The organism is Algoriphagus algorifonticola, assembly GCF_007655305.1.
GTDB lineage: Bacteria > Bacteroidota > Bacteroidia > Cytophagales > Cyclobacteriaceae > Algoriphagus > Algoriphagus algorifonticola.
The window spans coordinates 57,672-115,342 of the sequence record NZ_VLOG01000029.1 but is presented as its reverse complement, the minus strand read 5'-3'; the positions used below and the strand labels follow the sequence as shown (position 1 = coordinate 115,342).

Here is a 57,671-nt window from a genome sequence, read left to right as displayed (position 1 = left end):
GTTTGGGTAAAGGAAGAAGGGGAATGGAAACTTTTGGCTCGTCAAGCATATAGAAGACCTTAAAATGAGAACAATCATTACTCAAACCTATCAATCTCCTGTGGGAGAGCTTCTCTTGGGAGTTTTCGAGGATCAACTTTGCCTTTGCGACTGGAAGTACAGAAAAATGCGACAGACTATAGATCAGCGAATTCAAAGCGGATTAAATGCAGCATATCAGGAAGGGAGTCATCCTGTTTTGGAAAAAGCCGTAGTCCAGTTAAATGAGTACTTCAATTCCGAGAGAAAAACTTTCGAATTGCCCTTGCATTTTGTCGGGTCTGATTTTCAAAAATCGGTTTGGAATGCCTTGGCTCACATTCCTTTTGGAGAAACCAAAAGCTATTTAGCCTTATCACAACAACTCCAAAACCCGGATGCCATTCGGGCTGTTGCATCAGCCAATGGAGCTAATGCAATATCCATCATTGTCCCTTGTCATAGAATTATAGGTTCGGATGGAAATTTAGTGGGTTATGCAGGAGGATTGGAAGCCAAGAAGAAACTTCTCAGACTGGAAGGCATTCAGCAATTTTCCAAGCCTGGACAGATTCAGCTGTTTAATTAATATACTACAATATCCCCGCCACCATAAAACCTAAATAGGTTCCTAGGGCATTACCCAAGCTTCCAACCAAAACACCGGGAATCAATAAATCCGGCCTGTCCAAACTTTCCGCAGCTGCAATGGCGGTAGTATTCCCTCCCACATTAGCTTGAGAGGCCACAGCTATTACATCCCAATCCATTTTGAATAAGGCTCCCAAACCGAAAATCACGACACCATGAATCAGCACCAGTAAGCCTACAAACAAGATTAAAGTACCAGCCAAAGACCCTACTCCAGAAATTGCGCCAACATCACAGAGGGTTCCGATGACTGCCAGAAATACCAGAATAAAGAAAAATCCCAAAGTATGCTTCCCGTGCAACTGCTGCACTGAGGGAAACTGTGCGAGAATCAGGGCAATGGTCGTTAAAGTGATGATTTCAGGAATTTGAGGAATATAATATTCCAAAACTCTGCTGATAGCCATGGCTAAAAAGCCTAAGGCTAAAATGGAGGCCAAGGAGGAAAGAGAAATGTACTCTACAGTTGGAATTTGTTGAGACTGCTTGGCGGATTGCAGCTTTTTTCGAGGGAAAAGTTTTTGCAAATACCTAGGCAAAATCAAAGTAGCAATGATCCAAGGTGTTCCGATTAAGTTATCCACTACAGTAGTTGCAGCATACAAAGTCCCATTTTCATTGACCCCGTAGCTTAAGGCCACCGCATTGAAATTGATACTTCCCCCGATGTAAGTTCCTGTAAATATGCCCGCCACAGCAGAAGCCATATCTCCTATTTCGGATTGAGGCTGAACCACGAACCAAGCTACAAATACACCGATGACTGTTCCTAGTGTACCCAATCCAAACATCAATAAAAGAGGCAGTCCGGCTTTCTTAATACTTTTCAAATCAACTTCCAAAAGGGCAATAAAAATCCCTAAAGGTGCCAAATAATTGAAAACCCCATTATAAACCACATGACCGCCCATGGCACTGGGAATGATTCCCACATTGGATAAAATGGCACAGATTAAAATCACCAAAATGGGGGTTCCTACGGTTTTTCCCCATGAAAATCGGGTTAACCAAATCGCAAAAAAAACTGCAACACATAACGCTCCGGAAACAAACAGCGGGTTTTGGTTAAAAGGCATTTTTGAAAATAGGAAATTGAATTGGAATTTTCAGAACCCTTTGCAAATTCGGTGTTAGATTATCTGGTTATTCGATATAATTCCATTCGCCATTTTTGCTTTGATGATCTGGCTGGAAGACAGATGACCGAAGACCGAAGCTTCCGGAATCTGATCCTTTTGGCTGATAGTAAGCCGATTTTCAACTAATTGGCAAAACCAGATTTTAATATGAAATTATAAAGAGCGGTGCATGTTGATCTTGCTTAGGTTTACTTTAAAAAAAGTCTTTAATCAATTTGCAAACAGTATAAACCTCCTCTTTTTTCATCCAGGGGTTCAAAGGCAAGGAAAGACATTCCTTACTTAATTTTCTTGCATTCATATAATTACCCTGTTGTTCGTAAGGAACCATATCAGGCAAAATGGTAGGATAATGAATAGCTGTTCCTACCCCATGCTCTTCCAAGTATTGCTTCAAAGAATCTCTTCTTGGAGACTTGACCACAAATAAATGCATATTCGAACTTGGATCTTGGAAATTAAAAGGCAGTTCAAGATCTGGTAAACCTGATAGTTCTTCGCAGTAAATTCCCGCAAATTCCTTTCTTAACTGCTGATGCTTGAAAAAATCCTCCAGAAAAATTCTCAAAAAGGCAGCCTGCAAAGTATCCACCCGACTGTTTCTTCCCACCAAATTATGCTGATCTCTTTCTGGTTGCCCGTGATTGCTGATCAACCTTATCCGCTCCGCCAAGCCAGCATCCTGACATAAGCACATGCCTGCCTCACCTAAAGCACCCAGATTCTTTGTCGGATAAAAACTCAGGCATCCTACATCCCCCCAAGTTCCGGCAAAGCTCCCATCGTAAAAAGATCCAAATGCTTGGGCTGCATCTTCAACAACTTTCAAATGATGGTGTTTGGCTTTGACCATCAAATTATTCATCTCCAGCATCTGCCCATATAAATGAACCGGGATCACAGCCTTGGTTTTTGGGGTGACGGCCTTGGTCCAGTCCTTAGCCAAAAGTCCATTTTCATCCGTATCCCAAAAGATAGGTTTAGCCCCTACCATAATCACGGCTTCCGCTGTACTTACCCAAGTCATAGCAGGAAGGATCACCTCATCCCCCGAACCTATATTCAATGCCCTGATTGCCAATTCCAAAGCGTCGGTTCCATTGGCGCAACTTATTGCATGAGAGGTATTTAAAAAGTCTTTGACTTCAGATTCAAAACTCTCCACCTCCTGACCGAAAGAATAAACTCCTCTTTTCAAAAGCTCAGCAAACTTCTCTTGCAGCTTCAGTTGAATTTCATTCGGAATCTTACTTAAATCAAGAAAGGGTATTTTCATCTGTTATAATTTGTTTTTCAGTGGTCAGATGGAATCCCTGCCTGCGGCAGGCAGGTCGCACCACTTCCCCGATACATCGGGGCATGCCTGTGTGTGAGGTTTTCCCTCATGCTCGATTTCATCTGTTTATATTTTGATTTTTAGAGGTCAGATGGAATGCCCAGGATAATCATCCCCCTCCCGAAACAAGTTCGGGACAAGTTGTGTGAGATTTTTCCTCATGGGCATTTCATCTAAAATCTCTGCTAATTGCGCGGAAAGATATTTTCTGGAATATTGATTGGGCATGCCTTCGGATTCATACTGCATGTTTTCATCCATCAGTTTCCGCAAGGCTATTTGTATCTGAACATGATTCTCATGGGAAACTACCTGAGCCATTCCGGTATTTTGAAGTATTGCTGCCGAATCTCCTTTTGAATCACCCAAAGCCAAAACTGGTACTCCGATCGCTAAATATTCAAATAATTTTCCGGGAATATTACCTTTGGCATTTTTGGTATCGGTTAAAATCAAAACCAAAGCGTCCGCTTCGGCATAAAATTCAAATACCTTTTGATGGGAAACATAACCTGCAAAATCCACAATGGATTTTAGCCAAGTGTCTGCCTCCACAAATTTTTTCACTTGCTCGCTTACCCTCCCAACAAAGGTAAATTTCACCTTGTCCTCTGTGGTGGAAAATTCCTCTTTCAAAGCTTTAAATAAAGGAAGTGGATTTCTGATCGCATCGATAATTCCCGTATAGACCAAATGAAGTTCCCCATCTTTCTTCTGCTTTGGCTGAAATCCTTTCGGTAAATCGCCAGGATCAAATCCATTGGTGAGTAGGCGGACCTTCCTCCTGGAAAGTCGCTCTAGGTCCTTCTGAAAAGTAGGCGAAATGGTCAATATCTCATCTGCTTCTTTCAGTACAGACTTTTCCAGCCTTTGATGCTTTTTACGAATGTTTGGGCTCATCGGCATGGTATCCAAAAACTCCCATTCCGACCAAGGATCTCTGAAATCAGCAATCCATTTAACTCCGGTCTTGCGTTTCAATTCTCTCCCAATCAAATGCATGGAGTGCGGAGGTCCTGTCGTAATGATTGCCTCAAATTGTCCACCTTTGACTAATTCTGAGAGAAATCTCACTGAAGGCTTTACCCAAAAAACTCTAGGATCAGGTACAAGAAAATTGGCCCTTAACCAGATTGCTGCCTTTTCCAGCATTCCCTTTTTCTTCTGCTCCATGATTCTGGCTGGATGCGTTTTCCCCTTTCCCCGGAGTTTATCCAGTAAGGAATAAGGTTCCCAAATCGGAAACTTCATCACTTCCAGTGATTCTGGAATTTCCCTCAAAAGAGATTGATCTTTCAGATCAAAATCGGGATTTTCGGGAGTAAAAATGACAGGTTCCCATCCTGAATCCGGAAGGTACTTGGCAAATTTCAACCAACGCTGAACTCCAGAACCGGCACTGGGTGGCCAGTAATAGGTGATAATTAAAACTCGTTTGGAAAGTTTTTGATCCATAGGAATCCGAATTTGGAAAAATTATAGGACAAAAAGAAAGGGGAAGAAATCCTCCCCCTTTCAAAATTATAATATGTACTTGATGATGATTATTCTCCTTGTGCCAAAGAATAACCTCTCGCACCGTCGAATGTATAAAGGTGCTCGGTTTTGATAAAGTCAAAGCCTAATCCTTGGATTTGCTTTAGCAATTCCAACACTGTGTCATGGGAAATCACTCTTTGATCAGCAGTTTTAAATCTACATCTCCAGTGATCAGTACAGAAGGTTTCTTTCATTCCCTCAGGGAATACCTTCACCCCTCTATTGGTGATCAATTGCAACTGAAGACCGTCAGCATTCGCTTTTCTCAATCTTTCTCCAATTACATTAGGGTCTCTGTTGTCCTCATCCCAATCGATGAATACGTCCACCCCGATTAATTCTTTCTTTGACTTAGTTTTTGGACTCAATTTGATGTTCATTGGCTCAGTCGCTTCTTTGTCGAAAGAAGCTTCAGCCATCTTCTGAGGCTTTTGACCCAATCTTTCGATTACCGCCTGAGCAAATTCCTGAGTACTTGCTTTCTTGCTGGACAAACCTTCCTGATAAATATCTCCGGTGTGGATACCATCTTCCAAAGTTCTCATCCAAGCGTTAGAAATCTTCTCAGCAATTTCAGGTTGGCCGATGTGCACCAACATCATGATAGCACCATTCAACAAACCTGAAGGGTTGGCAATGCCCATTCCTGCGATATCAGGAGCAGAACCGTGGATCGCTTCAAACATGGCTACTTCCGCACCAACGTTTGCAGAACCGCCTAGCCCTACAGAACCTGTAACCTGAGCTGCTACGTCGGAAATAATATCTCCGTACAAGTTCAAAGTCACGATCACATCAAAAATTTCCGGTCTTTCAGCAATTAAAGCTGTTCCGATATCGATGATTTTATGTTCCGTCTGGATCTCAGGGTATTCTTTTGCTACCTCATCAAATTTCTTGTGGAAAAGACCATCGGCCAATTTCATGATATTGTCCTTGGTCATACAAGTCACTTTCTTTCTGCCATACTTTTTAGCGTATTCAAAAGCGTAACGGATGATTTTCTCGGAACCAGGCTCGGATACCAATTTCAAAGTTTGGTATACCTCCTGAGTCTGTCTATGCTCGATTCCCGCGTACAAATCTTCCTCATTCTCACGAATGATAACCAAGTCTGTTTTTGGGAAGTGGGTTTTAATAAATGGAGAATATGCCTTACAAGGTCTTACGTTAGCATATAGCCCGAATGACTTTCTGGTAGTCACATTCAGGGACTTAAATCCACCACCTTGAGGAGTGGTGATTGGTGACTTCAAAAATACTTTGGTCTCACGAAGTGAATCAAATGATTTAGGTTCCATACCAGAGGAAATTCCCTTTAAGTATACTTGTTCACCGATTTCAATCACATCATATTCCAGTTGCGCACCTGCTGCATCCAGGATATTCAGTGTTGCTTTCATGATTTCTGGCCCAATACCATCACCATAGGCTACGGTGATTTTCTTTTTTGAAGACATATATATTGTGGATTTAGTTTTTATTTTACCAGTGCAAAAGTAAATAAAAAATGGCGGATGGGCCTTTGAAAATGACTAAATTAGATTGATGATATCCATAAAATCAATTTGGAATCAGATCTTGAGCTAGGAAATTTCCCAAAGGGAATTTGGGATTGAGTACCCTGCTCGTATATTTGTTTGCTACTCAAAAAATAATTTATGGGAGATTATCGAAATATTCTGACCGAGGAAAAAGATGGAGTTCTTTACCTTACCATCAATAGAGAGGATAAAATGAATGCCCTCAACTTTGCCACCTTGGAAGAGTTGAGAGAGATTTTTGACCAAGTCATCGATGACAAAAGCATCAAAGCAGTCATCTTGACGGGCGCTGGAGAAAAGGCCTTCGTAGCAGGCGCTGACATCAGCGAAATAGCCGAATTGAATGAGGTAAATGCTAGAAAATTTGCGGAAAACGGTCAGGAAATTTTTTCCATGATAGAAAATTGCCACAAGCCGGTAATTGCCGTAACCAACGGCTATACTTTAGGAGGTGGCTGTGAGTTAGCGATGGCTTGCCACATGAGAATTGCCACTGCCAATGCGAAATTTGGACAGCCTGAAGTGAATCTGGGAATTATCCCGGGATACGGCGGAACGCAAAGAATGACCATTTTGGTTGGCAGAGGCAAAGCTAATGAATTGATGATGACGGGAGATATGATAGGTGCAGACGAGGCCCTGAGTCTCAAGCTTGTCAACCATGTACTCCCAACCAAAAATGATGCAATGGCTAAAGCCGAAGAAATCATCGGTAAAATCATGTCCAAAGCTCCTTTGGCTATCGGGATGATCGTAGACTGCGTGAATGCAGTCTATTTAGCTGAGGAAAATGGCTACCAGACTGAGGCAAATAGTTTTGCCCGATGTGTTAAATCAGGTGATTACAAAGAAGGAACAAGCGCGTTTTTAGAAAAAAGAAAGCCTGTGTTTAAGGGAGAGTAATTCCCTGACTCCCCATGAGTAATTTAAAAAAACTGGCCGGGCAAACCGCGATTTATGGACTGAGCAGCATTTTGGGCCGGTCCATTAATTTTTTACTGATCATAGTCTACACCCAGTATCTCAGTAAGGAATCGCTGGGTTCATTTACAAGCATCTATGCGCTGATCGGTTTTATGAATATCGTTTTCACCTATGGGATGGAAACGAGCTTTTTTCGATTTGCCACAGGAAAAAACCTGGATTCCCATAGAGTGTATTCCAACAGCCAATCGCTACTCATTTTATCCACCTTATTATTAGGTTCGGGACTTTATTTATTGGCCCCTTTCTTAGCTGAGTGGATGGATTATCCAGGACAGGCCTATTTATTCAGGTGGACTGCCTTGATTTTATCCTTCGATGCGATTTTGGCTATTCCATTTGCCAAACTTCGGTTGGACAACAAAGCTATTTCCTTCGCCTCTGCCAAGCTGATCAATATATTTCTCAATGTTGCGCTCAACATTGTCCTCATCATCTTATTTCCTCAATGGATCGAATCGGGTCTGATTTCCGATGGGTTCTTAGGATATAGGTTGGACTGGGGAGTGGAATATATTCTCCTAGCCAATCTCTTCGCCAATGGATTGATTATTCCCTTTGTTTGGTGGAAAGCGGGTCTTTTTTCTTTTCGACTGGAAAAAACAATACTTCGACCCATGTGGAATTATGCCCTGCCCTTGCTTTTCATGGGTTTGGCAGGTGTAACTAATGAACTCGTTTCCCGATTATTGTTTGAATACATACTACCGGAAAATTTCTATCCTGGATTGAGCAGCCGGGGAGCTGGAGGTGTTTTTGGAGCGAATTTCAAATTAGCGATTCTGATGAACCTGGTAATTCAGGCATTTAAATACGCGGCAGAACCATTTTTCTTCAGGGAATCAGAAAACAAAAACTCTCCGGCCATCTATGCAAAAGTGATGCATGCTTTCATCATTTTCTGCAGCTTGCTGATGATTGCTATTTCTGTGAATTTATTCTGGCTTGGCCCTATGGTGCTTCGAAGCTCTGGTTATGAAGCAGGTTTGTTTATTGTACCTATTCTATTAATGGGTTACTTGCTATTGGGCATTTACTTCAACTTGTCCATTTGGTTTAAAGTCACTGATCAAACCAAGTACAGCTTTTGGATCACTCTGGCTGGAGCCTTGGTTAGCATTTTGGTGGTCTGGATTTTTGTTCCGGTTTATGGCTACATGGGAGGAGCAATGAGCACCCTACTCTGCTACCTTTTGATGTGTATTCTTTGCTTTTATTTTGGGCAGAAATATTACCCCATCCCCTACCAAACGGGTAAAGGACTCTTTTACCTGATATTGGCTTTCGGCTTAAGTTACGGAGGATTCTATCTGAGCACAGACAATTCGGTTTTAGACTTTTTCATCAAAAATGCCATCATCATCCCATTTGCAATTTTAATTTTCATTTGGGAAAAAGAAACGTTAAAAAACCTTGTAAAAAGAAGAGGCTAGAAAATTCGGGATCATTTTTTGCAAAAATTTGTTTGCCAAGAGAAATCCAGAGAAAACCTGCTTTCTCTTAAGCCTTTTCGTAAAAGGCATTATGTTTGTGTTTTGATCCCATTATCCTATTATCCGTGAGTTCCAAGAAATTCCTAATTCTATATATTTCCCTATCCCTGTTTGCTTGGGATGGTTTTAGCCAGCAAAAGCTCTCCAAAAAAGAGCGCAAGCAGCAAAAAAACGAAGCTTTAGCCAGTAGATATTTTATCGAAGGCACCAAGCAGATGAATCTGGGTGATTTGGAGAAAGCCTTTTTTTACCTGCAAAAATCCGAGGAATTGAGTCCGGATGAGCCTGCAATCAACTATAAAATTGCAGAGGTTTACACCAGAGCGAATCAGCCAGAAAAGGCTCTTCCATTTGCTCTAAAGGCGGTGCAACTGGACGATGAAAATAAGTATTATGCCTTGATGGTTGCTGAAATCTACACCAATCTCAAGCAACCCCTGAAAGCTGCTGATATCTTGGACAGGCTGACTGCCGATGGGGAGAGCAACCAGCAGTACAATCTGGATTTAGCCTCTATTCTATTGAATGCAGGTGAGTTCGCCAGGGCATTGGTAGTATTGGACAGAGCTGAGGAATACTATGGAATCATGGAGCCGATTACGGTTCAAAAACAAAGAATCTACCTCAGAAACAACAACTTAGCAAAGGCAATAGAAGAAGGAGAACGTCTAATCGAAGCTAGACCAGGAAATCCAAATTATGTTTTGGGCTTGGTAGAGATTCTTTACAATAACAATCTGGTGGATAATGCGCTAAATCTGGTTAATGAGGAAATCAGCAAATATCCCAATCAGCCAGAATTACAAATGGCTGCCCATTCTTTGTTAAAAGAGAAAGGTCAGATTCAAAAATCAAATGAATATCTCATTCGTGCTTTTGCCAGTCCGGATTTAGACCCTGAAGTAAAATCCAGAGCTTTCGTTTCTCTTCTCAATGAATTTAAAACTCCTGAAAGAGAGATATTACTGGATAGCTTAGCCGGTTTCATGATCAAAACACAACCTGCAAACGCTGCAATTTTTGAAGCTTTGGGAGAAAGAGAGGCCAAAAACGGAAACCAGGAAGAAGCAAGAAAATACTTTAAGCAATCCTTAGACCTTAAGGCAAAAAATGCCAAACTGCTGGAGCAGATCATCCTCGGTTCTTTTGGAGAAAATCCGGATTTCCAAGAGGCTGAAAAATACACTACCATGGGTGTGGATGAATTTCCTAAAAATCCTGAATTCTGGTTTTATGATGGAATTGTGAAATCTGCTGTAAAAAAAGATTCTGCTGCTGTTGAATCTTTGAATAAAGCCATTGAACTCAATGCGAACAAAAATCCCCAACTGGATCAGGTGGCTTTTGGTTCCTTGGCTAGCTCCCTTTATAACCTTGGGAAAAAGGATTCAGCATTTCAGTTTTTTGAAAAAGCCTTGGTGCTCAACCCCAATGACGAACAAGTCCTAAATAATTACGCTTATTTTCTCTCCTTGGAAAAAAAGGATCTGGAAAAGGCCAAGACCATGTCTGAAAAAGTAATTAAGAAATTTCCAGACAATGGCACTTTTTTGGATACGTACGCATGGGTATTGTTTCAATTAGGGGATTATGAGGGAGCTAAGAAATACATGGCTCAAGCCTTAGAATTCGAAAGCAAGCCTAGCGGAGTTATGTTGGAGCATTATGGAGATATTCTCTACCATTTAGGAGACAAAAACGAAGCGATTTCATTTTGGAAAAAAGCAGCCGACAGTCCGGAGGCTTCAGAAAAACTACCTTTGAAAATAAAAGAAGGAAAATACCATGAGTAGACTTTTGAAAATCTTTTTTCTGGGAATGGCAGTGATTTTTTTGAATGCCTGTTCCAAAAAGGTGATCCCTTTTGAGTCAGATGGAAAAATGAGTGAATTCGCTCCATCCTATGCTGAATATGATTTTATCAATGCCAAGGCAAAGGTCATCATTGAAGAAGAATCCGGAAAAATCACCCGGGGTACTTTAAGCTTGAGAGCAAAAAAGGACAGTGTGCTTTGGTTTACAATTTCTCCGGGAATGGGCATGGAAGCAGTTCGGGGATTGATTACCAATGATAAAATTCAGATCAAAGACCGAATCGGAAAGGAAGATATTAATTTGACTTTCGCGGAATTTGAAAATTTCTACGGACTGAGTCTATCACTGGATTTATTTCAAAACATGTTTTGGGCAAATCCCCCTCATCCTTTTGATTACCAGGATCGATTAGTTCGAGTTGGAAAGTCCTTTGAGTTAACTCAGGTACGAGAACAGGTCCGCTACTTTAGCAAGGTGGACGTGAATGTCGCAAAGGTTTCTGAATTGGTCAGCAATTCCTTGGATGACAGGGGAAGTTTACTGGCTAGCTATGCTTCTTTTCAGGATGTAAATGGTCAGGCTTTTCCATCGGAAGTGCTTTATAAATTGGCTTACAAGCTTCCGGAAGGAAGTCAGAACACCATCATTAATTTGGAATGGGTGTCCATCAACCCACAGTCAGAACCTTTGAGTTTCCCATTTAGATTTTAGAATCAGCATGCGTCAGCAGTTCGTTGTAGTAATTACTCTTGTTCTTTTAGCCTTTTTCTCAATGGAGGCTCTTGCTCAAACGAGCAAAACCCGGGAGGAATTGGAAAGGGAAAAAGCCGAAGTTCAGGCCAAATTGCGGGAGTTTGATGCAATTCTTAAGCAAACCGCAGCTACTAAAAAGAATACGATTGGGGAGCTAAACGCGATCACGCAGCAGTTTCAGACCCAAAACCGCTTGGTCAATACACTAGACCGGGAAGTAAAACTCCTGAATCAAGAAATCTCCACCACAGAAAGCAGAATTGCCAGCTTAGAACAGCAACTCAAAGACCTTAAAGCCGAATATGGAAGAATGGTCTACAATGCTTCCAAGTTGAATAGAAGCTTATCCATTGTAGCTTTCGTTTTTAGTTCCTCAAGTTTCAATCAACTGTATATGCGATTGAAATACCTCAAGCAATATTCTGATAGCAGAAAACAACAGGCCGAACAAATTCAAAAAGTAGCAGCAGAACTGGCGGAAATCAGAGTTGAATTAGATCTGAGAAAGTCAGACAAGGAAAAAGTATTGGCTGAGGAAAGGTTGGAAAGAGCCAAACTAGAGGAACTCCGAAAGGAACAGCAGACCATGGTCAATACACTGACCAGGAAAGAAACTTCCATTAAGAGGCAGATAACTGCTACCAAAAAGCAGCAACAGCAGTTGGAATCCATGATCAGAAAGGCAATTGAGGATGAAATCCGTCTTGCAGAAGCTGCTGCCAGAAAAGAAAACAGTAAAGCCACCAAATCAGCTGGAAGCAGCATGCCGATGACTCCGGAAGTAGCTGCGCTTTCCAGTTCTTTTGCAGGAAATAAAGGCAGACTTCCATGGCCTGTAGAAACAGGGTTTGTAACCCAGACATTTGGTGATAATCCACACCCGACTTTGAAAGGTATCACAGTGCCGAGTGATGGATTGAACATTCGTACCCAACCCAACTCTAATGTGAGAACGGTATTCGATGGAACAGTAGCCAAAGTAGCCTCCATGCCGGGCTATGGGGAAACGGTATTGATCAAGCACGGAGAGTATTATACCTTATATAGCAAGCTTAAGTCCGTTTCTGTAAAATCAGGTCAAACTGTCAAAGCAAAAGACGTAATTGGTACTGTTGCTACGGATGCAAACGGCGAAGCTGAAGTTCATTTCCAGACTTGGAAAGGTCTTCAAAAAATGGATCCAGCCACCTGGATCACATCGAAATAGCTATAAAATTCGTATATTCAAGAAAAAGATTCATAGAGTCGCAAAGCTTCTTTGTCTAAGCCGATGACAGTTATATCTTTGTGACCACATTTACCCTAAACAAATTAATCATGACAACATTGGGTTTTATTCAAAACATGGGCGGTGGCTCGATCATTTTGATCATCTTGGTCATTCTCCTATTATTTGGAGCAAAAAGAATCCCTGAATTAGCAAGAGGCCTAGGCCGCGGAATCAGAGAATTCAAAGATGCTACCAAGGATATTCAAAACGATCTCGAAGAGGGACTGAAAGACAAGAAAAAGTAATCCCTTAAGCCAATAAGCTTTGGAACGATTCATTTCATTCGAGGAAATCAAAAAATCGCTCGATAAAAAAGAGACTGATTGTCAGACGATTGTCGGTCATTATTTACAAAACATTCAGACGAAGGCGCATCTCAACGCCTTCGTCGAAGTTTATGAGCAATCCTCTTTAGAAAAAGCCAAGCAAATCGATGAGAAAATTGCCTTAGGAAAAGCGGGGAAACTTGCTGGGATGGTAATTGGTATCAAAGATGTATTGTGCTATGAAGGACATGAATCCAACGCTTCCTCAGCAATACTCAAGGGCTTCGAAGCCCAATTCACCTCCACAGCAGTTCAGAGACTCATACAGGAAGACGCCATCATCATAGGCCGTCTCAATTGTGATGAATTTGGAATGGGAAGTTCCAATGAAAACTCTGTCCATGGCAAAGTTCTTAATGCTCAAGACGAATCCCGCGTACCGGGAGGATCCTCAGGGGGGTCTGCAGTAGCTGTACAGGCGAATTTATGCACAGCTTCACTGGGAACAGATACCGGCGGTTCCGTTCGTCAACCTGCAGCATTCACAGGAGTTATAGGCATGAAGCCTACCTATTCCAGAATTTCAAGATGGGGTTTGATTGCTTATGCCTCCTCTTTCGATACAATTGGTATTTTTTCAAAGTCTGTAAAAGACAATGCCCTGATCATGGAGGTCATTGCCGGCCATGATGAGTTTGATAATACCTCCTCGAGAAAACCAATTTTCCCTTACTCTCAATTATTACATTTCGAGAAAAAGGCTAAAGTAGCTTACCTGAAAGAGACTATTGAGTCACCTGCACTACAGCCGGAAATTAAAGAGCAAACTCTCAAAGTACTGGATCAACTTAGGGAAGAAGGTCATGAGGTAGAAGAGGTTAGCTTCCCTTTGCTAGACTACATTCTTCCTACTTATTACATTTTAACCACAGCAGAAGCCAGCTCCAATCTTTCCCGTTTTGATGGGGTAAAATACGGTTACCGCAGTCCCAATGCTCATAATTTGGAAAGCATGTATAAACTGACCAGAACGGAGGGATTCGGGGAAGAAGTGAAAAGACGGATCATGTTGGGAACTTTTGTCCTCAGCGCCAGTTATTATGATGCGTACTTCACTAAAGCACAGAAAGTCAGAAGATTAATTAAAGAATATACTGAAAATCTTTTGCAGGATTTTGATTATATTTTGTTGCCGACTACGCCATCTACTGCTTTCAAATTTGGTGAGCATAGTGATGATCCTGTTGCCATGTATTTAGAAGACTTATTTACTGTGCAAGCATCCGTGTCAGGTGTTCCGGCTATCTCCATTCCAAATGGAAGAGATAAAAATGGCATGCCAATTGGACTACAAGTCATTGCAAATTCGTTTAAAGAAGCGGAGCTTTATGCATTTAGTAATTATCTAACTCAATTAACCGACTAAACCCATTCTCATGATGAAAAAGACTTTGTTCAGAACAATCACACTTTCAGTTTTTTCTTGTTTGATTTTCCTGACAAATGCTTATTCACAGGACGATGAGCTTATTGCTGCTGCTCCCTTTTCAGAAGATGATGTGCAGCCAAATTATCATTATGAATACATTCCTGACTTCACATACGATCAGATAGATAAGCGAATTAAGGCAATGAAAACCGATATGCCTTTTGAGCTGAATGATAGAATTTTTTCATTTATCCAATATTTCACGGTTAGAAATAGAGATTACACCAAAATGGTTTTGGCCAGAAAAGATCTCTTTTTCCCACTTTTTGATGCAACCATGCGCAAGCATGATATGCCTGAAGAAATAAAATACCTCTCCATCATAGAGTCGGGTTTGGATCCTCAGATTAGATCTAGGGTTGGGGCCATGGGCTTGTGGCAATTTATGCCAGCCACTGGAAGAATGTATGGAATGGATGTCAATCCTTATGTGGATGATCGCATGGATCCTGAAATGTCCACTGATGCGGCGGCAAAATACTTGAAGTCCTTGTATAGAATGTTTGGAGATTGGGAAGTAGCCATGGCTGCTTACAATTGTGGTCCCGGCAATGTAAGAAAAGCCATCAGACGATCAGGAGGAAAAAAGACATTCTGGGAAATTTACAATTACCTACCAAGAGAAACCCGCGGATACGTACCGCAGTTTCAGGCTATGCTGTACATCTTAAATCATTTGGAAGAACATAACTTTCATCTTGAAGAGCCTACCTACTCCCCTGCATATGAAAAAATCAGGTTTGATCGGGTAATGACACTGGATAAGCTGGCTGAATTGACCAACCTCTGTATCCCTGATTTGGAGAAGTTGAATCCTTCCATCAAAACCAGACAAATTCCGGAAGCCAATAGAAGCATGGCGATCCGAATCCCAAAATCGAAAGCCCTTTTTGTAAAGGAAAATCTGGCTTGGATCAGTGATTCTTTGGGTAATGCACCCCTAGATTTGGCCGCTGGAGATAAACTTATAGTACAGTCTGTGGAATCTATAGCAGAGGAAATCCAGAGAAATGGAATTACCTATCGAGTAAGATCTGGAGATGTTTTAGGAACAATTGCCAGTAGACATGGTGTGACAGTTTCTCAAATCCGAGCTTGGAATGGGATTTCCGGCAACTTGATCCGCGTCGGACAAACCCTTACACTCTACACCTCTTCGGGTTCCAACTCAGGAGGAATAGCACAGGCAAGTACCAATTCAAATGGACAAAGAACTTACACAGTGCAGCCAGGAGATTCCCTTTGGATTATTTCTAAGAGACATGCAAACCTAACAGTGGAGCAGCTCAAACGCCTGAATAATTTGAATTCAAACAATATCAAGCCAGGTCAAAAACTTATCATCGGATAATACAATTTTGATATCAGGGGCTTGAAAGCTCCGGAAACTGTTAATTTTTTTTAACAAAGGCCAAAAGATGGGCTTGCATTCAGGTTTCCGATTGGAAAGTATTTATTTTGAATCTCCCAAGAATCAAACCAAATCTGAATGAAAACCCTTTCACAAATTATAGGAATTCTTTTGCTAGGAACTTTATTGATTTCCTGCTCAAGCGAAGGAAGCAATTCCAACAGTACCAAACCTAAAGCCCGGGGTTCTATCGGGGAAATCATCTTAGTAATAGATTCTGCCAAGTATGCAGGACCTGTTGGAGATGCATTAAAAGACATTTTTGAGGCAGACTTGCCAGGCATGGTAAGATCTGAGAGCAAGTTCAAAGTAAACACCGTGGATCCACGAGCAATGACCAGAATGCTCAAAATGTCCACTAACCTCATTTATGTAACCACTTTTGATGATAGAGGCTCATCTTCTCAGGTAATCAATGCTCAGTTTTCAAAAGAGTCCAAAGAAAAGGCCCTGAATGACCCTTCATTATATTCCTTAAGAGTTGAGGATGAATATGCAGTTGGTCAGGAGGTATTATACCTTTTTGGAAATACGGAAGAGCAACTGGTAAAAAATCTAAAAAAGAACGGAGATAGATTACAGAACCTTTTCGAGGTAAGAGAAAGAGGCAGATTGGAAAAAATCATCCTAGCCAGAAAAAATACAGCTGCCAATGCAGAGGCAGAGAAAAACTTAGGGATACAGATCAATATTCCCGCTTCTTACCAAGTTGCCAAGTCTGTTCCTAACTTTTTATGGGTAAGACAGCCAACCCCTACCGCCAATCGTGCAGATATCAGCCTGTTTTTTCATGTAGAAGATTATGTCTCAGAAGAGCAGACTTTTCCGGAAAACATCCTGAAAATCAGAGACTCAGTAGCAAGAAATCATATTTTTGGCGATCCTGACGATCCTACCTCTTATGTAGTAACTGAAAAACAAATCGTTCCAGCTTTCCGAAACATGGTGATAAATGATAATTTTACCACCGAAATAAGGGCTTCTTGGAAGACCAACAACATCAGTATGGGCGGTTCTTACCTGGGTTATCTCATGGTTGATGAGAAAAAGGGTAAATTATACTACATTGAAGGCTTTGTATTTTATCCCAATGAAGTTCATCGGGACGCCCTTCGTGAAATTGAAACCATTTTGCTCAATACAGATGTAAGCTGGATTCCGGATCAAGGGGCCTAAAACCCAAATAATTCGGCTTATATGGCAATTAAAATTCGCAAGGAGGACGCACTAAATTATCACACTCAAGGTTCTCCCGGGAAAATTGAAGTAATCCCGTCCAAACCCCTTTCCAGTCAAATGGACTTGGCTTTGGCTTATTCTCCAGGAGTAGCTGAACCATGTAAGGAAATTGAGGCTGATGTAGAAAATGTCTACAAATACACGGCTAAAGGAAATCTTGTCGCTGTCATCTCAAACGGTACTGCGGTGCTGGGATTGGGAGATATTGGGCCAGAGGCTTCCAAACCCGTAATGGAAGGAAAAGGCGTTCTTTTTAAAAAATTCGCAGGAATTGACGTTTTTGACATAGAGATCAATGAAAAGGATCCAAAAAAATTAATCGAAATTATCCGATCCTTAGAGCCTACTTTCGGGGGAGTCAACCTGGAAGATATCAAGGCTCCTGAATGCTTTGAAATCGAGCAGACTCTTAAGCGGGAAATGAACATTCCTGTCATGCACGATGATCAGCATGGAACAGCAATTATTTCCGGAGCTGCACTTCTCAACGCTTTGGAAATAGTTGAAAAAGATATTTCCGAAATCAAGTTGGTGGTAAATGGTGCTGGAGCATCAGCTGTTTCCTGTACCCGATTCTACATGTCATTGGGCGTGAAGCGTGAAAACTTGGTGATGTGTGACAAAGAAGGTGTAATCCGTCAGGATAGACCAGAATTGGATGATATCAAGAAAGAATTTGCTACCCATAGAGACTTGCGCACTTTGAGTGATGCACTTGCAGGAGCAGATGTATTTTTAGGTCTTTCGGCAGGTAATATTGTATCCCAGGACCAAATCAAATTGATGGCTGCAAATCCAATTGTATTTGCGCTAGCCAACCCTGATCCGGAAATTGCCTATGATTTGGCAATTGAAGCTAGAGAGGATGTGATCATGGCTACTGGCCGATCTGACCATCCTAATCAGGTAAATAACGTATTGGGATTCCCATATATCTTCAGAGGAGCTTTGGATGTAAGGTCTACCGCAATCAATGAAGAAATGAAATTGGCAGCTGCCAAAGCAATCGCCAAGTTGGCGAAGGAGCCAGTTCCAGATATCGTTAACAAAGCTTATGGTGAAAGTAAACTAGGGTTTGGTCGATTCTATTTGATTCCAAAACCACTTGATCCAAGACTAATCACCACTATTGCTCCGGCAGTAGCTAAGGCGGCAATGGACTCAGGAGTTGCTAAGAATCCAATTAAAGATTGGGCAGCTTACGAACTGGAACTGCAGGAAAGAATTGGTATCGATCAGCGATTGATGTCAGTGGTTATTTCCAGAGCTAAGAAAGATCCTAAGAAAGTCGTATTCGCAGAAGCCGATAACCGCAAAATATTGAAGGCTGCCCAGATCATTCGGGATGAGAAAATAGCCAACCCGATATTGCTTGGTAACAGAGCTAAAATCTTGACTTTGATCGAAGAAAACTCATTAGATCTGCAAAATGTAACAATCATTGATCCATTGGAGGAAAGCGAGAAGCTTTCTCAGTTTGCAGATATTCTGTATAAAAAACGTCAAAGAAAAGGTATGACCTTGGCTGACGCCTCCAGACTCGTAACTCAAAGAAACTACTTTGGTGCCATGATGGTGGAAACTGGTTTGGCGGATGCATTCATCTCAGGTTTGACTAGAGATTATCCAAAGACTATTCTTCCATCACTTCATACAATTGGAGTAAAGGATAAAACCAAGAGAGTGGCCGGGATGTATATCATGAATACCGATAAAGGCCCTTACTTCTTTGCGGATGCAACAGTAAACCTGAATCCAACAGCGGAAGAATTGGTGGAAATCATTGGATTGACTGCAGACGCGGTTCGATTCTTCAATATTGAGCCTAGAGTTGCTGTTTTATCTTACTCCAATTTTGGATCAGCTAAAGGGGAAATCGCCGAGAAAATGGCAAAAGCAACTGCCATGGCAAAACAGAGATTCCCAGGCTTGATCATAGAAGGTGAAATGCAGGCAAACGTGGCTTTGAATGAAGAGATCCAAAGAGATGTTTATCCATTCTCCCAATTGATCAACAAAAAGGCCAATACCCTGATTTTCCCAGATTTGGGATCTGGAAATATCGCATACAAGCTTTTGGCTGAACTAGGAAATGCTGAAGCAATTGGGCCGATTTTGTTGGGTATGAACAAGCCTGTACATATTCTACAGTTAGGTAGTTCCATCCGAGAGATAGTCAACATGGTGGCTATAGCGGTAGTGGATGCACAAATTGCAGGTAGACCATGATAGATTATTTGAGAGGAAAATTGGTTTTCAAAGACCCTACCTATGTGATCATTGACGTAGGAGGAATTGGATATCATGTCAAAATTTCCCTTCAGACATACAGTAAAATCAAGGATGAGGAGCAAATCAGGCTCCTCACCTTTTTACATATTAAGGAAGATGCTCACACACTCTACGGATTTAAAGAGGAGGATGAAAAGCGTCTTTTTTTATTGCTGATTTCGATCAACGGAGTAGGACCAAATACCGGCTTAATGATTCTGTCATCTTTGAGCTCCGAAGAAATCGAACAGGCAATATTAGCTGGTGATGTAGCTACTATTCAACATGTCAAAGGAATTGGTGCTAAGACCGCTCAGCGGATTATTCTTGAGTTGAAAGACAAAGTCAGCAAATCCGGATCAGATGTTTCTACTAGTTCTTTGGGATTTTTAAAATCAAGCAATAAATTACGTGAGGAGGCGTTACAAGCCTTAATTACTTTAGGTTTTCCAAAAGCGGCTGCGGAGAAAAATATCACTCAGGTGCTCAAAAAAACCACTGGAGAAATTTCTTTAGAAGATTTAATTAAAGCATCTTTAAAGACCACATAATTTAAACTTGGATTGAACTTTCGGAGGATACTGACTTTTTGCAGGGGAAGGTCTCGAGGCAGTTGGCCTGTTTGCTTCATCCTGTTTGGATTGTTTCTGAGTTTATCACCCACTCAGGCCCAACAAACAGAGGCCGACACGACACAGACTCGAATCGACTCACTCAACAAGAGACGAATGTCTCCCTCGTTTTTGCTTTGGCAAAACATGAGGACCAATCCTTTATTCCCCAGTAGGAACCCTTATTTACGTCCCTCCTCTCCTTTTTTACCGAGCCCCATCATTGATCAAAATGTAGAGGTCAAAATTGACTCTACCCTGAGATATAATATTGTAGATGAACTTGACAGTACCCGTGTTGGGAATGAACAAGAGTACGATTTTGACCAATTCTCAAAAATTCAGGAATATAAAGTCAGACAAGATTATTGGAGAAGCCGTGCTAGAGGTGGAGATGGAGAAAGTGCTGTAGAAGGAAGAGGATTGATACCTCCCCTGACAGTAAGTCCTAACTTTGACCGAATTTTTGGTGGCAGTGAAATCAACATCACTCCTACAGGTTACGTCAATCTGGATTTTGGAGCCATATTCAGAAGAATAGATAACCCTACACTTCCAATCAGGCAGCAGCGTAATGGGGGATTCAATTTTGATCAACAAATTCAAATGGCTGTCAATGGCTCTTTGGGTGAAAAAATGAAAATCGCCGCAAACTTTGACTCAAACAATTCCTTTGATTTCCAAAATCAAATGAAATTAGAGTTCAACGGCTTTGAAGAAGATATCATTCAGTCCATAGAAATCGGTAACGTTTCTATGCCGGTTCAAAATAGACTAATTCAGGGAGCTCAAAATCTATTTGGTGTTAAAACCCAAATGCAATTTGGTAGGCTAAACGTCACTGCTGTGGCATCCACTCAAAGAGGACGGAGGGATAATTTGGTGATCGATGCAAATGGTCAGGGGAGATCCTTTGAAATTCAGGCTTCCCGCTATGATGAAAACCGACACTTTTTCCTTTCTCACTTTTTTAGAGATAATTATGAGCGCTGGCTGAGAGGATTGCCTCAGGTCTTATCGGGAGTGAATATTACCAGAATTGAGGTGTATATCATGAACCGGGCAGCCAATACTGAAACCCTGAGGAATTTCGCTGCTTTCATGGATCTAGGCGAAGGACGCAGGCTTTTGAACCCAAATAATCCAAACGTAGGCCCGGGAGACCCTAATGCTCCGGCAGGAAACAGAGCTAATCAGCTTTTTGAAAATATTGCAAACAACCCATCCTTTAGACCTTTTGATACAGGTTCACGAGCTATTGAAAGTTCATTGGGGCTGAGAAAAGGTGTTGACTTCGAGCAAATCAACGGAGCCAGAAGACTGGAACAATCAGAGTATTTTTTCAATCCTCAATTAGGTTATATCTCACTTTTTAGAAGACTTCAAAATGACGAAGTCTTGGCTGTTTCTTACGAATACACCTATAATGGTCAGGTATACAAAGTCGGAGAACTAACAGAAGATTACCAGAACAGGCAAGAAGATGAGTTGATTTTCCTCAAATTATTAAGACCTGCAAGAATCAATACCCGAGTTCCAACCTGGGATTTGATGATGAAAAACGTCTATAGTCTCAATGCCAGTCAAATTTTGAGAGATGGCTTCCAACTTCAGGTGATCTATAGAGATGATAGAACAGGCTTGGACAACCCTTCCCTTTTAGAAGGCCAAAATGTAAAAGATGTCCCTCTGATTCGATTGACGGGCTTAGATAATCTCAATCCACAAAATGACCCGGCTCCAGATGGAAACTTTGATTTTGTAGAAGGACTGACGATGATTTCCAGTCGGGGGCTATTGATATTCCCTAAACTGGAACCTTTCGGCTCCAATCTTGCCTCCCAATTCCTTCCGAGTGAGGCGGTTTTGAGAGAAAAGTATGTTTACGATACGCTTTACGCTACCACCCAAGCAGATGCCGAGCTAGTTACTAGACTGAATAAATATTTTATTAAAGGTAGATTGACTGCAGGTTCGGCCAGTGAAATTCAGTTACCGGGATTGAATATTTCTCCTGGATCAGTCATAGTCATGGCTGGTAATATTCCTCTAACCGAGGGAGTAGACTTTACTATTGATTACAATGTAGGTCGACTTGTTATCATCAATAATGCGATTTTAGAATCCGGAAAGCAATTAAATATCAGCTTTGAAAAGGCAGATTTGGTTTCATTCCAGACACGAAGTTTGCTCGGTACCCGTTTGGATTACCTATTTAATGACAAGTTCAATGTTGGCGGTACATTCCTTTATCTGAATGAAAGGCCTAATGTCACCAGAATAGCTACCGGTAATGAGACTCTGAGGAATAGCCTTTGGGGATTGGATGCCAATTTCTCAGATGAGTCAAGATTCTTGACCAAGCTGGCTGATGCATTGCCATTTACTGATACCAAAGAAACATCCTTGGTTCAAATCAGCGGTGAGTTTGCGCATTTGATTCCGGGTACATCCAATAGGGTCAATGGAGAACAAGCATCATATATTGACGATTTCGAAGCAGCAATCACTCCATTCAATTTGGGCGGTGCAGCGAACCAAAACTGGAAGCTAGCCTCCACTCCTGCTACTCCGGACAATAGATTTGATTTAAGTAATCAAACTGAAGATAATCTCGGAGCTGCCTACAGAAGAGCAAGAGTGGCTTGGTACAATATTGACAATATTTTCTATAGAGAAAATGGACCGGGAGTGCCTTCCAACATCACTCGGGAAGATCGCCGAAACCACTATGTTAGAAGAGTAGTTCCTCAGGAAATTTTTCCTCAACAGGATAGAGATGTGATTATCACTCCTGAGCCGCTTTTTGAAATGGCCTATTTCCCAAGTGAAAGAGGGATGTATAATTACAATCCTAACCTTACTGCTGAAGGACTTTTACCTAATCCGGAACTGAATTACGGAGGGGTAACGAGAGCTATTACCACGGAAGTGGATTTTGATAGAACCAATATAGAATATGTGGAATTCTGGCTTTTGGACCCATTTATTCAAGGTGAAAATGGACGAGTTCTGGATGGAATTTTCAATACCAATAACACCACGGGGGGAAAGTTATTCTTGAATTTGGGAGACATTTCTGAGGACATCATGAAAGATGGAAGCCATGCCTTTGAAAATGGATTGCCTGCAGATGGAGATCCTTCAGAAACCCGAATCAATGAATGGGGAAGAATTACAAGAAAACAGTTTTTGCTTCCGGCATTTGATAACTCTGAAACAGCCAGACAAAATCAGGATGTAGGATTGGATGGCTTGAAAAATGAAGATGAGGCTGCATTTTTCCAATCCAGGTTTTTGGATAGGCTGAGCGTAACTCCACAGGCTTTGAATCAAATCAGACAGGACGTTTCCGGAGATCTTTTTCAGTACTATTTGGACGAGCAGTTTGACCAAAACAATGTCAAAATTCTGGAGCGTTACAAGAAATTTAATGGTATGGAAGGAAACTCTCCAGTTACCGCCAACCAAAATTTACCTTACACCCCTTCAGGATCCAACAATCCTGACAACGAGGATTTGAATACCGATAATACCATCAACGAACTTGAAAATTATTACGAGTACGAAATAGACTTAAGACCCGGCAATCTGGAAGTAGGTCAAAATTATATTGTAGACAAAGTAACCCATACTGAGGCTGGAGAAACTGTGAATTGGTACCTCTTTAGAATTCCGGTTCGCCAGCCTGACCGCACACAGGGTGATATCACAGGATTCAAGTCTATTCGATGGATGCGTACCTATTTGACGGGATTTAGTCAGCCAGTTGTACTTCGTATGGCTAATTTTAGAATGATTGGAAGTCAATGGAGAGTATTCCAGGAATCTCTTTTTGAGAGAGGATTTTTTGAAATTCCTGAGCCAGACAATTCCAATGTCACTGTGGATGTGGTAGGGATTGAGGAAAATTCGCAGGGAAGTGATACCCAAAGCCCTTATGTACTCCCTCCAGGAATTGTCAGAGACAGAGACAATACTTCCACTGTTGAGAGAAGATTGAATGAGCAGTCTTTGAGAGTTTGCGTGGAAGATTTAGCAGCCCGAGATGCCCGTGCAGTATTTAAAAATGTCACTTTGGATTTGGTTCAGTTTGAGCGAATCAAAATGTTCTTCCATGCGGACAGTGAAGATGCTTTGGATGGTGAATTGACGGCATTCCTGAGAATTGGGACAGATTATACAGATAACTATTATGAAATAGAAGTTCCTTTGATTATTACTCCAAAGGGAACGAGAGATCCAAGGCAGATTTGGCCACTGGAAAACGAGATTGACATCGCCATTCAAGAAATTGTGGACGTAAAAATTGAGCGGGATAATATGAGAGTTCCGCTCAATCTCCCCTACTCTAAAACAGTAAGGCAATATAAAGTGACTGTGGTAGGTCGGCCTGAACTGAATCAAACCCAAGGCAGCATGATCGGGGTGAGAAATCCAGGTACCGGAGTGGGAGGAAGTAGAAGTGTTTGTATTTGGGCCAATGAATTGAGAGTAACAGGATTTACCAAATCCAATGGCTGGGCTGCCAATGCTTATATCAATGCCAAAATTGCTGACTTGGCCGTGGTTTCGGCATCCATAAGACATAATAGCATTGGCTTTGGAGGGCTGGAAACCCGTCTTTCTCAAAGAGCTAGACAGGCTACTACTCAATACGATATTTCCACCAATGTCAATGTAGACAAGCTTCTTCCAGAGCAATTGGGAGTGAGCATTCCTATGTATTTCAGTGTGGAAAATTCAACTACCCGACCTGAATATGACCCATTAAATCCTGATGTGCCATTTGAATTGGCACTGAGGAAATTTGAAACTGATGATGAACGGGATGAATACAGGCAAATTGCTTTGGATCAATTAAATCGAAAAAATATCAGTTTCAATAATGTCCGAAAACTCAAATCCAATCCTGAGGCTCCGGCACGTTTTTATGATATCAGTAATTTCTCCTTTTCCTACGCTGTAGGAATGGTATCTCAAACCAACGCACAAATACAGCAATACGATTTCAAAACGAACAGGGGAAATGTTACCTATTCTTATTCACCCAAGCCTCTGAATTTCGAGCCTTTCAAAAGCTCAGGGGCTCTCAACAAACCTTACTTATCATTGATCAAAGATTTCAATCTGAACCTTTCCCCAAGCCTGATACTTGCAAGGCTGGATGTAGATAGAAGATTCCTGAGATCACAATACAGAAATGATCAATTGAGTACCAGTGGAGTGGATCCTTTATTCCAAAAGTCATTTTTCATGAATAGGTTCTACACCTTGAATTGGGATTTGACCAAAAATCTAAGGGTGGATTATACCGGCACTGTGATGGCTGTCATCGATGAACCCCAGGGAGATTTGGACACACAGGAAAAGATAGACTCTGTCCGAACCAATTTTTGGAATTTTGGAAGAAGGACTAATTATAATCATACGGTCAATCTAAACTACACCATTCCATTCTCGAAGATACCTGCTCTAGATTGGGTGCGCTCAGATTACCGATACAATACCACTTATTCTTGGCTTACTGGAGCCATAGGCCAAAGAGATACCTTGGGAAATACTATTCAAAATACCCGTGAGCAAACTATCAACGGGAAATTGGATTTAGTACGACTTTACAACAAAAACAAAAAGCTTTCAGCGCTGAATGCTCCTGCGAGACCGAGCATACCTGGCAGAAATACTGTCAATGCTGAGGATACGATTGGAACCCCTTTTACCAATAAAATATTGAAGTTACTAATGATGGTGAAGGAAGTAACTTTCAATTATGGGGTGATTGAAGGAACCTTCCTCCCAGGTTATCTTCCCAATACAGGATTATTGGGAATGGACAGGGCCTTTACCAATCCTGGGTTAGCCTTCCTTTTTGGAAGCCAAGATCCTAGAATAAGAACAGAATTAGCCATGCGGGGAGTCATGGCTCCAAGCGCCGAGTTAACCCAACCTTTCAGACAAAATAGAGCCGTAAACATGAGATTTGGGGCTTTGGTGAGGCCTGTTCGAGATTTCACGATTACACTGAATGCTGATAAACGGGAAGTTGGGGATTACCAAGAAATATTCAGGAACTCCATGGAGAATCCAGGGGAATATTTATCCATCAGCCCTACGAGAAACATGCAGTCATATTCGGTAACTACCATTCTGCTAGGGACGAGTTTTGCCAGAGATGATGAACGAAACAACTCAGCTATTTTCAGTCAATTTGAATCCAATAGAGCCATTTTCAAATCCAGGCTGGATGCTGCCAATCCTGCTGCTGGAGAGTATGGAATTAACGGTCAGGATGTATTAGTACCATCTTTCTTGGCTGCCTATAAAGGAAAAGATCCAAATGAGTTTGATTTGAATCCATTCCCGAAAATCCCTGTCCCTAACTGGAGAGTCAATTATACCGGTTTGTCAAGACTGAAAGGCCTAAGCGATATTTTCAGCAGCATCAATATTTCCCACGGCTATGCCTCTACTTATGATGCCAGCAACTTCTCCAATTCATTGCAGTATCAGCAGGGGTTGGAGCTGTTTAATACCTTGCAACAAACCAGGCTCCCAAATGAAATCAATGACGAGGGTTTATTTATTCCTATCTATGTCCTCAACCAGGTAGTCCTTACAGAAAGGTTTTCACCATTGATTGGTGTTGATTTATTGACCAAAAACCGTTTGAATATCACTGTCAATTATAATAAAGAACGGAATTTAGGTTTGAACTTCTCCAACGCGCAAGTCACAGAGCAGCGCTCCAATGATTTTGGGATCAATATTGGCTATATCAAATCAGGAATGAAGATTCCATTTAAAATACAGGGAAGAGAAACTATCCTGAAAAATGATTTGACGCTAAGAATGGATATGAAAGTTGTGGACACGAGACAGGTGCAAAGAAAAATTGAGGAGAGCAGCACAGTCACTAATGGAAACTTGAACATTCAGATCAGACCGACGATTGGCTATGTCATTAACCAAAACCTGAATCTGACTATTTATTTTGACCGAACTATCAATGATCCACGTGTAACCACTGCATTTAAGCGAGCTTCTACAGCCTTTGGTGGACAATTACGATTTAATTTATCTCAATAGATTTTTTAAAGAAGGGAATCATCTTATTTTTGGACTCCCTTATAAAAAATTTACCGAACATGAATTTTCCTCAAGAATTAAAGTACACCAAAGATCACGAGTGGGTGAAAATAGATGGTGATGTTGCTATCATCGGAATCACAGAATTTGCACAGTCCGAGTTGGGCGATATTGTCTATGTAGAAGTTGAAACTGTAGGAGAGACAATAGAAGCAGGTGAGGTTTTTGGAACAGTAGAAGCTGTAAAAACTGTATCTGATCTATTTATGCCATTGAGTGGTGAAATCCTTGAATTCAATGAAGAACTGGAAAGCTCTCCTGAGTTGGTCAACGAATCACCTTATGAAAATGGCTGGATGGTCAAGGTGAAAATCAGTGGTGACCTGCCTTCTGATTTGATGAGCAGTGAGGAATACTCAGAATTAGTTGGGAAAAATTAATTCTCAATTTTGCGTTTAGTTTTTGCAATTTCTTGGTTGTTGATTTTGGCAATTGCCATGCTGACACCCGGAGATAAATTCCCTGAAATAGATGCTTTCGATTTTCAGGACAAATTAATCCATGTACTTTCATTTGCGATCTTAGCTTTTCTATGGGCTGGCATTAGATTTCAAAAGAAAAAACAAGGATTTCAGAAACTAAATATGCCAATTCTATTGGGTTTTGTGGTATTACCATCCTTTGCTTTTGAACTGGGGCAGTTGTTTGTTCCCAACCGATCCTTTGATGTATTTGACTTGATTGTCAATCAAATAGGGGTTTTATTGGGAATATTAGCATATTTTAAGACTCTCTCCATACAAAATCGCTTGGATTAGTGCATCATTATCCTTACAATTGTTAGACTGAATAAGAAATCATTTAACCTATATAATCAAACTCAACATGGAAGCAAAAAAGACTCCCAGTGCTGATTTAACCAAAAAGACAGGAATGTTCCTGAATTTGGGTTTGGCATTGGCTGTAGGAGCAACACTTGCTGCTTTCGAATGGAAGTCATTTGATGATGGTGCCTTGAAAGATCTAGGCATGACAGATGACAACTTTGAAGAGCTGCTCGATATTCCTATTACCGAACAACCACCTCCACCACCTCCACCACCAGTGGAGCAGCCTATCATCCAGGAAATTCCTGATGAGGTTGAAATCGAGGAAAAAATTGAGGTAAACTTTGACGTTGACGTTAAAGAGCAAACTGTAATCAAAGAAGTTGTTATTGCTGAAGCTCCAGTAGAAGAAAAAGCAGACGAAATCTTTGACGTGGTAGAAACTCAGCCTCAGCCACCGGGTGGTATGTCAGGCTGGAATCAGTATCTATCCAAAAATCTAAAATACCCAACTCAAGCAAGAAGAATGGGTATCGAAGGTACAGTTATCGTAGTGTTCGTTATTAATACTGACGGTTCAATCCAAGACGTTGAAGTTTTGAGAGGAATCGGTGGCGGTTGCGATGAGGAAGCTGTTGAGGTTGTGAAAAACGCACCTAAATGGACTCCAGGTAAGCAAAGAGGTCGTCCGGTAAGAACTCGTATGAGACTACCTATTAGATTTAAATTGAGCTAATCAATTAAAAATATCAAGAAAGCCCAGCATTGTCTGGGCTTTTTTAATGCCAATTTTTTATACCTTTTAACATAGTTAATTTCTCTTAAATCACTAAATCCCAATCTTTTAATGTGTAAATTCTTTGGTAATTCATTTTTAACCACAAATCATATTACACATGGAACTGAAAAAGAAACCAAAAGCAGACATCAGGAGATGGTCTGGAACTTTGCTGAATTTTGGATTGGCAACTAGCATAGGTCTGACTCTGGCAGCATTTGAATGGAAAAGCAACCAAAGTGGACCTATCAAAGAAATCCCCAATACCCAACAGGCTTGGGAGTTAATAGATATCCCACTTACCATACAAACACCTCCTCCTCCCCCGCCTAAAGCACCGCCTGTTCTGAAGGAGCAACCCAATGACATCGAAATTGAAGACCTCCAAATTCCCATAGATATCAATACTCAGGAAACTGATAAAATCCCTGATGTCATTTTATCTGAGGGACCGCCAATAATAGACGAGGCGGATGAAATTCGAGACTTTACAGAAGTTCAAGCCTCATTTAAAGGTGGAATGGAAGCCTGGTACAAATACCTACGAGACAATTTGAAATACCCTCCACAAGCAAGGAGAATGGGTATTGAGGGCACTGTTTTGGTGCGCTTTGTAATCAACAAGGATGGTTCTGTACAGGATGTAGAAATCATGAGATCCATAGGTGGAGGTTGTGATGAAGAGGCTATCAAAGTAATCGAGGGTTCGCCCAATTGGAATCCCGGAAAAATGGGAGGTTTACCTGTCCGCTCAAGAATGGTTATGCCAATCAAATTCAGACTGAATTAATAAAGGGGCTCCGGCCCTTTTACTTTTTCCAAAAATGATGAAAGGGCATATTCTATTTTTTATTTCCCTTATTTTCAGGATGAATACAATTAAAGACCATGAAAAACTGTCTCATCCTTCTCTTTTTTCTCTCCCTGATATCTTGTAAATCTGATAAGTATGATCTTATCATCATCAACGGTACCATTCTGGATGGAACCGGTTCAGAGTCCTTTCAAGCCGATATTGGTATTCTAGATGAACGAATTGTAGAAATTGGTGACCTGAAAAATGTAGAAGCAAAAACTATCATAGATGCCTCAGGATTGATGGTAAGTCCTGGATTTATTGATATGCATACACACTTGGAACCTATCATGGAAATGCCGGATGCCAAAAGTTTGATTATGCAGGGAGTTACGCTCGCATTAGGCGGGCCGGATGGAGGAGGGCCTTGGCCATTCGGTTCTTATCTGGATTCATTAGAGCAACTAGGGATAGGGCCAAATTTAGCCTATCTAATCGGGCATAATACCATTCGAAGAGAGGTAATGGGAAATGTCGACCAAGCCCCTACTCTTTCTCAAATGGACTCTATGAAAAACTACGTAGAGATGGCGATGAAAGAAGGCGCATTCGGAATGTCCACCGGGTTAAAATATTTACCAGGCACATTTGCTAAAGTGGATGAGATCATCAGTCTTTCCAAAGTGGCTTCTTCCTATCAGGGAATTTATACTTCACACCTTAGAGAAGAAGGATTAGGACTGATTGATGCTGTACAAGAAGCGATTTTGATTTCGAAAGAAGCTGAAATCCCTGTTGTTCTAACCCACCATAAAGCCATTGGGGTCAAAATGTGGGGGGCTAGCGTGAAAACACTGAGCTTGGTGGATTCCGCTAGAAAGGAAGGATTGGATATCATGATGGATCAGTATCCTTATGCAGCTTCCCATACCGGAATCAGTGTATTGATTCCTAGCTGGGCCTTGGAGGGAAGCGAATTTTCCAATAGAGTGCAAGACCCCATCTTAAAAGACAGTATCAAATCAGGAATCATATTCAATATCCTGAATGACCGTGGAGGGAATGATTTGAGAAGGATCCAATTTTCAAGAGTATCTTGGAGAAAAGAATTGGAGGGTAAAACTCTTCATGATTGGGCAATATTGGAAGGAATGGAGCCCACTGTGGAAAATGGAGCTGAACTGGTGGTTCAGGCCCAACTAAACGGTGGAACCGGCACCATTTACCATGCAATGGACGAAGCCGACGTAGAAAGAATCATGAAGCATCCTATGACGATGATTGGTTCGGATGGGAGGCTATCACAGCCCGGAGACGGACATCCTCATCCAAGAGCCTATGGAACCTTCCCAAGGATTTTAGGATACTATGTAAGGGAAAAAAACATTTTAGACCTCCCTACCGCAATCCATAAAATGACCGGACTTTCTGCTCAGAGACTGGGGATTCAAGAGCGGGGAATTATCAAAAAAGGCAATTTTGCAGATTTAACCATTTTCGATCCTGAAAAGATTATTGATCGCTCTACATTTACTGACCCGCATCAATATCCTACTGGAGTTCAATTTGTTTTGGTCAACGGTCGACTTATAGTAGATCAAGGTGAGTTTCAAGACATCAGACCCGGAAAAATTCTGAGAAAGAATAGGGTGGATTAATATCTCTTTCTGGGATACCGATAGATATTAATTCTTCCTTTATAATTGAGATGGAAGACAGAAGACGGCAGACAGAAGGTTGAGTGATCTTATACTTTGAGAATATATTGAACTGTATTTTCTATATATTTATATAAGAGAAGATATCGAGAATTAAACAAATCGAACTCATAAAAAAAGGGCTTTTCAGCCCTTTTTTATAAAACATTCATGGATTGTTCCTTAATTTTTTCAAGTTCATCTTTCATCAAGATGACGTATTGCTGTATGCCTGCATCATTCGCTTTGGAACCAATAGTGTTGATTTCTCTTCCTATTTCCTGACTGATAAATCCCAGTTTTTTTCCCTGATTGGATTCTTCTTTTAGGCTTTTTCTGAAATATTTGAGATGTGTATCTAATCTTACTATTTCCTCATTGATATCCAGCTTCTCGAAATAGTAGATCAACTCCTGCTCAAAACGATTTTTATCGAAATCATTTTCATCCAACCATTCTTGGAAGTGTCCGCGAATTCGCTGTTTGATTTTTTCTTTTCTCTGCCCCTCCTCTGCTTTCACTTTTTCAAGTCCTCCAGCAATAGCTTCTATATTTTCCAAAAGTTTTTGCTCAAGCACCTTGCCTTCATCAGACCTAAATTCATCACATTTTGCCAATGCCTCTTCGATCACTTTTTTCACCAATGCCCATTCAGCCTCAGTGTCACTTTCATCAGTATTGGTATTTGTGATTACAGAAGGAGCCTGTAATGCTAGTTTGAATACCTCCGCAGTATTTGCTCCCACTGTCTCAGAAAGCTCCTGAAACTTGGAATAATAAGCCTTAAAAAGCTCCTCGTTGATACTAACAGGGATATCAGAAGTATTTTTAGCTAAAAACTCAATTGAGATTCCTACTTTACCTCTTTCCAGAACGGCTTGAGTCAGATTTCGAATCTCCAATTCTTTATCTGAAAACTGACGGGGACTCCGAATAGACAAGTCTAGAAATTTTGAATTGAGAGACTTAACCTCAACGTGAATCATAAACTCCTCATTCTCCCATCCGGCATTTCCGAAGCCGGTCATAGATTTAATCATGTGTGGTGGTTTTAGAAATTATAGCCTAAAGTTACATAGAACTTTAAATCTTCAGCCTCATAATTTCTGATAGGTCGCGCTACATCCAGTTTGACATAGTAATTAAGGAGCACTGTGCGTAGTCCAGCTCCATAACTTTGCAACCATGGGTTATTAAAATTATTCAAAACTATAGTAAAAGGCGACCCCTCAGTGTTGATCACTTCAGTATTCTGATCATTTACCCGCTCCCATGGAGCAGACTGGTTCCAAGCTGAGCCTATATCATAGAACCCAACAAGCTGGAAGTTCCTGATGAAGTTGGATGTGATATTTCCTCTGGTGAGATAAGAGAAAATAGGGATTCGAAGCTCTGTGGTAAAAGTAATCACCTTATTACCCCTTATTTCATCGTAATCGTATCCTCTCAAGTCCACAAAATCTGCAAATAAAATATTTGAATTTTCCGCACCATTCGGATTTCTTACTGGCGATGCTTCGGGTCTGTTGGAAGGTGGTCGGTAGAATTCATTGAACAACCAGTTATCCATTCCTCCGACCAAATAGGTTTGAGGATTATTGCCAAAGAATGACCCTGCATATAATCTGGATGCCAATACGATATTTTTATGTATTCTTTGGTAATTCCTGATATCCAAGTAAAAATTACTGAAGCTTCTGGAGGAATTATTTAAGCCTTGATAGTGCATGAAACCAACTTTACCCTTCAGGCCAGTTTGAGAATACAAACCGATTTGCTGGGTCTTATCATAAACGAATTCCGCCTTTGCACCAGCATAATTTACATCAAAGCGATTTGCTGGTGAGTTGGAACCCAAAATCAGGGAATCGGAATTCAAATTGAAATACTGAGTCTTTGCAAGGAAAGGAGCGACGTATACTCTGGCGTTGACATTTAAAGGATAGGCAACTCCAGTCTCTACTTTGGAAAGAATATACTTTTGGAAAGTAATATCCCCTTCTGTGATGCGGATAGATCTTCTATCAAACCTTCCACGGAAATCAAGTCTACTTTTCAAATATTCATATTCGAAGTACAAATCGCCTCCAGACCTGAAGTCCAAAGCTTGAGTTACCCCACCCTGAAAAGAATGATTATCCAATAAATCGGTCATTTTTCCATGAAGGCTTATTCCAAAACCCCTTAATGGATCGACAATAAATCGGGTATTGATATTATTCGTGAAGAATTGTGGCTCCATTCTTCTAGGCCCAGTTACCCTTTTTTGAAGACTTTGCTTTCTAAAAGATTCAAGCAAATTGACTCTGTTTTCCTGGGCATTGGCTTGCTCCAAACCTTGCTGAGGACTAGGTAATGAGTCAAATCTATAATTCTCTGTATTTACCCCGTTCCCTTTCTGGAATCTTAACCTATCCAGATTAATTGAGGAAGTTGTGTTGCTGGCCACTGTGTCCATTTTCACTTCCTCCGCTGGCATAGGAACAGTTAGCGGAGCTGTTGTTCGCTGAACTCGGGTCGTATCTTCCTTAGGAGCCTCTAATAGCCGTCTCGCAGCCATTCTTTCATTCAGGCTTTTTGCCTGCTCCAACTGTACTCTCGGAGTACTCGGAGTAAAGCGATCAGTGCTACTGTAATTTTGCAAGATTAGAAAACTCTCTTTTCCATCCCGAACCGAGAATGCTATTTTATTCATTCTCGAATTGACATCGAAAGACTCTAAACTTTTATCATAACCTGAAATCTGACTTGCAACCTGATTTCCTACATTGAGTCTCATCAAGTTATTAATACCACTCAGGTCTGATAAAAATACCACTGAGTTGCTATTGACTTTTCTAGGTCTCACATTCTTACTCAAGGCATTGGTCAGTCTGCTAATTCGAATCGTGTCTCTTACTTCCAATAAAAATAGATTATAACTATCCAGGAAATCTTTCAGGTTAGTTCTTTGCTCTGCAGTGGAATCAGACTTTTCGGTGAAATTAGAAGAATAAATAATGGTAGAATCATTCAAAAACATTGGGGTCAAATCATCAAACTCATCGTTTGTCAACCTTCTTCCCTGTCCTCTGGTATTAAGTGTGTAGATATCTGTTTTTCCATTAGAAATGGCTGAAAGAACCATATTTCTTCCTGTACTATTAAAATCCAAGCTCAAAATTTGGTTGATATTTCTGAGGAAAATCTTGTCTTGGGTGCTTCCGTCAATGGAGCGCAGTCTCAATGTGGTCAACCCTCTTTTGAAAGATGCTATGGCTAGATTAGCTGAATCTCTCCAAGCTATGACCGGAGCTCGGAAGTTAGGGTCCTGATCTTCATAGACCGCCCCACCTGTAAAAAGAGTTCGCTCGAGTCCAGAGGTAACTTCTCTTACCTGAACTTTAAACTTTCCGCCATTATTGATCACATAAGCCAAGTTCAATCCATCCGGACTGAATTTAATATCATTGATGACACCTTCTATTCTCGGAGAGGTTTCAGCAATCGCTGAGTTGCTGGAAATATCCTGGAAGGTTTGGCTTACCTGCTCATTGATAGTGAGGTAATACTTTCGCCAATCTTCTTTGAATGTTTTGTAGTTCAAACCTACTGTATTGGCTATACTATTTTCCTCATTTCTGTTGATTCTGGAAAGATTGAGTATGCTGGAAATATACCTTCTTCCATAGCGTTCCGCTATATAGTTCCAAACGGATTGACCTACCAAAGCCGCCTCGATATCAGTCAATTTGAGAATTTTCGGGTTTTCTTCCTCTCTGAGATAATGTCTGATATAATCATCCATTTCCCTACTCCATCCTTTCGCTAGGTATAAAGAAATACCTTCTACGTACCATTCCGGAAAGGCATTCATCAAATTAGACTGAAATGCATCAGCTACAGATGCACCATACAACATTTCCTGGATGATAACTTTGGAAGTGGCGTATATCAGGTCTTCTTTAAAAAGATCCACTTCGCCTTTGTATGCTACTTCTGCAATTAACCTACTGAAATTAGTTTGCCCCTCTTCGCTAAACTCCTGCTTATTCAAATTAAGGTTGCTTTGAAGCAGCTCTTCAGGAGTATTGTAAATGTAAATTTTAGGCTTGGTGTAGGCTACATAGCCGATCATTTGAGTGAGTCTCTGGAACTCTGACTCCAAATATTCAATAGCCATTTTGGCATTGGCGCCTCCACGATCGTAATAATAAACCTCAAAATTATTGGAGGAATAAAAGTACCATTCGAATTCCTTATGCTGCACTCGGTTTTTCCCGAAGCGCTCTTGATCAAATTGTGCTAAAGCCATTCCGGCGCTTAGCCAGAGGCCTAAAAAAAGAATTAATCGCGTCAACTTTATTTGCATTCTATACCCAGATAATGTCTAAATATAATTAAAATACCTAGTGATCGCTACCTCACTTGGAATAGGAGTGGATCGTGTAAGGTGATTCACCATGACTTGACTGTAAAAAGGGATCAATGACACTCCTTTAGCACCAAAACCATTAAATATGTAAACGCTCTGCAAGTCAGGATGTTTTCCTAAAAAAGGTTTTCTATCCTTAGTCGCCGGCCTAATTCCTGTCTTGTGGCTGACATATTCTTCAACTGGCAGCTGAACTAATCCAGCTAGGCGCTCAGTCAATTCATTTTTTGCCCGTTCAGTTGGCCCATGATCCAAGTCATGCCAAGTATAGGTAGAACCCACTCTGTGAATTCCATCGCCTAAGTGAACCCTAAACACACCTCTATTTACGATGTAATCCGGGCAAAAATCTTGCTTCACCTCTAAAATTTCTCCTTTCACCGGAGCAAAAGGTAGAAAACCGAAAAATTTAGACTGATTGGCCGCCACCCCATTGCAATAAATAACAGACCTGGCCTTAAGGTCTCCATAATTCCAAAATCCTTCTTGAAATTGGAGTTGATCTTCCTGTAAATAATCCAAAATGAGGTCCTCTCCGAAATATTCGCTCATGGCTTCCATGAAAGCTTTACTATCCAGCCAACCTGAATTTTTCAGCAAAACCCCACCGTATGGATCCTTTAAAAATTCAGACTGGGATTCTTGATATATTTTTTGGATGTATTTGGAAAATCCTGGATCTGCACTATTTCCCATCCATTCATTCTGTTCTTCTATGGAAAGGAAAGGCCGGTAGATATTGATCGGGCGAAGAAAGCTTTTTTTAGTAACCTGCTCCAACTCCTGATAAAAAGGTTCAATCTCTGGAAATAACTGGTCAGCATTCCATGTTTTAACCATTTTTCTCCCCGTAACGGGATTGTATAGGCCGGCAGCAATTTTGGTAGATTGATTTAAATCAGGCTGATCCAAAAGCTTGATTTTAAATCCGGCTTTCTTTAGTCTATATCCTAATGCAGAACCTGCCAAACCTTGACCTATGAGCAAAAAATCTGTTTCCATAACCCAAAATAAAGGTTTTATTCCTTAATTTGTTTCAAATGGAAATACAAAAACCATGTTGAAAATTAAGCGCTTCACATTCAATCCTTTTCAGGAAAACACTTATATCATCTATGATGAAAAAGGCTCCGCTGCCATTATAGACCCTGGTTGTTACGAACCTGAAGAGAAAAAAGAATTATATGACTTTATTATTCAGGAGAATTTAAAACCTGAACTGTTACTAAATACCCATTGCCATGTAGACCATGTCTTGGGGAATGAGTGGGTTGAGCAAACGTACAGCATTCCATTATTGATTCATGAAAATGAGATTCCTGTTTTGAATTCGGCCAAGGTTCTTGCACCCAATTACGGATTTCCTGCCTACAGGGGAATTGAACCGGATGGATATATGAGTCCGGGAAAGGAAATTTCGGTTGGACAGGAAGAATTACAAGTATTATTCGTTCCTGGACATGCTCCCGGTCACGTGGTGTTTTATCATCCTACCAGTAAAATCTGTATTGCAGGCGATACACTTTTTAGAGGAAGTATTGGAAGAACAGACCTTCCGGGAGGAGATCATGATTTACTCTTGGAGAAAATTAAAAGTGAGCTTTTCAGCCTGCCGGAAGATACCACCGTATATCCTGGTCACGGACCGGAAACCTCCATAGAATTTGAAAAGATTTACAACCCTTTTGTAGGCAAAAACGCGAGCTATTGAAATTTTTAAAACATATTCCTAATGGCTTAACCCTGTTGAATCTCCTTTCGGGAGTGATTGGGATTAGCATTGTCTTAAACGGAAATGTTCTTTCCGGCGCATACTTCATAGTCTTATCCGCTGTTTTCGACTTTTTCGATGGGTTTGCTGCTCGCCTATTAAAAGTTTCAGGTGAACTGGGAAAACAATTAGACTCCTTAGCGGACTGTGTATCATTTGGAGTATTACCAGGCTTCATTCTGTATCAACTTACTTCTGAGGCAACCACCAGCACTTACTTGCCATATCTGACCTTGATCATTCCCTTAATGTCAGCCATACGCCTGGCAAAATTTAATATAGACACCAGACAAAGTGATCGTTTTATTGGACTTCCTACTCCGGCAAATGCTTTGTTTATCAGTACGCTACCCTACCTGGCTGAGAAATGGTTTTTGATAGCAAACTCACTTTCCAATCCCTGGACTTTGATCATTATTGCATGGGTGTTTTCGATTTTATTAGTGAGTGAAATTCCACTGATTGCCCTGAAATTCAAGAACTTTTCGCTCTCGGATAATGTATTTAGGTTTGTGTTGATTGGATTGGGAATTATTTGTATCGCTTGGCTTGGATTGGGGGGAATTCCGATCATTATTCTTGCATACTTAGGACTCTCCTTGGCGGAAAATGCGTTGAAGACTTAATGAATTTAAATTCCAGAATATTTTTTTTCTTTCTGCTGCTAGTATGCAGTTTACCGCAAATACTTTTTGCCCAAAGCCCTTTATTCAAATTTGAAGTCACAAAAGAAGGGATTTATAAAATTAACCCTTCTCTCCTTACTCAGATTGGAGCAGCAAATTTATCAGAAGTAGCGATCTATGGATATCCTGGCTCTTTACCTCAGCAATTAGACGATAAATCGCTTTCACTAAGGGAAATCCCAACTTTACTTGCTGGAAATGAACTGCTAGTCTATCTGCAAGGCCCACATGGTTTTTTTATTGATCCGGAAAATAATCTTTCTTACCAGCATCATATTTACCGTGACACACTTTCATATTTGATAGGAAAAAAGACAAGTCCTAAACGAATAGAGTCCCTTTCTGCCAGCAACTCAGAAGTCTCAGCTTCTATTCTTTATCAATGGTCTGCTGTCAAAGGAGAAGAGAATAATCTTCTCAATTCAGGAAGAACTTGGTATTCAGCCCCAGTTTCTACGGGGAATATTCGATCTATTCCGATTAGGAAATCAGGCAATACAAATGCTGCTTGGAAAGTAAATGGGATTATCATGGCCCAATCATTATCCAGCTCCGAGCTTAGATTATCTGAGAGTGGACAAAGCTTTTTCTCTACCCAAATAGATCCCATTCCCAATACAACTTATGGAATCAAAGGCAGAGAAAAACCTTTTAAATCCGAATTAAGACCCGCAGGCAATGAGCTGAGAACCATTGAACTTGGATTAACCAGTTCAGATCCAAATGCCAGAGCTTACTTCGAGCATATTCAAATCGGAGTACCTTTTTCAACTTCCAATTTGAAAACTGGAGTTTATTTTTCATTAGAAGGATCTCTCTACACTATTTCGGATGCCAACTTATTAGTCTGGGATGTCAGTGATTTTTTCCAACCCAAATCCTTTGCCTCCAACTCAACCCGAACAATTACCTCCAAAAAAATTGCCGTAGCAAATTCAACTGAAATTCCTTCGATTGACAAGGTTAGTCCTATTTCATCCGAACTTCGAGCTGATACATTTTGGCCCGAATTACTGATCATCACATCCGAAGCCTTTTACTCGGAAGCTGAAAGACTCAGAACTCATAAATTGAGTATGGGTGTTTTAGCAGAGGTGGTAATCACCAAAGATATTTATGATTCCTTCGGATATGGAAATAGGGATGTGGTGGCCATTAGAGATTTTATAGCTTATCATTATCATAAAGGAGGCAACTTAAAAAATGTGCTTTTCCTTGGTAAGGGTACATTTGACTACAAATCCAAATTTGGTGGAAGACCGAATATTGTCCCCACTTACAGTAGTAGGAATAGCCTCAATCCATTGACCACCTATAGCTCTGATGATTTTTTCGGCCTAGTGGAAATGGGGCAAGGAATCTGGGAAGAGAGCCGTGAAGGAGATGAACCTATGCAGATAGGAATTGGGAGGCTACCCGTGATCAATCTCCAGGAGGCCTCTGTGCTGATCAATAAAATCATCCAATATGAATCGCAGCCTCTACTAGGAGACTGGCATAGAAACATCTCTTTTATGGCGGATGATGCAGATAACAACATCCATTTGAGAGATGCGGAATCCCATGCTAGTTTTCTCAAGCAGAATTATCCGGCTTATTTTCAAAATAAGATCTACTTAGACAGGTTTGAGCAGGTAAGAAATGGAACTACTCAAAGATCTCCGAAAGCCAAAGAAGCTCTAAAAAAAACATTGGAAGAAGGAACCTTATTTCTGAATTATATAGGGCATGGGAATGAAACGACCTTAACTGCTGAAGAAGTCTTTCGGGTAGAAGATATCGCAAACTGGCCTCAGATGAAGCATTTGCCACTTTGGATAACTGCTACTTGTGAATTTGGGAGGCATGATAGTCCATTTCTGCGTTCATCGGCTGAAGAACTCTTAATTGCCAGAGGTAAAGGGGCAATCGGGTTATTAACTACAGGCCGACCGGTTTTTAGCAGTGTTAATTTTTCTCTCAATCAAGCCTTTATTCAAGAAGTTTTTAGAAAAGAGAATGAGGAATTTCAAGACTTGGGTACCATTTTCAAAAACACCAAAAATCAGAGTTTGAATGGGGCTCTCAATAGAAATTTCTCACTGCTTGGAGATCCAAGTATGAGGTTGGCGAGACCTAATCATTCTATCCGGCTTGTTTCATTAATGGATAAGGCAGGAAATGACACAGAACAAATAGCACCCCTTCAGGAAGTCAGCTATGAGGCAGAGATCATCAATACTTCTCAGCAGCTGGTTTCAGGCTTTAGCGGTGAATTTGAAATTGACTACAGAGGTCCTCAGCAGGCAATCAAAACGCTGGGAGATGAAAGTGCTGCTCTTGAATTCCCTGAAGAAAGTCTGATTTATTTCAAAGGAAAAGGACAAGTTAGAAATGGGAAAATTCAGGGAAAATTACTGCTGCCTCCCCTCTTGGCAGAAAACTTCGAAAGCAGTAATTTCCGCATTTACGCCAAAGATGAAGAAAGTGGGAAAGATGCCTGGGGGATTGAAAAAGTAGAGAGCGGAGGGCAAGCGAATGAACTTCAAGATGAAGAGGGACCCCAAATAGAAATACAGCTAGAAAATCAGTCCCAAGCTCCTTTTAGTTTTGCATCTACAACTTTATCCGCAATTTTCAGTTTTACAGATAGTTCTGGCATTGACATTACAGGATTAAGGGAAGGAAAGCAATTACTCCTAGTTATTAACGATGAGCAGGAGATTTCCCTAAACAAGCTCTTTCATAGCCTATCTGGTAGCTATACAAAGGGAGAAGTGGTGATGGAAATTTCTGGATTGAAAGAAGGAAAAAACAGTCTAGAAATCAAAGCCTTTGACTTGGTAGGGAACGGAAGCACTGAGATGATAGAGGTGCTGGTCGAAGGAAGTAATAGGCTTCAAATCTTGGATCAAAAAGTTTTTCCGAATCCGGCTAAAACTTTAACTAACTTTGAAATAAAGCATAATCGGCCAGGCGAAAACCTGCTTATTAGGCTGGAAATAATAAATTTAGAAGGAAGGATACTATTCGCAGAAAATCAGCGTTTAGTGGAAGCCAAACAGATTATTGGGGATTTGACTTGGATTTTTTTACAAAATCAAACCAAATATCCAGCAAAAGGAACTTATATTTACAGAGTAACGCTTCAGTCAGAGCTTGACGGTTCTATGGACTTTACAAGCGGTAAAATTGTTATTGAATGAAATTAGAAGCCATTAGGAAGCAGATTGGATTACTCGCGGGAGCGTTCGTGTTAATGGGATATTCAGCTCAAGCACAGAATTCTGTTGTCATTTCCGGCCAAGATCCAGATCGGAGAGTGATTACTACAGCCGTTCCATTTTTAAATTTTGCTCCGGATTCCCGGCATTCTGCCATGGGGGATGTGGGTGTAGCTACGCGTCCTGATGCTAATTCAGCTCACTGGAATAGTGGTAAACTTGCCTTCGTAGAAGATCAAATGGGTTTTTCACTCTCTTATTCTCCTTGGCTGGGAAAATTGGTGAATGATATGTCCTTGAGCTATCTAACCGGTTTTTTTAAAATTGATGAAAACTCAGCATTCGGATTTGACCTTCGCTATTTCAACATGGGTGATATCCAGTTGACTGATGGAAGAGGAAATGAATTGGGTGAATTTAACCCGAGAGATATTGCTTTAGGGGCAACTTATTCGAGAAAACTTTCTGCCAATTTGGGTTTGGGTATTTCAGCTCGATTTATTCATTCCAATCTATCTGGCAGTATATCCTCAGTTGGAGGCAGTGAAAGTAGACCGGGAGTCAGTGTTGGAACTGATGTAGGTTTATACTACAGTAAGCCTATTCTTGCAGGCTCTAAAGAAGGTACGTGGTCATGGGGAGTCAACATTTCCAATATTGGCCCTAAAATCACCTATAACAGTGCAGATGATCTAGATTACATCCCTACCAACTTGAGAATAGGTACGGCATACAGCATAGATATTAACGAAATGAATGCAATCACATTCGCATTGGATTTCAACAAGCTTTTAGTACCTACTCCACCTGTATATCAAACCAATCCTGACGGTTCTCTAGCCACAGATGAGAATGGAAACCTGATCATTTCCAGAGGTAAAGACCCAAATAGAGCTTTGATCTCCGGGATGTTTGGATCCTTTGCAGATGCTCCAGATGGTTTTTCCGAAGAAATGCAGGAAGTAACCGTTTCTTTCGGTGCTGAATACACTTATAATGATAAGTTTTCTCTTCGCACAGGATATTTTTATGAAAATCCAACTAAAGGAGGAAGAAGGTATTTCACCATGGGGGTTGGATTTGACTTGAATAAACTCGGCTTTGATTTTTCGTATTTAGTCCCACAGACTCAGAACCATCCATTGGCAGAGACGTTAAGATTCTCTTTACTTTACACTATTCCCAACAATTAATTTGTGATGCTAGACAGAAGTCTTGCTCCGGAATTTAGAATTCCGGATGATTTTGATTTGATAGAGCCTGAAAAACAAATTCTCCAATCAGGAGCCAATGTTTTTCATATGCCTACGCCCAATTTGGATGCGGTGAAAATCGAAGTTATTGGTAAAGGACAAAGAGCAAATCTTCCCCTTTCTCAAACATTGTTGCCTTCCTTTACACTTCAAATGTTAGCTGAAGGCACTCAAAAAAGAGATGCTGAACAAATCGCTAACTTTTTGGATTTTCATGCCAGTGAGATCTCTCCCATTCTTACTTTTGGGCATGAAGGCATGAGCATCTTGAGCACTAAACTTCATATTTTCGAAATACTTCCTCTTTTCTTGGAAATGATAGAGACTCCAACTTTCCCTTTGGAAATGCTGGCAAAAAGAAAATCTCAGAGAAGATTGAGTATTCAACTGGAGAAAGAAAAAACTGCATCCCGAGCTAGTCAATTATTTAGGCAATCGCTTTTCGGAAAAAACCACCCTTATGGAGTGGAGATTGATTTTGAACACGTTGATGAAATCAAGCAAGAGCAACTTCATTTCTACTCCTCACAGCTTCTTTGGCAAAACCTGGAAATATTTGTTACGGGAAACTTCTCGAGTTCAGAATGGGAAAAGTTAATAGAATTCTTGGAGCAAATTCCGAATAGAAAAGGATTGGAACCCATTTTACTACCTCAACCTGAACCGATTGACAGTTTTCATGAAATTAAGGAAAGTTCTGTGCAGAGCAGTATCCGGGTTGGAAAATTTTCGATCCCAAAAACGCATCCCGATTTTATTTCTTTGTCAGTTTTCAATACCATTTTGGGGGGATATTTCGGATCAAGACTGATCAAAAATATCCGGGAAGACAAAGGCCATACTTATGGGATTTACTCCAGTCTCGCCGAAATTGGCGATATCAATTACTTTGTAATTGCGGCGGATGTACAAAAGGCATTCACCGATGAGGTGATCCGGGAAATCGAACACGAAGTACAATTATTGTGTCAAGAGCCCTTAGGACAGGATGAATTGGAGATTGTACGAAACTACCAAATCGGACAAATGCTTTCCAAATTCAGTTCTGCTTTTGATTTGATGGATAGGTTTAGAGCGGTTCACCACTCTGACCTAGACTTAGATTTTTACCAACAAAAATTAAGCTTCTTGAAGAGATTTACTGCAGAGGATATCCTGAAAATCGGTCAAAAGTATTTCAAGGATCAACAGCTCACCCAAGTAATTGTAGGCTAGGTTGCCCTAACGTACAGCCAGGAAAGATCCAATTTTACTTTCGTCCAAAGCTTGTAGATACTGAAAATAGGCGTCTTTAACCCTGTCTTTTCACCCAATTGAACAAGACCTTCTGCTACTTGGAAGTTTCCTGACCAGAGGGCGTGTTTCAATTCATACTGCAATCTTTTTCCCAAAGCTTTATTTTCGGATGGAGTCCTATTCATTTCCAAAGCTTTTTCACAAACTTTCAAAGTGCTGGGCAACATCTTAGAACCATAGCGCTGGTATTGATTTCCAGACATAGAACTATACAGCTTTCTTTTCAAGACGCCTATATGATCAGAAAACAAAAGATTATATTTTCTGGCTAATCTCAATTGGATGTCAAAATCTTCATAATAGAGATCAGGATCATAGCCTCCCTCCTTTTTTAAAATAGCTGCATTAAATACAACCGTAGGCGCACAGATAAAACTTCTTTGTAAAAGCGTCTCATAAATAATCCCCAATTCAATTACTTCTGATAGCTCACCGAAATTATTTCTTTTATAAAAAGTATGAATGGACCCATCCGGTTCAAAAATGTAGGCATCTGAAAATACAAAGGCTGCATAGGGATCTTTTTCCAATTCTTGGATAGAGTTGGAAATATGATCAGGATAAAATACATCATCTCCCGCCAAATCAACCACAAACTCAGCATCGGTTTGAAATAGCACTTTGTTGAATAAAGCACAATAAGGCTTGGTTTCATTCAAATACAAAGTCTCGACCGGGAATAAACCAGTGTATTGAGCTACCCATTCTCGAATTTTCTCTTTGGTTTTATCCTTACTTCCATTATCTATGATCAGCAGTTCTTTGTTATAATAGTCCTGCATGGCGACGCTCTCTAAGCTCTCCTTGATCCAGTCTTCATGGTTGTAAGCAATGCAAATGATGACAACTTTTCCAGATTTACTCATCTTCATATGTCCTTAATCCAGATTATTTTATTGAATACATCATTTGAAAATTTTGCTTTAAAGAACATCAGGCTATGATTGGCTCCTGAATCTGTTTCCGAGGATCCAAGATCAATAAATTCTACCTTTTCATCAACAGCCAGTTGAAATAGCCCCCAAAGAAGCAAGTCGCCTAGATGCTTGAATTTGGTATTGGGATCTACAGCCGAGAGATAATAGTACATACTATTGCTACTCAGTTTGACAGCCAAAGAATGAGCTTGAGCAATTCCTTCATTTTTTAAGGAAATCAGGAAATACCTTTCAGGAAAACTTGAGACTTGCTGAATCAGTCGGGACTCTTCCAAATTTACTTGATAACCTCTTCTTTTATTCCAAGAAACAATCTCTTGTAAGAAATTAAAGTTTTGAATAGAACTTATGCAAAGCTCTAATTTCTGATTCTTCAACTTCTTTGAAAATGAGGCTGACTCAGACTGAATGAATTTTTTCATTCTTTTGGTTCCACAAAAAAAATGATGAGCCTGAAGCTTTTCCTGGACAAATCCTGAATGATATAGAAGATAATTGATCAGGTCTGCATCTTCTGAGTAAGGTTTGGGGGCTTGAATAATTTTGACCTGCTTGACGTCAAAGCTTTTCAGCTCTTCCAAAACATAGGCGATAAAATCTTCAATCACTTGAGAGTCTAATCCTCTTTCAAGCCAAATGCCACCCATGGGAGCTTTAGGTAAGGAAATAGCATGGTAATCAGAAGTAATCCGAAATGAAATCCAACCCTTTAGCTTGTCTTTTTTATAAATAGTAAAATCGAAGGCTTCAAGAAAATCGGCTAATACCTCCCCCGCCAAAAAATAATCTTTGGATTCAATTTTTACAGCCTCACGCTGAAATGTCACATGCTTCGTTCTATCCTGATCCAAGGCTTTCAAAATATGCTAGGTCACGAATGTAATCAGACTCAGAAAACTCTCTATCAGACATGCCGAGTAAAACTGCATCAGTGCTAAATGAAGTTTTTACCCAATGCATAGGTGGCACGAAAAGCCCTTTTCCAGGTTGATCCAATGTAAAAGATTGAGCTTGTTGTCCGGGTTGATGTACTTCTACCTGAATAACCCCATGCATTGCTACCAATACCTGAGACTCTTTCCAATGCGCATGATTTCCCCGACTTTCATTTTCAGGAACAGCAGTAATCCAAAAGCATCGCTGAATTCCTTTTGGGAATAGGTCGTTTTTTTCCCAAAAATGCAATTGCCCCCCTAGGTTCACTTTTCCTCCTAAATCGAGAAATTGTACTTTTCCCTTATTGATATGTAATTGCATTGCTCTGTTCAAGAGATGTAAAATTAAGACAATTCAAAGGGAAAAGGGATTACAATGCGTTAATTTTCTAATTTCGAAGTCTCGAATAATTTAGAACCTTGGAAGAGAATATAGATAAAGACAGTTTTTTGACCATTGCCAAGATTTCCTCCGGGCTATACAAGGATAAAAACAGCAAATTCCATTACTATGCTTTTCCTGTTAAAACCGAGGAGGAAATCAAAGAGCAACAGGCTGAATTGAGAAAAAAGTACTACGATGCCAGACACCATTGTTTTGCCTATGTGCTGGGACGTGATGGAGATATTTTCAGGGCCTCGGACGATGGGGAACCCAATCATAGCGCAGGAGATCCTATCCTTGGGCAAATAAGATCCAACAATCTAACCAATATTTTGATTGTAGTGGTTCGGTATTTTGGAGGAACCAAACTAGGAGTAAGCGGATTGATCCAAGCTTATAAGACCTCTGCCAGTTTGGCTATAGAAGAAAATGAAATCATAGAAGAACTTGTAAAAGAGCAGGTTCAAATCAAATTCCCCTATCCAGCTATGAACGAGGTGATGAAGCTGGTCAAGAGATTGGACTTGGAGATTTTACACCAAAAAATGGAATTAGACTGCGAGATGACTTTAGAATTCCGGGAAAAGCTTAGGCCCTCTGTATTAGAATTTTTAGAGGAAAGTCAGGATATTGAAATTTTAGGACTTGAATAAAGCGTCCAAATACCCATCCTTTCTTAGCTTTTTGAATATCTCCAAACATGCCCAGGCATCTGTGGCTGCATATCTCTGCTGCTTCTCGGTCAGTTCCTCTGCCTCCCAATTCGAAACCTGCTCTGATTTAGATATTCTCATTCCCAAGACCATAGCGCAAAGATTTCTTACCCCCACATTGTGAAAGCCCACTTTCTTGAGTTCATCATTCAAATCGAAAAATGAATTGGGATAAAAAGAATCCGTCAACTTGCCCAATGCTTTGATGTCATCATGCACAGCAGCACCAATTTTGACGATATTTTCCTTTTCCAAAAGATTTCTGACCGAGTCCGGAAAACCCACCTCATTCAAACGAAATAGAAATGCCTGCTCTGGCGTGGAAAGCTGCAATAAGGAAACTTGATTGATGATACCTTTTTTGAAGGATGGCTTGGTCTCGGTATCAAAACCCAACATAGGTTGATCCTCGAGAAAATCGACTACCTCCTGCACATCATCTGCCTGGTCAATCAGGTAAATTTCGCCTTCAAACTGCCCTAAAGGAAGAGCGTTTACTTCATCTTTGCTAATCCGAAATGGAATCATGCCACTAAACTTCTTCCTCCTCGTAATAATTAATACCAATGTTCAAATACCCATAAAGAATGGTCATAAATGGGCTAATAATATTGAAAAAACAATAAGGTGCATACACTAATGTAGCCACTCCCAATACCGAAGCCTGAGTTGCTCCACAAGTATTCCATGGAACCAACACAGAAGTAACAGTTGCTGAATCCTCCAATGTTCTGCTCAGGTTTTCAGGTTTCAATCCTCTCTTTTTATACACATCTGCATACATCCTACCCGGAACCAAGATCGCCAAATACTGATCTGAAGTGGTAATATTAAAGAACACACAAGTTGCTGCGGTAGAAGCTATAAGAGATCCCACTCGGTGAACCTTCTGAATTACGGCCTCAGCCAAAACCCGTAGCATGCCACTTACTTCCATAATACCTCCAAAGATCATCGCACAGATAATCAACCAAATGGTATTAAGCATCCCTCCCATTCCTCTGGTCACCAATAATTCATTCACTACATCATTGCTGGTCACAACAGATATCTCTCCGTAAAGCGACATCATCACTGCCTTAAAACTCAAATAAGCGTACGAGCCACCTTCATCAGCAATCAAGGCAATTATTTCAGGTTGAAATATAATTGCAAATACTCCACCTAGTAGAGCTCCAACCAACAAAGCAGGAATTGCAGGTACTTTTTTCACGATTAAAACCAAAACCACCAAGGGCACGATGAATAACCAGCCGTTGATATTAAAGTTTTCCTGAATCACCTGAGAAATTGCCTTCACATCATCGACAGAGCCATTTGTTTCATAATTGAAGCCTATAATGATGAAAATGATAAAAGTAATGGTGATGGATGGAACCGTTGTTTTAGCCATATGCTTGATATGGGTAAATAAATCAGTACCAGCCATTGCTGGAGCAAGATTGGTTGTATCCGAAAGCGGCGACATTTTATCCCCAAAATAAGCACCTGAGATAATAGCGCCGGCAATAATTCCTTCCTCAAAACCCAGGGCCTTGCCAATTCCTAAAAGCGCTACACCTACAGTGGCAACAGTAGTCCAGGAACTCCCGGTAGAAACTGAAACAACAGCACTGACTATACAGGCAGCAAATAAAAATATGGTTGGGTTTAGGACCTGAAGACCATAATAAATCATCGCAGGAACTATTCCCGATAGCAGCCAAGTACCGGCTAAAGCACCAATTAGAAACAAAATCAGAATACTGGACATGGCCGAGCTAATGCTTTTCACCATGCCATCTTGCAAGGTTTCCCAATGGAATCCAAGTCTGTAAATAGCAACTAAGGCAGCGACTCCAGCAGATAAAATCAAGACAATTTGATTGGAACCTGACAGTCCATCCGTACCAAAAACACGGATATTGAGAACCAGCAGAACTATCAAAAAAATGAGTGGAATCAGTGCATCCAGCACTTTGGGAGCTCGAATATTCTCTTGCATTAATCAGTAATTGGTGATTGAAGTCTTGAATCTAACCAAAAAAAATCAATTCCCTTTTCTCAAAAGGTCGCTAAGTTCTTTTCCTACCTGCCATCCTAAGGCTACTCCCATTCCTCCAAGTCTTACCCCGGCTGCTGTTTTAAGTCCTACTTGCTGTATCAATGGAGACTTTTTAGCTCCAAAAGCCATGATTCCTGTCCATTCTCTATCCCATTCGATAGCCTTTCCAGGAAAAATCACCTCTTCTGCCAATTTTATCAAATGCTGCTTGATTTTGGGATTTACTTTATTTTCGGTTGTTTTTTCTCCTTCAAAATCTACATTTCTGGCGCCTCCCAGCAAGAGTCTTCCATCTACTGCCCTAAAATACACATAGCCCTTATCCAAATGGAAACATCCCTTCCAAGGAATTTCAAACTCTAAAGGCTTAGAAACCATCACCAAACCTCTTCCCGGTTCCATTTCAGACTCCTTCCAGATTTTTTTGGTAAATGCATTGGAGCAAATGGCAACCTGACCTCCGAAAAATTCAAAAAACGGATTTTCAGACTTATCGGTAGCCAATATTCTTCCAGTGTCTTTTTCAATTTCCAGTACCTCTACACCAGTTACGATTTTGACCCCCAATTCACCAGCTAAGTTCCAAAGGCAACTCAGGTATTTGGCAGGATCTAACTCACCTTCGAATTTATTTTTCACCACCATCTTGATTTTATCTGAGAAACCCATTTTCTCAAACTTCTTGACCTTGGAGAAAACTTTTCCTCCAAAGCTTTTTTCAAGAAGTTGATTGATTTCAGGAATCTGTTCAACTGCTTCAAGCTGATCCTCTTCTATTAGTTCAAAACCTCCATTATGCTTATACGCCAAGGCCTTATCCCCAAATTCTTTTCTGATCTTTTGAAGTCCTTTATATCTTCTATTCACCAACTCCACCACCTCATCTTGGGTCATACTCCAAAAATCATCCAATATTTCTGTTAAGGATCCAAAACATGCAAAACCAGCATTTTTGGTACTGGCTCCAACTGGAAAAATTCCTCTTTCCAAAATCAAAACACTGGCTTTCGGATTTTTGCGCTTGAAATGAATAGCAGTAGAAAGGCCCACAAATCCTGCCCCCACCACAATCAGATCATGATTAAAAAAGTTTTTTGACTCCCAATAGCTAAACATTTTGGTTCAGTTTATAAATTTTGAAATAGAGAATTTGTAATTTAAAATCAAAGATGCCAAAAAACCCAAATAGCTATGAGAAAAATTGATGAACTCCTGCATGAATATGGCCTTAGCCATCAGAATCCGACCAATAAATTAATTCACTGGATTTGTGTTCCGGCTATATTTTTCAGCATAGTTGGGTTGATTTTCAGCATACCTGAGGGTCCCCTTCCCGAGTACCTTCCATTATTGGGAAATTTTGCTAATTGGGCAACCATTATCCTTTTCTTGGTATTGGTTTATTATGTAACACTATCAGCACCACTATCATTAGGAATGTTATTTTTCTCGGCTCTGTGCCTGGCTTTGGCCAACTTTCTAGACATCTTATTCCCCGGAAAGCTCTGGATGATCAGCTTGAGTATTTTTGTTATCGCCTGGATTTTTCAGTTTTATGGACATAAAGTAGAAGGAAAAAAGCCATCCTTTCTGAAGGACGTCCAATTTCTAATGATAGGCCCCGCTTGGTTGATGCATTTTATTTATAAAAAATTAGGCTTAGCCTATTGATTTGAAAGCAAAAAAGGAGCTAAAAACTCCTTTTTATTTTTTAGAGAAAATCTCACTGACACGCTGAAGGGAATTCTGATTTTTAGGAGAATAGATACTTAACAAAATAGATTGCTTTTCTCTCGCTGTTAATCTCCAGTTCAAGGAAGCCCTTTGCATGGTTTGTTGACTGCCTGTGAGTTCTTCAGCCTGAACTAGCTCTGGAGCATATTCAAACTCAATTTTTTCCAATGGAAAAGCCATAGACTCTGCCATATAATTGAATAGAACCTCATTTTGAATGGTTTGAACATTGTCCCAATTGGAATAAATATTTTTCAATGGGTTGAATACCTTCTCAAAAATTCGGGGAACAGGACTTTCTGGAATCTCAGTTGATTTTTCTGAATCCCTAATTGTAATCAATACTACACCAGAGGTATTTTCAGCTATCCATTTTTGAAAAACATAAGTAAATCTCAAGGCATCCTGAATTCCAAAATTATCTGATAATCCTGTATCCATTGTCTCCATAACAGGCTCAGAAGGCAATTGCACATTGGGAGTAATAAAGGGAAAGGTAGCGCTCATTCTCAATGCAGAAAGAAAGCGTATGTCTTCTGCATCCTGCTCTCTGAAAAATCGCAAGAAATCTATGCTTTGTTTTTTTTCATCCAAACCCAACTTCCCCATCATAGAAGTACCCAAATAAGACATGGAATGAGGAGAGATAACCAGCTTTCTTCCATCATTGGTAATCAGGGAAGTGACTGGTAAGAGAGGGATTTTTCCGCTTTCTTCAGGCTCCTTATAAGCATGCAACGGTTTATCCATGACGCCATCAGTATTGATATTCAACTGATTTTCAAAAGCATATCCCCTATCCTTCAGATAACGCCTATCATTATATTTGAAATATTGATTTCTGATCAAAAGATCATTGACTAGTAAGGAAAAGATAATTGGGTTGAGATTATCAGCCGACATTTGATCCAGATACAAAGAATCTGTTGGGTTGACGGAAGGATCGTCCAAGGACCTGAGGTAAATTTCTCTAAAAAAAGCCTCTCCCAGAACCCCGCCAGAAGCACCAGTGAATAACTCTGTATGTTTAATTACTTCACCATCATTGATAGCATATAAATTTTGCAAGACTGATAATGTCCAAAGTGCAGCTCGCTGACCTCCACCGCTAGCAGCAATCAAAACCATTTTTGGTTTTTCTTCTACTAGGTTTCCTTTCCAATTATCAAGGATTTTTTCAGTGTTGAGCCTATCCTTTAGTACCGTGTCTGGATGCAGGATTTCATTGAGTTTATCCAGCGTATAGGAAGCTTTTTCTGTCTGATAATTCATCCCAAAAGCTTCATGAGGCCGATTTAGGAAAGGAAAGTTGGAGAAATAATTGGCTAATAAAATAACTGAAAAAACAATTACTGTAGCCCAACTCCTCAGCCAAAAACTGACCGCTCCTACCAACATCACCAAAATTGCAAGTAACAAAGTTGCTGACGTGGCTGCGGGTAGTTGAAGTATGGGTTCTTCTTTGAAAAAGCCTAAGAATAAAACGAAGATTATTAGAAAAATCTGAATCAGAAATAGATTGAGATGATTCTGATCAAATACCCTTAGTAATTTCCCACTTTCAAACCTCGCAATATCCGGTCGTACAGGAACCAGTCTTAATTTGAGATTGAGATAATAGTGTACTTGACCTTTCTTGGATTTGAGGTCTTTATATCTACTCAGGACATTAGCACGGGTAAGTCTTACTTTTCTCAGGCGCTTATCCACTGAACCGGCAAACAGAATAAAAAAATCTTTATTGGTAAAGGCAATGTATCCGAAAATCAAACTATAGGAAAGAATACTTCCTAAGGTAAACCCACCAAAATACCCGGCAACCTGCCATTCTGTTTGAAGATTATTCTGAAGTTGGAACTCTACAAACCTAAAGCAATAGCAGGCATAGAAAATGGTAGGAACAATGGAATTATTGACGCAAAAATGAATAAAAGGCTTATTGATAACTGCCAAAAAAGGAAACTCCCGGCTATCAATAATATAAGTTGTCATGTGATAGGCCATGGTAAAGACTGCGAATCCAATCCCCATCAACATAAAGCTCAACCAAGAAACCTCATGTAAGTATTCTGGATCCAAGAATAAAAACGGGATTCCTAATACCACTCCAAAACCTTCAAAGGTAATTGCCAATAGCAGGACCCAAACCAGAATTAAGGCCAGATTTTTCTTGAGGTGCAACAAGAAAAGTTGGATGGGAAGACTATTCCAGAATTTATCTTTCATATGACTGATAAAAGATACGTTTTTTCTTAAAAGGGAAAAAAATTAAAACTCAGCCTATTGAATATCAATGTATTAAAATTCTACTTTCTCAAAGCCATTTATTTTCTCCTTTCCGAATATGGCCTTTCGATCTATAACTTTTACCTTCAGGCTCAAATTAGAATGATATGAGAACTTGGTTTTTGTGCAAAGTAAAATATGCAAAAGAAAATGAGCAGGGCTTGCTCAAAAATATATCCGAGCAGTACCTGGTAGATGCTGTGTCTTTTACTGAAGCTGAGGCAATTTTATACGATAGACTTGGCTCTCAGATTCGTGGAGACTTTCAGGTGACTGGAATTAGCAAGAGTAATATAGTGGATGTGTTCTTCTACGAGGATGCAGATCTATGGCACAAGTGCAAAATCACCTACTTGGTAGCAGATGGAGAAAGTGGCAAAGAAAAAAAGGTGACACAATACATGATAGTCACTGCTGAAGATGTCAAACAAGCATTCGATAGAATTCAGGAAAGTCTCAGCAATATGCTGGTAAGTTTCCGAGTGCCTGACATCACTGAAAGCCCAATTGTAGAAGTCTTCCCTTATGAAAAAGATGAGGAACTGGCTTTGCCTCCGGGAAATTTCAAACCTCTGGAACAAGAAGCGGAGGAAGAAGATTAAAACCTCTCTTACAAATCCCCCAAAGCCTGCCTCTGGGGGATTTATTTTTTATTTAAGAAAGAGCATCAATTTGATGCCTGACAATAAATTGGATCAAATCATCCAATGAAATCTCAGCTCGCTCACAAGCATCAGCAATATCTTCTCTACTTACCTGTGCTGCGAAAGTTTTATCTTTGAGTCGCTTTTTCACTCCTTTGACCTCCATTCCTTCATAGCCATTGGGTCTCATCAGGGAGTAAGCATGAATCAAACCGCTCAATTCATCAAAGGCATAGAGCATTTTATCCATTTCTGTTTTTGGATCTACACCAAAGTATTTAGGACCATGGGAAGCAATAGCTCTGATGATTTCAGGATCAATGTTTCTATCCTCTAATTCCTCCACAATCTTATTACAATGCGTTTCAGGCCACTTTTCCCAGTCCGCATCATGGAGTAATCCAGCCAAAAACCATTTATGCTGGACATCCTCTGAATAGGCTTTTTCTTTTGCATAAGAGCGCATCAAATGTCCTACCTGCCTCATGTGAGCAATCAGTTTTTCATTTTCTACCCATGCCTGCAAAAGTTCAAATGCCTCCTTTTCGGAAATCACATTTCCGCTGTTTTGAGGATCTCCAAACTCAGTTCTATTTAAATTCATTGCAGAATTGTTCATTTCATATACTTTTTAATGTATTTTATAATATATTTTATGTAATTTGATTTGTTTTTTATGTATTTTTGAAAATGAATCACCCCAAATCCATCCACTACTTGGCTCAATTTGCTATAAGGTCAGATTACTTGATGCAAGTAACCTTGGATAAAAATGGGATTGTATTGAATTCAGATTCAGGACTGGGACCTACCCCATCGCTTTTCGAGAAAAAAGACAGACCCATTCAATTTGCAGACTGCTTTCTTTCTTCTGATTGGGTAAAATATGAAAATAACCGCTTAAAAGCATGGCAAAACCACCATCAATCTTTTGTGGTGGATCTTCAGAAAATCTCTTACCCATCAGGGAATTTAATTAAGACCAAGTGGGAGTTTTTCTTTTTAAGCTCAGAGATAGGAACCTGTCTTGGTATAGGGCATCCGATTGAAACTCAAAAACCATATAACATCGGTTTGGGTGATTTCATGGACAGTGAGGACTCCGCCAATGAAATCATGGATACTATTCTTGAAGATAGACTATTGGGATTTTGGGAGTTCAACCCTTTTGAAAAATCAAATACAATCTCTTCAGGACTAGCTCAAACGCTGGGATATTCAGAAGAAGAAATTTTGTCATCTGAAAAAATCTCATGGGAAAAACACATTCACCCAGAAGATTTCAAACAGTTAACCATTGATTTAACCAAGCATTTCAAAAGTTTTGGCAACATCCCTTTCAAGCGGGAATTCAGGTTGATTTCCAAAAGAAATCAAACCATCTGGATCATGGCTTTTGGTCGGACTATTCAGTGGACCAAAGAGCATCTTCCCAAGAAAGTTCAGGGAGTAATTTTGGATATTACAGAAAAGAAAAAGCAAGAGCTTTGGTTAAAAGAGCACCATTATTTCCTCAAAGACTTGGCATTTCAGCAATCTCACACCCTAAGAGCAAAAGTGGCCAACATCATGGGGCTATTAGACGTGTTGGACATAGAGCAACAATCCATAGAGTCTAAAAGAATTGTAGAAATCATCAAGAAAGAGACTCAGCAGCTCGATCAGGCATTAAAGAAAAGTATCAAAGAGTCCGTCAATCAAAACAAAACGTTTGAAAAAGAGGGAATCTCTTCCTCATTAGACTTGGATTAGAGATTCCTTATTTTCCATTTTGCTTTGAGGTAGCCCCAAATCACTTTGGGGCTCATGCTTTTTTTCCTCTACTCACTTCAAGCATATCCCACATTTCCTGAGGAATCTGATCCAGATTATTAAACTCTCCAGCTCCTTTCAACCATTCTCCACCATCTATGGTCATTACTTCTCCATTGACAAAAGAGCTAAAATCTGAAACGAGGTAAGCGGCCAGATTTGCCAACTCCTGATGTTCTCCAACTCTCCCAACCGGCACTTTCTTGGCAGGATCAAACTTTTTCACCAAATCCCCTGGAAGAAGTCTACTCCATGCACCCTCTGTAGGAAATGGTCCCGGGGCAATGGCATTGGATCTGATTCCATACTTGGCCCACTCCACGGCCAAAGACCTTGTCATAGCCAATACTCCAGCTTTGGCAGCTGCTGAAGGCACCACATAACCTGATCCAGTCCATGCATAGGTGGTCACAATATTCAAAAATGTCCCATTCTGCTTTTTAGCGATCCAATCCTTTCCCGCTGTAAGGGTCACTTGTGATGTACCTTTAAGAACTATATCCAAAACCGTATTGAAAGCATTGGTGGAAAGCCGCTCCGTTGGACTGATAAAATTACCCGCGGCATTATTTAATACTACATGGATTTGCCCAAACTCTTTGGTAGCATCTTCCCACATTTTCTCCACCTGATCAATTTCCCTGACGTCACAGGCTAGCGGAAGAACCTTCCCTCCTTTCTCCTTCATCATCTCCTCAGCTGTTGCATTTAAAACATCCAGTTTTCTTGAGGTGATAATGAGATTTGCTCCTAGTTCCAAAAAATACTCACCCATAGAACGTCCCAATCCGGTACCTCCTCCTGTGATCAAAATATTTTTACCTTTTAATGCCCCTTCCTTGAGCATGCCTTCGTTTAAAATCATAGAAATTTTGGATTTATCTTTCTCCAAGATAAAGACTCGGCCTGGTAATTGAAAGAATATTAAGGCCGATGCGAATTAAATTTTAAGATGATTTAAAAAGTTTGAATGAGCCTTTGATCATTTTCTAGTTTGAGAATCAGAAAGTATCTCAAGCTATGAAAATAAGCTAAAGCTTAAAAACAAATAATAAACTGATGAAATCGAGCACGATGAGGACGACACACAGAGAGACGCCCCGATGTATCGGGGAATCAATACGAAGATTCCATCTGACCACTGAAAAACAAATTATAAACAGATGAAACGAATTCTTTTCTGGGCGTTATTTGCAGGTATTGGATTAAGCTCCTGTCAGGATGATGTGGATAGAACTATCCAAACCAATCTTCCGGTGGAAGCGAGGCAACTTTTGGATAATTCTCTCAATATCAGTGAGTCTCTTTATTTTGCCATCTTGCGTTATGGAGATTACCAGTCTTTCAATACGATTATACCAGGCTGCCCTACAGTTACTTTCACTGAATCTACCAGAACTGTTACCCTCAACTTCGACACAAAAATTGCCTGTGAAATCAAAAATCAAGTAGAGCGAAAAGGGAAAATCATTCTTCAATACGGACTCAATTCACCTAGCTCAAGCTGGACACTAACTTATCAGGATTATCAGTTTGGAGAGTTTAAAATTCAGGGAATCAGGACCTTTACTCCCAAAAGTTTAATAGAAATTCAAGAATCCTTTGAAGGCCTCAGAATTATTTCAAAAAATGAAGCAGGAACAACCATCAATGGAAACCTAACTCACCAAATTTCAAGGACACTTTTTGGAATCAATACCATCAATAGTACGGGGGAAGTTACAGGAATAAACCCCGTAGGTCGATCTATCCAACTGATTGTGGATTCTCCAAGAAAATTGGAAGCGACTTGCATCAGGTCAGGAAAAGTTTATCCCCGAGCGGGAAAAGAGTCTTGGAGAATCAGTAGAGAACCTGGCAAATCAGTTCTTCACTCTTTGGAATATGTGGCAAAAGACAGTTGCAAAGTAGATGCTTTTGCTCAGCTCTCCGACGGAAGAAAATTACTGCTCAATCCATAAAAAAAGCCCCGAATCACTTCGAGGCTTTATTGTAATAATTCTATTAGAATTAATATCTATAGTATTCAGGCTTGAATGGCCCTTCTACTTCAACACCAATATATTTGGCTTGATCTTCAGAAAGAGTATCGAGTTCAACACCCAATTTGGAAAGGTGCAATGCAGCTACTTTCTCATCCAAATGCTTAGGAAGCACATAAACACCAGGCTTATAATCTTCATGCTTTTCCCAAAGCTCCAATTGAGCTAAAGTTTGGTTGGTGAAAGAGTTGGACATTACAAAAGAAGGGTGTCCAGTAGCACATCCCAAATTCACCAATCGGCCTTCAGCCAAAATGATCAATTCTTTTCCATCCAAATCATAAAGATCCACCTGAGGCTTGATCACATTTTTTGTGTGACCATAGTTTTTATTCATCCAAGCCATGTCGATCTCATTATCGAAGTGGCCAATGTTACAAACGATAGCCTTATCCTTCATTGCTTTGAAGTGCTCGCCAGTGATAATATCCTTGTTACCGGTAGCAGTTACCACGATATCAGCTTCTTTCACAGCGTCAACCATTTTCTTCACAGCATA

At 40.3% G+C, this 57,671-nt stretch carries 46 protein-coding genes (2 of these 46 cut by a window edge); 29 read left to right on the top strand and 17 right to left on the bottom strand.

From position 1 onward, the window contains the following. Both FL972_RS06590 and FL972_RS06585 read left to right on the top strand, forming a co-directional pair. On the top strand, positions 1 to 63 hold the 3' portion of the coding sequence (locus tag FL972_RS06590; RefSeq protein WP_144604255.1) for a nuclear transport factor 2 family protein. The gene continues 366 nt to the left of window position 1, outside the view; only the last 63 of its 429 coding nucleotides appear in the window; the start codon falls outside the window, past its left edge; it ends in the stop codon at positions 61 to 63. Between the two features lies 1 nt (position 64). After that, a complete protein-coding gene (locus tag FL972_RS06585) occupies positions 65 to 607 on the top strand; it encodes a methylated-DNA--[protein]-cysteine S-methyltransferase (protein WP_144604254.1) in 543 nt (180 codons plus the stop codon). A 4-nt stretch (positions 608 to 611) separates the two neighbouring features. On the opposite strand, the gene FL972_RS06580 is transcribed toward FL972_RS06585, so the two are convergent. The 4 genes from FL972_RS06580 to FL972_RS06565 all read right to left on the bottom strand — a co-directional run bounded on the left by FL972_RS06580 (position 612) and on the right by FL972_RS06565 (position 6,143). Next, positions 612 to 1,745, bottom strand: a complete 1,134-nt coding sequence (locus tag FL972_RS06580) for a DUF819 family protein (protein ID WP_144604253.1) — start codon at positions 1,743 to 1,745, stop codon at positions 612 to 614. A gap of 256 nt (positions 1,746 to 2,001) precedes the next feature. Next, positions 2,002 to 3,084 (bottom strand): DegT/DnrJ/EryC1/StrS family aminotransferase, encoded by a 1,083-nt coding sequence (locus tag FL972_RS06575; protein WP_144604252.1) that lies wholly within the window; start codon positions 3,082 to 3,084, stop codon positions 2,002 to 2,004. A gap of 147 nt (positions 3,085 to 3,231) precedes the next feature. After that, the gene (locus FL972_RS06570; protein ID WP_144604251.1) at positions 3,232 to 4,599 is read right to left on the bottom strand and encodes a glycosyltransferase family 4 protein; all 1,368 of its coding nucleotides are present in this window, start codon (positions 4,597 to 4,599) and stop codon (positions 3,232 to 3,234) included. Positions 4,600 to 4,688: 89 nt separating this feature from the next. Further along, complete coding sequence (locus FL972_RS06565; protein ID WP_091649593.1) at positions 4,689 to 6,143, bottom strand: NADP-dependent isocitrate dehydrogenase; 1,455 nt, start codon at positions 6,141 to 6,143, stop codon at positions 4,689 to 4,691. A 201-nt stretch (positions 6,144 to 6,344) separates the two neighbouring features. On the opposite strand from FL972_RS06565, the gene FL972_RS06560 reads away from it, so the two are divergent. The 17 genes from FL972_RS06560 (at position 6,345) to FL972_RS06480 (ending at position 30,977) form a co-directional block, all read left to right on the top strand. Next, a complete protein-coding gene (locus FL972_RS06560) occupies positions 6,345 to 7,130 on the top strand; it encodes an enoyl-CoA hydratase/isomerase family protein (protein WP_144604250.1) in 786 nt (261 codons plus the stop codon). Between the two features lie 14 nt (positions 7,131 to 7,144). Next, positions 7,145 to 8,644: a lipopolysaccharide biosynthesis protein gene (locus FL972_RS06555; RefSeq protein ID WP_144604249.1), complete on the top strand. Its 1,500-nt coding sequence runs from the start codon at positions 7,145 to 7,147 to the stop codon at positions 8,642 to 8,644. Between the two features lie 125 nt (positions 8,645 to 8,769). Next, complete coding sequence (locus tag FL972_RS06550) at positions 8,770 to 10,497, top strand: tetratricopeptide repeat protein (protein WP_250161300.1); 1,728 nt, start codon at positions 8,770 to 8,772, stop codon at positions 10,495 to 10,497. Further along, a complete protein-coding gene (locus FL972_RS06545) occupies positions 10,490 to 11,230 on the top strand; it encodes a DUF4292 domain-containing protein (RefSeq protein ID WP_144604248.1) in 741 nt (246 codons plus the stop codon). The genes FL972_RS06550 and FL972_RS06545 overlap by 8 nt, the downstream gene beginning before the upstream one ends. Positions 11,231 to 11,237: 7 nt before the next feature. Continuing rightward, positions 11,238 to 12,479 carry a murein hydrolase activator EnvC family protein gene (locus FL972_RS06540; protein ID WP_144604247.1) on the top strand — a complete coding sequence of 414 codons (1,242 nt, stop codon included), beginning with the start codon at positions 11,238 to 11,240 and terminating at the stop codon, positions 12,477 to 12,479. Positions 12,480 to 12,589: 110 nt separating this feature from the next. After that, complete coding sequence (gene tatA, locus FL972_RS06535) at positions 12,590 to 12,787, top strand: twin-arginine translocase TatA/TatE family subunit (RefSeq protein WP_091649576.1); 198 nt, start codon at positions 12,590 to 12,592, stop codon at positions 12,785 to 12,787. A gap of 19 nt (positions 12,788 to 12,806) precedes the next feature. After that, positions 12,807 to 14,234, top strand: coding sequence for an Asp-tRNA(Asn)/Glu-tRNA(Gln) amidotransferase subunit GatA (gene gatA / locus FL972_RS06530; RefSeq protein ID WP_144604246.1), 1,428 nt, complete (start codon positions 12,807 to 12,809; stop codon positions 14,232 to 14,234). Positions 14,235 to 14,244: 10 nt separating this feature from the next. Further along, positions 14,245 to 15,648, top strand: a complete 1,404-nt coding sequence (locus tag FL972_RS06525; RefSeq protein WP_250161299.1) for a LysM peptidoglycan-binding domain-containing protein — start codon at positions 14,245 to 14,247, stop codon at positions 15,646 to 15,648. A 138-nt stretch (positions 15,649 to 15,786) separates the two neighbouring features. After that, the gene (locus FL972_RS06520) at positions 15,787 to 16,884 is read left to right on the top strand and encodes a DUF4837 family protein (protein WP_091649569.1); all 1,098 of its coding nucleotides are present in this window, start codon (positions 15,787 to 15,789) and stop codon (positions 16,882 to 16,884) included. A 21-nt stretch (positions 16,885 to 16,905) separates the two neighbouring features. After that, complete coding sequence (locus tag FL972_RS06515; RefSeq protein WP_144604245.1) at positions 16,906 to 19,176, top strand: NADP-dependent malic enzyme; 2,271 nt, start codon at positions 16,906 to 16,908, stop codon at positions 19,174 to 19,176. Then, positions 19,173 to 19,769, top strand: coding sequence for a Holliday junction branch migration protein RuvA (gene ruvA, locus FL972_RS06510; RefSeq protein WP_091649564.1), 597 nt, complete (start codon positions 19,173 to 19,175; stop codon positions 19,767 to 19,769). The genes FL972_RS06515 and ruvA overlap by 4 nt, the downstream gene beginning before the upstream one ends. Before the next feature lie 207 nt (positions 19,770 to 19,976). Continuing rightward, a complete protein-coding gene (sov, locus tag FL972_RS06505) occupies positions 19,977 to 26,918 on the top strand; it encodes a T9SS outer membrane translocon Sov/SprA (protein ID WP_250161298.1) in 6,942 nt (2,313 codons plus the stop codon). 59 nt (positions 26,919 to 26,977) lie between these two features. Continuing rightward, positions 26,978 to 27,358 (top strand): glycine cleavage system protein GcvH, encoded by a 381-nt coding sequence (gene gcvH / locus FL972_RS06500; RefSeq protein WP_091649561.1) that lies wholly within the window; start codon positions 26,978 to 26,980, stop codon positions 27,356 to 27,358. Between the two features lie 9 nt (positions 27,359 to 27,367). After that, positions 27,368 to 27,736: a VanZ family protein gene (locus tag FL972_RS06495; protein WP_144604244.1), complete on the top strand. Its 369-nt coding sequence runs from the start codon at positions 27,368 to 27,370 to the stop codon at positions 27,734 to 27,736. A 67-nt stretch (positions 27,737 to 27,803) separates the two neighbouring features. Then, the gene (locus FL972_RS06490; RefSeq protein WP_091649556.1) at positions 27,804 to 28,481 is read left to right on the top strand and encodes an energy transducer TonB; all 678 of its coding nucleotides are present in this window, start codon (positions 27,804 to 27,806) and stop codon (positions 28,479 to 28,481) included. Between the two features lie 160 nt (positions 28,482 to 28,641). Then, positions 28,642 to 29,313, top strand: a complete 672-nt coding sequence (locus FL972_RS06485) for an energy transducer TonB (RefSeq protein ID WP_144604243.1) — start codon at positions 28,642 to 28,644, stop codon at positions 29,311 to 29,313. A 98-nt stretch (positions 29,314 to 29,411) separates the two neighbouring features. Continuing rightward, positions 29,412 to 30,977, top strand: coding sequence for an N-acyl-D-amino-acid deacylase family protein (locus tag FL972_RS06480; protein WP_144604242.1), 1,566 nt, complete (start codon positions 29,412 to 29,414; stop codon positions 30,975 to 30,977). A gap of 197 nt (positions 30,978 to 31,174) precedes the next feature. On the opposite strand, the gene FL972_RS06475 is transcribed toward FL972_RS06480, so the two are convergent. From FL972_RS06475 to FL972_RS06465, 3 genes are read right to left on the bottom strand one after another with little or no spacing between them, the layout of a single operon-like run. Beyond that, positions 31,175 to 32,056, bottom strand: a complete 882-nt coding sequence (locus FL972_RS06475; RefSeq protein ID WP_144604241.1) for a YicC/YloC family endoribonuclease — start codon at positions 32,054 to 32,056, stop codon at positions 31,175 to 31,177. Positions 32,057 to 32,067: 11 nt separating this feature from the next. Then, positions 32,068 to 35,367 (bottom strand): biopolymer transporter Tol, encoded by a 3,300-nt coding sequence (locus FL972_RS06470; RefSeq protein WP_144604240.1) that lies wholly within the window; start codon positions 35,365 to 35,367, stop codon positions 32,068 to 32,070. 18 nt (positions 35,368 to 35,385) lie between these two features. Further along, on the bottom strand, positions 35,386 to 36,432 hold the full coding sequence (locus tag FL972_RS06465; RefSeq protein ID WP_144604239.1) for an NAD(P)/FAD-dependent oxidoreductase: 1,047 nt from the start codon (positions 36,430 to 36,432) through the stop codon (positions 35,386 to 35,388). 55 nt (positions 36,433 to 36,487) lie between these two features. Between FL972_RS06465 and FL972_RS06460 the strand changes: the two genes are divergently transcribed. From FL972_RS06460 to FL972_RS06440, 5 genes are read left to right on the top strand one after another with little or no spacing between them, the layout of a single operon-like run. After that, complete coding sequence (locus tag FL972_RS06460) at positions 36,488 to 37,141, top strand: MBL fold metallo-hydrolase (RefSeq protein WP_144604238.1); 654 nt, start codon at positions 36,488 to 36,490, stop codon at positions 37,139 to 37,141. Next, positions 37,138 to 37,827 (top strand): CDP-diacylglycerol--serine O-phosphatidyltransferase, encoded by a 690-nt coding sequence (gene pssA, locus FL972_RS06455; protein ID WP_144604237.1) that lies wholly within the window; start codon positions 37,138 to 37,140, stop codon positions 37,825 to 37,827. Before FL972_RS06460 ends, pssA begins: the two co-directional genes overlap by 4 nt. After that, positions 37,827 to 41,072, top strand: coding sequence for a type IX secretion system sortase PorU (porU, locus tag FL972_RS06450; RefSeq protein ID WP_144604236.1), 3,246 nt, complete (start codon positions 37,827 to 37,829; stop codon positions 41,070 to 41,072). The genes pssA and porU overlap by 1 nt, the downstream gene beginning before the upstream one ends. Before the next feature lie 53 nt (positions 41,073 to 41,125). After that, positions 41,126 to 42,283, top strand: a complete 1,158-nt coding sequence (gene porV / locus FL972_RS06445; protein ID WP_394344571.1) for a type IX secretion system outer membrane channel protein PorV — start codon at positions 41,126 to 41,128, stop codon at positions 42,281 to 42,283. Positions 42,284 to 42,289: 6 nt separating this feature from the next. Next, on the top strand, positions 42,290 to 43,558 hold the full coding sequence (locus tag FL972_RS06440) for a M16 family metallopeptidase (RefSeq protein ID WP_250161297.1): 1,269 nt from the start codon (positions 42,290 to 42,292) through the stop codon (positions 43,556 to 43,558). On the opposite strand, the gene FL972_RS06435 is transcribed toward FL972_RS06440, so the two are convergent. Genes FL972_RS06435 through FL972_RS06425 form a run of 3 tightly spaced genes read right to left on the bottom strand, consistent with a single transcriptional unit; the run spans position 43,555 to position 45,846 of the window. Beyond that, positions 43,555 to 44,511, bottom strand: a complete 957-nt coding sequence (locus tag FL972_RS06435) for a glycosyltransferase family A protein (RefSeq protein ID WP_144604233.1) — start codon at positions 44,509 to 44,511, stop codon at positions 43,555 to 43,557. The genes FL972_RS06440 and FL972_RS06435 overlap by 4 nt on opposite strands. Continuing rightward, positions 44,508 to 45,428 (bottom strand): GNAT family protein, encoded by a 921-nt coding sequence (locus FL972_RS06430; RefSeq protein ID WP_144604232.1) that lies wholly within the window; start codon positions 45,426 to 45,428, stop codon positions 44,508 to 44,510. Before FL972_RS06430 ends, FL972_RS06435 begins: the two co-directional genes overlap by 4 nt. Continuing rightward, positions 45,415 to 45,846 (bottom strand): sugar 3,4-ketoisomerase, encoded by a 432-nt coding sequence (locus FL972_RS06425; RefSeq protein ID WP_144604231.1) that lies wholly within the window; start codon positions 45,844 to 45,846, stop codon positions 45,415 to 45,417. The genes FL972_RS06430 and FL972_RS06425 overlap by 14 nt, the downstream gene beginning before the upstream one ends. Positions 45,847 to 45,932: 86 nt before the next feature. Here FL972_RS06425 and FL972_RS06420 point away from each other — a divergent pair, with 86 nt between their 5' ends. Then, entirely contained in the window at positions 45,933 to 46,550 is a 618-nt protein-coding gene (locus FL972_RS06420) for an IMPACT family protein (RefSeq protein ID WP_250161296.1), read from the top strand. Here the strand turns inward: FL972_RS06420 and FL972_RS06415 are convergent. The 3 genes from FL972_RS06415 to FL972_RS06405 are packed head-to-tail and all read right to left on the bottom strand — an operon-like array spanning position 46,536 to position 49,770. Next, the gene (locus tag FL972_RS06415; protein ID WP_144604230.1) at positions 46,536 to 47,138 is read right to left on the bottom strand and encodes a 3'-5' exonuclease; all 603 of its coding nucleotides are present in this window, start codon (positions 47,136 to 47,138) and stop codon (positions 46,536 to 46,538) included. The two genes, FL972_RS06420 and FL972_RS06415, sit on opposite strands and share 15 nt — an antisense overlap. Before the next feature lie 4 nt (positions 47,139 to 47,142). Next, positions 47,143 to 48,594 (bottom strand): Na+/H+ antiporter NhaC, encoded by a 1,452-nt coding sequence (nhaC, locus tag FL972_RS06410; protein ID WP_091649504.1) that lies wholly within the window; start codon positions 48,592 to 48,594, stop codon positions 47,143 to 47,145. A gap of 45 nt (positions 48,595 to 48,639) precedes the next feature. Continuing rightward, positions 48,640 to 49,770 carry an NAD(P)/FAD-dependent oxidoreductase gene (locus FL972_RS06405; protein WP_144604229.1) on the bottom strand — a complete coding sequence of 377 codons (1,131 nt, stop codon included), beginning with the start codon at positions 49,768 to 49,770 and terminating at the stop codon, positions 48,640 to 48,642. Between the two features lie 75 nt (positions 49,771 to 49,845). On the opposite strand from FL972_RS06405, the gene FL972_RS06400 reads away from it, so the two are divergent. Further along, positions 49,846 to 50,325: an Mpo1 family 2-hydroxy fatty acid dioxygenase gene (locus FL972_RS06400; RefSeq protein ID WP_144604228.1), complete on the top strand. Its 480-nt coding sequence runs from the start codon at positions 49,846 to 49,848 to the stop codon at positions 50,323 to 50,325. Positions 50,326 to 50,358: 33 nt separating this feature from the next. Here the strand turns inward: FL972_RS06400 and FL972_RS06395 are convergent, their stop codons facing one another. Further along, the gene (locus FL972_RS06395; protein WP_144604227.1) at positions 50,359 to 52,614 is read right to left on the bottom strand and encodes a patatin-like phospholipase family protein; all 2,256 of its coding nucleotides are present in this window, start codon (positions 52,612 to 52,614) and stop codon (positions 50,359 to 50,361) included. Positions 52,615 to 52,781: 167 nt separating this feature from the next. Between FL972_RS06395 and FL972_RS06390 the strand changes: the two genes are divergently transcribed. Further along, a complete protein-coding gene (locus tag FL972_RS06390; RefSeq protein ID WP_091649493.1) occupies positions 52,782 to 53,276 on the top strand; it encodes a DUF4494 domain-containing protein in 495 nt (164 codons plus the stop codon). 52 nt (positions 53,277 to 53,328) lie between these two features. On the opposite strand, the gene FL972_RS06385 is transcribed toward FL972_RS06390, so the two are convergent. Next, entirely contained in the window at positions 53,329 to 53,937 is a 609-nt protein-coding gene (locus tag FL972_RS06385) for an HD domain-containing protein (protein ID WP_144604226.1), read from the bottom strand. A 71-nt stretch (positions 53,938 to 54,008) separates the two neighbouring features. Here FL972_RS06385 and FL972_RS06380 point away from each other — a divergent pair, with 71 nt between their 5' ends. Then, the gene (locus FL972_RS06380) at positions 54,009 to 55,070 is read left to right on the top strand and encodes a PAS domain-containing protein (RefSeq protein ID WP_144604225.1); all 1,062 of its coding nucleotides are present in this window, start codon (positions 54,009 to 54,011) and stop codon (positions 55,068 to 55,070) included. A gap of 52 nt (positions 55,071 to 55,122) precedes the next feature. On the opposite strand, the gene FL972_RS06375 is transcribed toward FL972_RS06380, so the two are convergent. Continuing rightward, entirely contained in the window at positions 55,123 to 55,995 is an 873-nt protein-coding gene (locus FL972_RS06375; RefSeq protein ID WP_144604224.1) for an SDR family oxidoreductase, read from the bottom strand. A 298-nt stretch (positions 55,996 to 56,293) separates the two neighbouring features. Here FL972_RS06375 and FL972_RS06370 point away from each other — a divergent pair, with 298 nt between their 5' ends. Further along, positions 56,294 to 57,091 carry a hypothetical protein gene (locus FL972_RS06370; RefSeq protein WP_144604223.1) on the top strand — a complete coding sequence of 266 codons (798 nt, stop codon included), beginning with the start codon at positions 56,294 to 56,296 and terminating at the stop codon, positions 57,089 to 57,091. Between the two features lie 49 nt (positions 57,092 to 57,140). On the opposite strand, the gene ahcY is transcribed toward FL972_RS06370, so the two are convergent. After that, positions 57,141 to 57,671, bottom strand: the 3' portion of a protein-coding gene (gene ahcY / locus FL972_RS06365) for an adenosylhomocysteinase (RefSeq protein ID WP_144604222.1). 789 nt of this gene lie beyond the right edge of the window; the window shows 531 of its 1,320 coding nt (coding positions 790-1,320); the start codon falls outside the window, past its right edge; the stop codon is at positions 57,141 to 57,143.

Excerpts from the sequence above, each read along its gene's own strand:
- FL972_RS06585 (WP_144604254.1), top strand. The coding sequence starts at position 65 with ATGAGAACAATCATTACTCAAACCTATCAATCTCCTGTGGGAGAGCTT.
- FL972_RS06580 (WP_144604253.1), bottom strand. The coding sequence starts at position 1,745 with ATGCCTTTTAACCAAAACCCGCTGTTTGTTTCCGGAGCGTTATGTGTT.
- FL972_RS06575 (WP_144604252.1), bottom strand. The coding sequence starts at position 3,084 with ATGAAAATACCCTTTCTTGATTTAAGTAAGATTCCGAATGAAATTCAA.
- FL972_RS06570 (WP_144604251.1), bottom strand. The coding sequence starts at position 4,599 with ATGGATCAAAAACTTTCCAAACGAGTTTTAATTATCACCTATTACTGG.
- FL972_RS06565 (WP_091649593.1), bottom strand. The coding sequence starts at position 6,143 with ATGTCTTCAAAAAAGAAAATCACCGTAGCCTATGGTGATGGTATTGGG.
- FL972_RS06560 (WP_144604250.1), top strand. The coding sequence starts at position 6,345 with ATGGGAGATTATCGAAATATTCTGACCGAGGAAAAAGATGGAGTTCTT.
- FL972_RS06555 (WP_144604249.1), top strand. The coding sequence starts at position 7,145 with ATGAGTAATTTAAAAAAACTGGCCGGGCAAACCGCGATTTATGGACTG.
- FL972_RS06545 (WP_144604248.1), top strand. The coding sequence starts at position 10,490 with ATGAGTAGACTTTTGAAAATCTTTTTTCTGGGAATGGCAGTGATTTTT.
- FL972_RS06540 (WP_144604247.1), top strand. The coding sequence starts at position 11,238 with ATGCGTCAGCAGTTCGTTGTAGTAATTACTCTTGTTCTTTTAGCCTTT.
- tatA (WP_091649576.1), top strand. The coding sequence starts at position 12,590 with ATGACAACATTGGGTTTTATTCAAAACATGGGCGGTGGCTCGATCATT.
- FL972_RS06525 (WP_250161299.1), top strand. The coding sequence starts at position 14,245 with ATGATGAAAAAGACTTTGTTCAGAACAATCACACTTTCAGTTTTTTCT.
- FL972_RS06520 (WP_091649569.1), top strand. The coding sequence starts at position 15,787 with ATGAAAACCCTTTCACAAATTATAGGAATTCTTTTGCTAGGAACTTTA.
- FL972_RS06515 (WP_144604245.1), top strand. The coding sequence starts at position 16,906 with ATGGCAATTAAAATTCGCAAGGAGGACGCACTAAATTATCACACTCAA.
- ruvA (WP_091649564.1), top strand. The coding sequence starts at position 19,173 with ATGATAGATTATTTGAGAGGAAAATTGGTTTTCAAAGACCCTACCTAT.
- sov (WP_250161298.1), top strand. The coding sequence starts at position 19,977 with ATGAGGACCAATCCTTTATTCCCCAGTAGGAACCCTTATTTACGTCCC.
- gcvH (WP_091649561.1), top strand. The coding sequence starts at position 26,978 with ATGAATTTTCCTCAAGAATTAAAGTACACCAAAGATCACGAGTGGGTG.
- FL972_RS06490 (WP_091649556.1), top strand. The coding sequence starts at position 27,804 with ATGGAAGCAAAAAAGACTCCCAGTGCTGATTTAACCAAAAAGACAGGA.
- FL972_RS06485 (WP_144604243.1), top strand. The coding sequence starts at position 28,642 with ATGGAACTGAAAAAGAAACCAAAAGCAGACATCAGGAGATGGTCTGGA.
- FL972_RS06480 (WP_144604242.1), top strand. The coding sequence starts at position 29,412 with ATGAAAAACTGTCTCATCCTTCTCTTTTTTCTCTCCCTGATATCTTGT.
- FL972_RS06475 (WP_144604241.1), bottom strand. The coding sequence starts at position 32,056 with ATGATTAAATCTATGACCGGCTTCGGAAATGCCGGATGGGAGAATGAG.
- FL972_RS06470 (WP_144604240.1), bottom strand. The coding sequence starts at position 35,367 with ATGCAAATAAAGTTGACGCGATTAATTCTTTTTTTAGGCCTCTGGCTA.
- FL972_RS06465 (WP_144604239.1), bottom strand. The coding sequence starts at position 36,432 with ATGGAAACAGATTTTTTGCTCATAGGTCAAGGTTTGGCAGGTTCTGCA.
- FL972_RS06460 (WP_144604238.1), top strand. The coding sequence starts at position 36,488 with ATGTTGAAAATTAAGCGCTTCACATTCAATCCTTTTCAGGAAAACACT.
- porU (WP_144604236.1), top strand. The coding sequence starts at position 37,827 with ATGAATTTAAATTCCAGAATATTTTTTTTCTTTCTGCTGCTAGTATGC.
- porV (WP_394344571.1), top strand. The coding sequence starts at position 41,126 with ATGGGATATTCAGCTCAAGCACAGAATTCTGTTGTCATTTCCGGCCAA.
- FL972_RS06440 (WP_250161297.1), top strand. The coding sequence starts at position 42,290 with ATGCTAGACAGAAGTCTTGCTCCGGAATTTAGAATTCCGGATGATTTT.
- FL972_RS06435 (WP_144604233.1), bottom strand. The coding sequence starts at position 44,511 with ATGAAGATGAGTAAATCTGGAAAAGTTGTCATCATTTGCATTGCTTAC.
- FL972_RS06415 (WP_144604230.1), bottom strand. The coding sequence starts at position 47,138 with ATGATTCCATTTCGGATTAGCAAAGATGAAGTAAACGCTCTTCCTTTA.
- nhaC (WP_091649504.1), bottom strand. The coding sequence starts at position 48,594 with ATGCAAGAGAATATTCGAGCTCCCAAAGTGCTGGATGCACTGATTCCA.
- FL972_RS06405 (WP_144604229.1), bottom strand. The coding sequence starts at position 49,770 with ATGTTTAGCTATTGGGAGTCAAAAAACTTTTTTAATCATGATCTGATT.
- FL972_RS06400 (WP_144604228.1), top strand. The coding sequence starts at position 49,846 with ATGAGAAAAATTGATGAACTCCTGCATGAATATGGCCTTAGCCATCAG.
- FL972_RS06395 (WP_144604227.1), bottom strand. The coding sequence starts at position 52,614 with ATGAAAGATAAATTCTGGAATAGTCTTCCCATCCAACTTTTCTTGTTG.
- FL972_RS06390 (WP_091649493.1), top strand. The coding sequence starts at position 52,782 with ATGAGAACTTGGTTTTTGTGCAAAGTAAAATATGCAAAAGAAAATGAG.
- FL972_RS06385 (WP_144604226.1), bottom strand. The coding sequence starts at position 53,937 with ATGAACAATTCTGCAATGAATTTAAATAGAACTGAGTTTGGAGATCCT.
- FL972_RS06380 (WP_144604225.1), top strand. The coding sequence starts at position 54,009 with ATGAATCACCCCAAATCCATCCACTACTTGGCTCAATTTGCTATAAGG.
- FL972_RS06375 (WP_144604224.1), bottom strand. The coding sequence starts at position 55,995 with ATGATTTTAAACGAAGGCATGCTCAAGGAAGGGGCATTAAAAGGTAAA.
- FL972_RS06370 (WP_144604223.1), top strand. The coding sequence starts at position 56,294 with ATGAAACGAATTCTTTTCTGGGCGTTATTTGCAGGTATTGGATTAAGC.